Origin of the sequence: Vibrio sp. Vb1337, from assembly GCF_033338715.1 — a bacterium.
Lineage (GTDB): Bacteria > Pseudomonadota > Gammaproteobacteria > Enterobacterales > Vibrionaceae > Vibrio > Vibrio alginolyticus.
Window position 1 is genome coordinate 57,672 of the sequence record NZ_JAWOTD010000013.1, and the last position, 57,671, is coordinate 115,342.

Consider the following 57,671-nt stretch of genomic DNA (forward strand, 5'->3'; position numbering starts at 1 on the left):
GGTTGACTGTACATCAAGTGAAGATATCGCGAATCAATATGCTGATTTCTTAGCTGCTGGTTTCCATGTCGTTACACCAAATAAAAAAGCAAACACAGCAAGCATGGCTTACTACCATCAGCTTCGCGATGTTGCGCGCAGCTCTCGTCGCAAGCTGATGTACGAAACAACTGTGGGGGCGGGTCTACCGGTAATCGAAAACCTGCAAAACCTAATCTCAGCGGGCGATGAGCTAGAGCGCTTCAGCGGTATTCTTTCTGGCTCTCTGTCATACATCTTCGGTAAGTTAGATGAAGGTATGAGCCTAAGTGAAGCAACTAATATCGCAAAAGAAAATGGTTTTACTGAACCGGATCCTCGTGATGATCTTTCTGGTATGGATGTTGCTCGTAAGCTTCTGATCCTAGCTCGTGAAGCAGGCATGTCTCTAGAACTAGAAGACGTTGTGGTTGATCAAGCACTGCCACCAGGTTTTGATGATTCTGGTAGCGTTGATGAATTTATGGCGCGTTTACCTGAAGCAGACGCCTACTTTAAAGAATTATCTGCAAAGGCAGCGGAAGAAGGCAAAGTACTGCGCTACGTTGGTGAGATTAATGAGGGCAAGTGCACAGTAAGCATCGCAGCGGTGGATGAAAACGATCCAATGTATAAAATCAAGGACGGTGAAAACGCACTGGCATTTTACAGCCGTTACTATCAGCCAATCCCACTAGTGTTACGTGGCTATGGTGCAGGCACCGAAGTAACGGCTGCGGGTGTATTTTCTGACGTGATGCGTACTTTAGGTTGGAAACTAGGGGTATAACAATAATGAGTTCAAGTGATATGGATGTAGTGGTTTATGCCCCAGCATCAATTGGTAATGTAAGCGTTGGCTTTGATGTGCTGGGGGCTGCCGTGTCTCCAGTGGATGGCACACTATTGGGTGACCGTGTATTGGTGAAATCTGGGGCTGATCCGTTCAGCCTTAAAACGGTGGGTGATTTTGTTGAGAAATTGCCAACTGAACCAAAAGAGAACATCGTTTACGACTGTTGGCTTGTGTTTGCTCGTGAGTTAGACAAAAAAGGCGTTGAGCTAAAACCACTTGAGATGACGCTAGAAAAGAACATGCCAATTGGCTCTGGTTTAGGCTCAAGTGCATGTTCTATCGTTGCTGCATTAGATGCATTGAACCGATTCCATGGACAGCCACTTAACGAGACAGAATTACTAGCGCTGATGGGAGAGATGGAAGGTAAGATCTCTGGTGGTATTCACTACGACAACGTTGCGCCATGTTACCTTGGTGGTGTGCAACTGATGCTTGAAGAGTTGGGTATCATCAGTCAAGAAGTGCCTTGCTTTGATGATTGGTACTGGGTGATGGCGTATCCGGGTATCAAGGTATCAACGGCGGAAGCGCGTGAGATCCTACCATCTCAATACCGCCGACAAGATATCATTGCTCATGGTCGCCACCTTGCGGGCTTTATTCATGCGTGTCATTCTGGTCAGCCAGAACTTGCTGCAAAAATGATCAAAGACGTGATCGCAGAACCGTATCGTGAGAAACTGCTTCCAGGTTTTGCGAATGCACGTCAATACGCAGCGTCTGCGGGTGCATTGGCAACCGGTATTTCTGGCAGTGGTCCGACACTGTTCAGTATTTGCAAAGAGAAAGATGTCGCTGAGCGAGTTGCTCGCTGGTTAGAACAAAACTACGTACAAAACGAAGAAGGATTCGTCCACGTTTGTCGTCTAGATAAGCAGGGTTCGAAAGTAACAGGAAGTGAGCTATGAAGCTTTACAATATAAAAGAAAATGATGAACAAGTTTCCTTTGGCCAAGCCGTTCGCCAAGGGTTAGGCCGTAACCAAGGTCTATTTTTCCCATCGGAATTACCAAAATTTGAAGATATCGATGCGCTGCTTGCAGAAGACTTTGTCTCTCGTAGCACTAAGATTCTATCGGCGTTAATTGGAGATGAACTTACAGAGGAGAAAGTGAATGCTCTTGTTGATGCTGCATTCCAATTCCCTGCGCCTATCAACCAAGTAAGAGATGGTGTTTACGCACTGGAGCTGTTCCATGGCCCAACGCTTGCGTTTAAAGACTTTGGTGGTCGCTTTATGGCGCAATCTCTTGCAGCCGTTTCGGACGGTGGCAAGATCACCATTCTGACAGCAACTTCTGGCGATACTGGCGCAGCCGTTGCGCATGCTTTCTACGGTATGGAAGACATCAACGTTGTGATTCTTTACCCGAAAGGTAAGATCAGCCCACTGCAAGAGAAGCTATTCTGTACGCTTGGTAAGAACATCCATACTGTCGCGATCGATGGAGACTTCGATGCGTGTCAGGCACTGGTTAAGCAAGCTTTTGATGATTCTGCACTGCGTGAAGAGATCGGTCTGAACTCTGCAAACTCAATCAACATCAGCCGTTTGATGGCGCAAATCTGTTACTACTTTGAAGCAGCTGCGCAAATGAGCAAGCAAGAGCGTGAAAACCTAGTGGTATCAGTACCAAGTGGTAACTTTGGTAACCTAACTGCTGGTCTACTGGCAAAAGCGCTGGGCTTGCCTATCAAACGCTTTATCGCGGCAACTAATGCCAATGACACTGTTCCTCGCTACCTAGAAACAGGTAAGTGGGAGCCAAAACCAACAGTCGCAACAACATCGAACGCGATGGACGTGAGCCAACCAAACAACTGGCCTCGTATTGAAGAGCTGTGCCGCGTGAAAGAGTGGGGCTTGGAGACGTTAGGTAAAGGCGCAGTATCTGATGAGCAAAGCGCACAGTCAGTGAAAGATTTACATGCTCTAGGCTACCTATGCGAACCGCATGGTGCGATTGCTTACCGAGTGCTTGAAGAACAATTGCAAGACGGTGAAACCGGTCTGTTCCTATGTACTGCTCACCCTGCGAAGTTCAAAGAAGTCGTGGATGATATTCTAGAATCCGATATCGAGCTTCCTGCGCCACTAGCGAAGCACGCTGCGATGGAGCTGCTATCGGAAGAGCTCGACGCAGACTTTGACGCATTGAAACAAGTACTGCGCCGCGTGCAGTAAGCTTCAAAGTATAGTAAGTATCAAAAACAGAAATAACGAGAGGTGAATGAGTAATCATTCACCTTTTTTATTGTCGGTAAGTTTTGACTCTCTTTATGATTGAGAAACGAACTTAACTAAATGAGATGGAAAGAGAAGCATGCATTTTTTGATTTTTCTTGGCTCAGTGAGAGACAGCACGCCACCACGACCAGCCCGTTTAGGAATGCGAGTCAGTAAAGCGTGTGAAAAACTCATCGCGAGTCAACATTCGCAACATACGGTCGAAATCATCGACCCTTTGAATTACGACTTTGGTGATGTGTTTAAGCCCGAGTTTGCTTATCACCGCTCTAAAGTTCCGCAGCACCTAAGTGAGCTGGCAGACAAAATCAAACATGCGGATGGGTATGTGATGGTTAGCCCGGAATATAACCATTCGATGAGTCCTGCTTTGGCGAACATGCTTAACCATTTCGGCAGTTCGCTGTTTTCTTACAAGCCGAGTGCTATCGTGACCTATTCTGCCGGACAATGGGGTGGTGTTAGAGCTGCCGTTTCTATGCGTACCTTCTTATCTGAACTTGGATGTTTACCTGTCTCTGCGATGATCCACATTCCGAAAGCGCAAGAAGTCTTTGATGAACAGGGCGTTGCTGCGGATGAGTCGGAGCAGACGCAGTGGGACAACTATATGAATCGCACGATGCATCAATTGATTTGGTGGGCAGAAGGGGCGTCACTGCAAAGAGATAGGCTTGATCCAACCTCTGTAGCGCAAGCGTTTCAGAAAGATCCTTCGCAAAGAAATGCACCTTAGAGGCGAGTTGCTTTCCATTATAGAAAGGGTTTAGAAGGATTCTGAAACAAAAAAGCTTGGTCATTGCTGACCAAGCTTTTTAAATTCTAGCGAGCTAGTTTACTGAGAGATTATAGAGTCTCAGTAAAAGTACGAGCGATTACATCACGTTGTTGCTCTGGAGTTAGCGAGTTAAAACGTACTGCGTAACCAGAAACACGAATAGTTAGTTGTGGGTATTTCTCTGGGTGTGCAACTGCATCTTCTAGTGTTTCGCGTTTAAGCACGTTCACGTTTAGGTGTTGGCCGCCTTCGATACGAGGAGCAGTTTCGATTGCAACTTCACGGCTTTCGTATTCACCTAGGTCGCTGATTGCGATAACTTGGTCTGCTTCGTAGCCAGCAGTTGCAGCAACACAACGAGCTTCATTTTTTTCGCTATCTAATAGCCAGATAGAGTTTAGTAGGTCGTCGTTTGCCGCTTTTGTAATTTGGATACCTTGGATCATCACTATCTCCTAGACCACTTACGTGGTGATTATTGGTGTTAATTTTCGAATTTTCGTTGAGCTGAGTATTATATAGCTAATATCCACTATTTTAATATTGATTTAAGTCAATAAACAACCAAAAACATTATTTTTATTAAGGTAATTTTATTGAGTTAAATCAATAAAACCTTTGAAAACAAACTAATTACAATTTATTTGATAATATAAAAAATATTTAATAACTGGTTTTGTTGTAAATTTACTACAAATTGAGGTTAAAGTTTAAACTGGTTAACGCAACTGTCTGTATTTAGGTAGCAATACTGAAAGTCTAAAGTGATTAAATGACAAACATGAAAAACAAGCTTGGGAATAAACTCATTGGTGCACATGTCTCTGCTGCTGGTGGGGTCGATCAAGCTCCGTTGAGAGCTCGTGAAATTGGCGCGAATGCATTCGCACTATTTACAAAAAACCAACGCCAGTGGGTGGCGAAGCCTTTAGAAGCAAAAACCATCAGTGCGTTTAAAGCGAACTGTAAAATGCTGGGTTTCGGAGCAGAACATATTCTTCCCCATGATTCTTATCTGATTAACTTGGGTGCGCCGGAAGAAGAAAAGCTGAATAAATCCCGCGCGGCATTTATTGATGAAATGGAGCGTTGTAATCAGTTGGGGCTGACTTTGCTTAACTTCCATCCGGGTAGTCACCTAAAGAAAGTCTCTGAACAGGAGTGTCTCGCGACGATCGCCGAGTCGATCAATCTTGCGCATAAAGCGGTGCCGAATGTGATCGCTGTTATCGAGAATACGGCAGGTCAAGGCACTAACTTAGGCTGGAAGTTTGAGCACCTTGCTGAAATCATCGAGCAAGTGGAAGATAAAGATCGTGTCGGCGTTTGTATTGATACCTGCCATACCTTTACGGCTGGTTATGACTTACGTACAAAAGAAGATTGCGAGCGCACCTTTGCAGAGTTCGACCGTATCGTAGGTATGCACTATTTAAGAGCAATGCATCTAAATGATTCAAAAGTAGAGTTTGCCAGCAAAGTAGATCGCCACCATTCGCTAGGTAAAGGAGAGATCGGGTGGGATTGCTTTGAGTACATCGCGAAAGACCCTCGTTTTGATGGTATCCCTCTGATTTTGGAAACAATTGATCCAGATATTTGGCAGCAAGAGATCAACACGTTGCGTCAATTCCATTTAGCGGCCATTGCCAGTTAATGGCGTAACCACAAAGTTGGCACCTTTCTTTCTTAGTCATTGAACATCAATCTCTGAATTAGCAAAGAAGGATGCCAACATGTCTCGACCACTCTCTTTTACTCCTTATGCTTTCACTCGTCGCGTGCTTCGCTTACCGATGCCTAATCGTCACATTACCGGACAGGGGCATTTTCGAACGCCACAGAAGCATTAGTCTTTTATTACTTGTCTCAAGTTCGTGGTAAGTTTTTGTTTGTTTGAGTTTCGCTCGTTAGAATAGAAGCAAAATTTAGGACAGGAACTTTCCATGAATCAGTCACCCACTTGGCACGATGTGATCGGCGAAGAGAAAAAGCAGAGCTACTTTGTAGACACCTTGAATTTTGTTGAAGCCGAACGCGCCGCAGGCAAAGCTATTTTTCCTCCCGCAAAAGATGTCTTTAACGCGTTTCGTTTTACCGAGTTCAAAGACGTTAAGGTCGTGATTCTAGGACAAGACCCATACCACGGCCCAAATCAGGCGCATGGCCTGTGTTTCTCTGTACTTCCTGGCATTAAAACGCCACCGTCACTGGTTAATATGTATAAAGAGCTGGCGCAAGATATTGAAGGTTTCCAAATCCCTCAGCATGGTTTTTTGCAAAGCTGGGCTGAACAAGGCGTATTGTTACTCAATACGGTATTAACGGTGGAGCAAGGTAAAGCGCATTCACATTCAAAGACAGGTTGGGAAACGTTTACTGATCGAGTGATTGAAGCCATTAATCAGCATCAAGAAGGTGTAGTGTTCTTGCTGTGGGGGTCACACGCGCAGAAGAAAGGTCGTTTTATCGATCGCAATAAGCACCATGTGTTAGCTGCCCCACACCCATCGCCACTTTCTGCACATCGAGGCTTTTTCGGTTGTAAGCATTTCTCTCAAGCAAACCAGTTGCTTACATCACAAGAAAAAGCACCAATTAACTGGCATTTGCCATTAACGGTATAAATGAAGAGACAGCGATCATGGATGGTATGATCGCTGTTTTTTTGAGCACGCTCGAGGCTGATAGTAAATTTCTCATGTACACTTACTAAAAGTAGGTGTTAAGGAGAGACGCTATGATGATCGAAAGAATTCGACGCGAACATGGTTATATGGTTCGTCTGTTGGCGATACTGCGCCATAAGCTTAATGAGATAAAAAAAGAACGTGTAATCAACTATGCGTTAGTAAGCGAGATTGTTGATTACCTCTCTAATCATTCGGAGAAAGTACACCACCCGAAAGAAGATATCCTCTATCACCACTTTCTTGAACACTATGGTAAGCAACAAACCATGGAAAATTTAGAGAAAGAACATCTAGAGTTAGCGAGTAAAACCAGAGAGTTTTCATCCGTGATAGAGATGATCCTTCAGGATGCTGTTGTGCCACAAGACATGTTTGTCGCTCACCTAGAAGATTTCATAGAATCGCAAAGGCACCACTTGGAGCTAGAAGAGCGAAAAATTTTGCCTCTCATTGAAGAGTTATTTACCACAGAAGATTGGCAGCATGTCGAGAGCTTATGGAGCGTCAGTGAGGATGATCCTGTGTTTGGTGACACGATTGCTGATCGTTATAAGCAGTTGGCCGAACGTGTTCGTCAAAGTGATACTGAGTATGTTTAAGACTGAATGATGAAATCTGAGCGAGCGAAAGCCGTCTCTCGGGTTTGTGAGATACATTTCTTATTTATTGGGAATCAACCGAAAATTTAGTGTGCATATTTCTCGGCAAAAAGTACGGAAGATTCTCATTGAGTAATAATGGTATTCATACTTAAACCTTGGTACATAAACTCACGGTGTTTACGGTGACCGTAAACAAAAAACAAAAGGCACCTGTAAGGTGCCTTTTGTTTGAATTAGAGTTTAATGTCTTCCAAGTTATAATCGGTACAGACATCAAGTTCGCGCAGCTCTTTAAGCAAATTGCGTCTGTCGTTCATCTCTTCTATTTCACGCCACTTTCGCTTTACTGGTTTGGCACGAGATTTGGTTGTTGAGGTAGTATCCAGATTAAAAATGTCATCTAGTTGAAAGCCTTCCATAAGCCACCTTTACCTTTCTTAAGCTAAACTGTTGTAACCAGTCCTTGTGGAGTTTTTTAAGTACCACAATAGCCGTGAGAATAACCATGATATATTTCGCATTTGTGTCGGTAGCATGACATTTTCGTGCAAAAATATTCTCAAAATCACACTTTTTATTGCAACGATGTGGATAAAAAATGCACAAACGATCTCAAGAAAACGATTAAATAGAGAGATTTTCTATGTTAATTCGATTTGATGAATGGGTGCACTGCGCAAAGGTTAAAGTTGCATAAAATCAGTTTGATGAAATAGTGTTCAATTAGATGGTAAGTCACTAGCGTAAATTTATGTAACACCTTGTGAATACTAGCTTGTTCTTGTTTATACGGTTTACCATTCCATTTAATGAAGAATAATTATTTATGTTGGTGTTTGGTAATTGAAATGTTGCGCAGTTTGAGTGTTAAGTCTTCTATTTATGTTATTTTTTGGTGACTTTATAGTGAAAAATAACAATGTTATTCTTATTGTTGCATATTGATTTTTGCGCTCCTAGGTTGCATTATCCGCCCGTCAAAAAATACGCTGGTACGTAAAATGGATGCATGAAGCGACGTTTACGATTCTAGATTGCCCATAAACATTACTTAAAAAGCTAAGCACACTTTGACACTTAGCAGGCAATTTGGTGGATGGCTAGGACGCATAGACTGGCGCAACTCACTTTGAGGTACACATGACAGACTTAATCAATTTGATGAACGATCTCCTCTGGGGCTCGATTCTGGTTTATCTTCTTGTTGGTGTTGGTATTTACTTCACCGTTCGATTAGGGTTCATTCAGTTCCGCCATTTCGGCCACATGTTCTCTGTTCTTAAGAACAGTCGTAAAGCAGACAAAGCTGGTATTTCCTCTTTCCAAGCGCTTTGTACTAGTCTTGCTGCACGTGTTGGTACAGGTAACATGGCGGGCGTTGCAGTTGCATTGACTGCGGGTGGTCCTGGTGCGATCTTCTGGATGTGGCTGATTGCAATGCTTGGTATGGCAACATCGTTTGCCGAGAGCACACTGGCGCAGCTATACAAAACCAAAGATGATGATGGCAACTACCGTGGTGGCCCTGCCTACTACATGGAAAAAGGCCTGGGCATGCGTTGGATGGGCGTGTTGTTCTCAGTTTTCCTAATCATCGCTTTTGGTTTGGTATTCAACGCCGTACAAGCTAACTCAATTGCCAATGCAATGAGCAACGCATTTGGTTGGAATAACCTGTATGTCGGTATTGCTGTTGTTTTACTGTCTGCAATTGTTATTTTCGGTGGCATCAAGCGTATCGCAAGAGTTGCTGAGATGATCGTTCCGATCATGGCACTACTTTATCTAGCCCTAGCGCTGTTCATCATGTTCTCTAACCTCGAGAAATTACCTGATGTATTGATGCTTATCTTTAAGAGTGCATTTGGTCTGCAAGAAGCAGCAGCAGGTGGTCTTGGCTACGCAATTGCACAGGCAATGATTAACGGTATCAAGCGCGGTCTATTCTCGAATGAAGCAGGTATGGGGTCGGCACCTAACGCGGCGGCTTCAGCAACACCTTACCCACCACACCCAGCGTCTCAAGGTTACGTACAGATGCTAGGCGTGTTCATGGATACAATCGTTATCTGTTCTGCAACAGTGGCTATCATCCTGATGTCTGGTGAGTATGTCGGTCAAGCAACAGAAGTGACGGGTATCGAGCTAACTCAGCGTGCATTGAGCTCACAAGTTGGCGATTGGGGCGGCATCTTTGTTGCTGTGGCAATCTTCTTCTTTGCGTTTACTTCAATCATTGCGAACTACTCGTACGCTGAAACGAACTTAATCTTCCTAGAGCACAATCATAAAGCGGGCTTAAGCATTTTCCGCGTTATTGTTCTTGGTATGGTGATGTTTGGTGCACTAGCTTCGTTACCAGTCGTATGGTCGCTTGCTGACGTCTCTATGGGGCTGATGGCGATAGTCAACTTAGTGGCGATCATCTTGCTATCTGGCATCGTGATTAAACTGGCAAAAGATTACAACCGCCAGCTTGGTGAAGGCAAAGTGCCAACATTTGATGCGAATGACTTCCCAGAGCTGAAATCTCAGCTTGAAGAAGGCATTTGGTACAACGATAAAAAAGACTAAGTGAGCTATCACTCATAGTTGAAAGCTATTAGTATGATGTAAAAAGCCATGCAGACAATGCATGGCTTTTTTTGTACCCTATTAAAAACAAAATTAGAGAAGGGAAAGTCATGCTTATCGTAGTTTCTCCAGCGAAGACTCTTGATTACGAGTCTCCGTTAGCGACAGAAAAATTTACTCAACCTGAGTTGGTCGAATACTCAAAAGAGCTTATCGATGTTTGCCGCAAACTGACTCCTGCTGATGTTGCCTCTTTAATGAAAGTGAGCGACAAGATTGCCGATTTAAATGTGGGCCGATTCCAAGAGTGGAGTGAAACGTTTACCACGGAAAACTCTCGACAAGCTATTCTTGCATTTAAAGGTGACGTTTACACAGGGCTAGACGCCGAAAGTTTATCTGAAGCGGACTTCGAATATGCTCAAGATCATCTGCGTATGCTATCGGGTCTTTATGGTTTACTAAAACCACTTGATTTGATGCAGCCATACCGTCTTGAAATGGGTACCAAGCTTGCAAACGACAAAGGTACGAACTTGTACCAGTTTTGGGGCAATGTTATTACGGACAAGCTTAACGAAGCAATTTCTGCTCAAGGTGATAATGTCCTTATCAACCTTGCATCAAATGAATACTTTAAAGCGGTTAAGCCAAAGAATTTAGATGCGCAAGTGATCACGCCAGTATTCAAAGATTGTAAGAATGGTCAATACAAGGTCATCAGTTTTTACGCGAAGAAAGCGCGCGGTATGATGGCGCGTTACATCATTGAAAACCGTGTTGAGAGCGTGGCAGACCTGACTAAGTTTGATACGGCGGGTTACTACTTTGTGGAAGATGAATCGACGCCAACAGAGTTAGTATTTAAACGTGAAGAGCAAAAATAAAGCTGATTGAGACGTAATCGACGTTAATCTCTATCAGCACAAACGAAAAAGGGTTGGCATTGCCAACCCTTTGTTATTTTCTAGCTTGAGCTACTTGGCTCCAACAAGATTACTTCTTCTTAGCGGTTTTCTTTTTCGCTACTTTTTTCTTGTCGTCTTTTTTCTTTTTCTTCTTAAACACAGGCTTTTTGTGTTTAGGACGCATCTCTTTCACGAAACGCTCTTTGATGTCTTCTTTCACGTAGCGCGCAACGCGATCCATCATTGGTTGGTCGTGTGCTTCTACGATTGAGATAGCGTTACCTTTCTTACCTGCGCGAGCCGTACGGCCGATACGGTGAAGGTAAACATCAGCCGTGCGCGGCATGTCGTAGTTGATAACGTGTGATACATCCGGAAGATCGATACCACGCGCAGCAACGTCCGTCGCTAGCAGCACGTTCACAGTACCATCGCGGAAGCGAGAAATCGCATTGTTACGACGATCTTGCGGCATTTCACCTTGAATCCAAGAACATGGAATCTGTGCACTTTCAAGCTGCGCTCGTAGCTCAGCCAAACGCTCACGAGTCTTTAAAAAGACGATAGTGCGCTCAGCTTGCTGAGTAATAATGTGTTTTAGTAATTCCAGTTTGTGTTCAGCATCATCAGCTCGGTGATACCACTGAGCAATTTTCTTACGCTCACGCAGCGGTGATTTTGCATCAATTTCTGCTGGGTCATTCAACAGATCAGCGGTAAAGCCTTCTACGCCTTTCCCTTCTAACGTTGCTGAGAACAGAAGGGTTTGCTTACGCCAGCGACATTCGTTAGATAGGCGATCGACAGTAGGAGCAAAACCCATATCTAGCATACGGTCTGCTTCATCAAGGATTAACCATTCGATTGCACGACAATCAAAACGTTCTGCATCAATGTATTCTTTTAAACGGCCAGGTGTCGCAACCACAATGTCTTGTGTTGTTGCAAGGATGTCGGCGTGCTCTTGGTACTGAACACCACCAGTGATGGTGAAAATGTTGAGTTTGGTATTTTTTGCCAAAGCACGTGCTTGATCGGCAATTTGCATCGCCAGTTCGCGAGTAGGCGTTAGGATCAAAATACGCGCAGGCCCAGGCTTACGACGAGGGAAGTCTTGCAAGTATTGCAATGCTGGCAGGACGAAGGCGGCCGTTTTACCAGTTCCTGTTGGCGCTGACGCTAGAATGTCACGACCGTCCAACGCTTGTGGAATCGCTTCTGCCTGAATTTTTGTTGGGCGTTCGTAACCCATCTCTTCAATGGCTTCAAGTAGGTTTTGGTCTAGATCAAGTTCAGCAAAGGTTCTGATCACAATGAGTTCTCCACAAGCAAAGCTTGGTTAATGGTTCGCCACAACAGCATAGAATACAAAAAGGTCGCACATTATAAAGTGATTGGTGATAAGGATCACATGTTATTTCACATCTTAAGATAAAACTCGCGGGTTAACTGGATGAAATCATCACTATAGCCGTCATTTGAACGGATAATTAAATGTGACGTCTGCAAATCGCAAGGTCGTTTTGACAGTTCAAATAACAATCGGTGTACTGGTTTCTTTTCTGATGGTTGCACACGACAGATCCTCGATAGATACCAACCTTGGTTTAATGCTAGCTCAATGAACTGCTCGCCTTCGGTGATTGGCAACACAAAACTAGCTCTCCCTTCGTCATCAAGCAAATGATAGCAACGCTGTAGCAATGCGTTATGGCCTAGCGTATCAGTGTGCCTCGCGGTTGCACGTTGACTGTGTTTCGATTGCTCGCCGCTGTTGAAGTAGGGCGGGTTACAAATGATGCGTTGGAATGAATGTGTCGGCGTAAAGTGCAGTATGTCGGTGTGATGCACACTTACACGATCTGACCAAGGAGACTGGGCCATATTTTTTTGCGCGGCAGCAACGGCTGTTAATTCGATATCGACCGCAGTTATTTGAGCTTCCGTAAAGCGTTGAGCACACATCAGGGCAAGCAGGCCAGTGCCAGTGCCAATATCGAGAATTTTAGCGTCGTTAGGGCTTTGAATCCAAGCACCAAGCATTACCCCGTCTGTGCTGACTGGCATACCACTCTCGCCGCCCTCAATACAAAATTGCTTAAAATTGAAGCCTTTAGTTTTCAGTTTTTTGTTCTTCATGATTGTTTTATATTTGCTCAATAATTAAGTGGATTGCTCTATTGTTTATTAATTGTATAGATTGTTGTTTTGTTGGTTATTAAATTGTATTGTTAATTGATCGAGATAAAGAACTGGTCTGTTATTTGGATCTGGTTATATCCACTGCTTTTAAGTTTGAAAACTAAATTAATATGGTGTTTTTTTCTTAAAGGTTGCCAAATGATGAGTCTTTCGTCATTATGCGGCGAAAATTTTATAGATTGAACCACGTGTACTTATTGACTTTAGGTATACAAAAAGTGGTCTAAGCATACACAACATTCATTAATTAAAAGACAAGGGTTATCTGTGAAGCAGACGTTAAAACTAACAGATATTATCGCAGTAGGCTTTATGCTATTTGCGTTCTTTTTAGGTGCGGGCAATATTATCTTTCCACCTCTAGCGGGTCAGTTAGCGGGTGAAAACTTAATGCCAGCTATGTTTGGTTTCTTGCTAACAGCGGTAGGTCTACCTCTTATTACTATCGTTGCTATTGCTGTTGCTGGTGGTTCTTGGGATCACTTGACGCAAGATCTTCCGAAAAAAGCGGCAGTTCTTATGGCTGCACTGATTTTCATCATCATTGGTCCAGCGTTTGCAGCGCCTCGTACTGGCCTAGTGGCTTACGAGATGGCGGTGAAACCTTTCTTCCTTGAGGCGTCACAAACGCATCTGACAGCGTTCTCAGTGATCTTCTTTATCGCAGCGATGATGTTCTCATGGTTCCAAGGCCGTTTGATCGATCTTATCGGTAAAGTACTGACACCAGCATTGTTTGTTGGTTTGATCATTCTTGCTGTCGCTGTCTTCCTTGATCCTCAGGGCGATATGATTGGCGCGCACGGTGAATACCTAACGCAGCCTCTGACCAAAGGCTTCTTAGAAGGCTACAACACAATGGATACGTTCGCGTCATTGATGTTTGGTATGCTGATGGTTGATGCACTGCGCGGTAAAGGCATTACTGAGCGCTCTGCAACTACTAAATATCTGATCTATGCAGGTTGTATTGCTGCTGCTGGTCTTGCGTTTGTTTACATCTCACTATTTTACTTAGGTGCGACGAGTGCAACTGTTGCTGCTGGTGCTGATAATGGTGGCCTAGTGCTTAGCCAATACGTTCAAGCGTTGTTTGGTCCATACGGTCAAATCGTTCTGTCTGTCATCGTATTGCTAGCGTGTCTGACAACCGCGATTGGCTTGATTTCTGCGTGTTCAGATTTCTTCAGCTCGAAAACACCACTGTCATACAAGCAATGGGTACTGATTAATGGTTCTGTTTGTGCATTGGTTGCAAACGTTGGTCTTGCGCAGCTGATTTCTCTGTCAGTGCCAGTATTGTTTGCGCTGTACCCTGTGGCGATTGCGTTGGTTGCACTAACATTTGTGCGCAGCAAACTGCCGAATCCACGCTTTGCTTACCGTGCAGTACTGCTTGTATCTCTGCTGTTTGCGTTGGTTGATGCGGCAAAAGTATCGGGTATTGATGTTTCTGCGTTTAACATGTTGCCACTATTCGAAGTCGGCATGGGTTGGGTGCTTCCAACATTTGCGGCTATCGTGTGCATGTTCTTCATCGCGAAACCTCGCCCAGAGCTAGCACAAGAAACCGCGTAATCACTTCGCGTTATCAAGATAATAAAAAGCCCGATGAATTACTTCATCGGGCTTTTTACTTTTTAATGATGACGTGTTTGCGCTATTAAAGCGTGTCGTGGAATTCCACAAGAACTTGTTCACACCATTTTTCGATGCGTTCATCACTCAGTTCGTACTGTGAGTCTTCATCTAACGCAAGTCCAACAAACTTGCTGCCATCTTCGATCAATGCTTTCGATGCTTCAAATTCGTAGCCTTCATTTGGCCAGTAACCGATAAAGGTTGCGCCTGTGGCTTGTAATTCATCGTGAAGTAAGCCCATCGCATCTAAATACCACTCTCCGTAACCTTCTTGGTCACCCAGACCAAACAGCGCTACAACTTTGCCTTTCAGTGGTGTGGTCGCGATGTCTTGCCAAATCGCGTTCCAATCTTCTTGAATTTCACCAAAATCCCAAGTTGAGATGCCAAGGAGTAATAAGTCGTAGTCCGCCATTAGTGATAACGGTGTCTCTTTCACATTGTGAATGTCGACAAGGTCTTCACCAATAAGGGTACGAATTTTCTCTGCTGCCATTTCGGTGTAGCAGGTCGTTGAGCCGTAAAAGAGTCCGATTTTCATTATATTCGTCGTTATTTGTGTTGCTGTTGTGGAAGATTCTAACCATAAATTGAGGAAGATTGCAGCGAATATCCTATGTGGGATGATTTTTTATGGTATTGGATTGGCAGGTGCTTTAATCTAAATACTGTAAATATAAACAGATAAGGAAGCATTCATGACGGCACAACAGCCTGTCAATCAACAAGATTTTTCGCTTGTTGAGCAATTCTTAGATGCGATGTGGATGGAGCGTGGTCTATCAGAGAACACGTTGGCTTCCTACCGAAACGATTTAATGAAGCTGCTCGTGTGGATGGAAAAACATCGATACCGTCTTGATTTTATCAGTTTGTCTGGCTTGCAAGAATATCAAAGCCACCTTGTAGACTTAGATTACAAACAGACGTCCCGTGCGCGTATGTTGTCGGCGATTCGCCGTTTATTCCAATACCTGCATCGTGAGAAGGTGCGCGCTGATGACCCGAGTGCGCTCTTGGTTAGTCCTAAACTGCCACAACGTTTACCCAAAGATATTAGTGAAGAACAAGTGGACGCGTTGCTCGAAGCGCCAGACCCGAATGACCCTATAGAATTGCGCGATAAAGCGATGCTAGAGCTACTCTACGCAACAGGATTGCGTGTGACAGAGCTCGTCAGTTTGACCATGGAAAATGTTAGCTTGCGCCAAGGGGTGGTGCGCGTGACTGGTAAAGGTGGTAAAGAACGCCTGGTTCCTATGGGGGAAAATGCGGTCGATTGGATCGAGACGTTCATTCAACAAGGGCGCCCTGCGTTACTTGGTGATACATCATCTGATATTGTTTTTCCTAGTAAACGCGCAAGGCAAATGACTCGTCAGACGTTTTGGCACCGTATTAAGTACTATGCTTTGATAGCAGGGATTGATACTGATCAGCTGTCGCCGCACGTACTGCGTCATGCCTTTGCCACGCATTTATTGAACTATGGCGCAGATCTCAGGGTCGTACAGATGCTTTTAGGACATAGTGACTTATCGACCACGCAAATTTATACTCACGTGGCGACTGAACGATTGAAGCAGATCCACAGTCAACACCACCCAAGAGCGTAACAATGGTTAGATTCATCCATGTCTTCTTGGAAAAACGATTTTACATTAAGGTGAATTTCATGAGCGTATTACGCCGACTAACTCTGCTGACTTTACCATTTTTTGTTACCGCTTGTGGTGCAGAAGAAAGTCAGGCTCAAACGGAGACTCCTGCGCAACAAGTAGCGCCAGCTGCACAAAGCGGCTTTGATGAAGCAGCATTAAAAACTAAGTTCTCAAAGCTTGGTTTATCTATCGTTGATATTCAACCATCAGACGTCGCTGGCTTATTGGAAATTCAAACCAATGGCGGGATCCTGTTTGCTTCAAATGATGGTAGCCACTTTATCGCCGGTACGCTTTATGCCATTAATGATGATGGCAGTTACAAAGATGTCATAGCAGAGCGTCAAGCGCCGCTTAACGCCGAGAAAATTGCGCAGTTCTCCGATAGCATGATCGAATACAAAGCCGACGATGAAAAGTACGTTGTGACCGTATTCACTGATATCACCTGTGGTTACTGTGTGCGTCTGCATAGCCAAATGCAAGGCTATAATGATCTAGGTATCACAGTGCGTTACATGGCTTACCCTCGCCAAGGTGCAACTGGCCCTGTGGCAGAGCAAATGGCAACGATTTGGTGTGCTGAAGATCCGGCGTCGGCAATGCACAACGCGAAAGTGAATCGTACATTTGATAACCCTGCGAAAGACTTAAAACAGTGTAAAGAAACCATCCAGGCTCATTACAATCTAGGTCGCCAATTGGGTATTTCTGGTACGCCAGCAATCTTCTTACCGAATGGCGAAATGGTTGGTGGCTACCTACCACCTGCAGAGCTATTGAAACGTTTAAAGCAACTATAATCCATTAGGAGCAGAGCCGGCAAAGTTGTCGGCTCTTTTAAGCATGATAGAAATTCAACGACGTCCTGAACCTGATCTTTCCCTTCTTCCTGATTCCATTCCTCCGATTCTTAAACGTATCTACATCAACCGTGGGATAACGGATCTTTCACAATTAGAAACGTCTGCCCGTGGGTTGCATTCATATCAAAAACTCGGGGGGATTGAGCAAGCTGTCGATCTTTTGTTTCAGGCGATAAAAGAACAAAAACGCATCATCGTTGTCGGTGATTTTGACGCTGATGGCGCGACAAGCTCAGCATTATCAGTGCTCGCGCTGCGTATGCTTGGTAGTCACAATGTGGATTACCTAGTGCCAAATCGTTTTGAAGACGGTTATGGGTTAAGCCCAGAAGTCGTTGACCAAGCCTTAGAGCTTGGCGCTGAGATGATCATGACGGTGGATAACGGCGTCTCATCAATCGAAGGCGTGCGTTACGCAAAAGAAAATGGCATTACTGTGCTCGTTACCGATCACCACTTACCAGGACAAGTGTTGCCTGATGTGGATGCAATGGTGAACCCAAACCTTGAGAGCTGTAGCTTTCCATCTAAAGCGCTTGCGGGTGTAGGGGTCGCGTTTTATCTCATGATGGCACTATGCGTTCATATGCGAAAACACAATTGGTTTGCAGAACAGGGGATGCAAGAGCCCAAGTTGATGGAATTGATTGACCTTGTTGCACTGGGTACCGTCGCCGACGTCGTTCCATTGGATGAAAACAACCGCATTCTTGTACACCAAGGCTTGCAACGTATTCGTGCGGGCAAAGCGCGTCCCGGCATCCAAGCGTTAATTGAGGTCGCTAAGCGCGATGCGCGTCGTTTAGTTGCATCCGATTTTGGCTTTGCTTTAGGTCCACGTATTAACGCAGCAGGCCGTCTTGATGACATGTCTTTCGGTGTTGAACTGCTGATGTGTAACAACATCCACGCAGCTCGTCGCATGGCAAGTGAATTGGATGGCTTGAACCAGACTCGTAAAGAGATTGAAGAAGGCATGAAGCAAGAAGCGATGGCTTTCTGTGAGCGCCTTCAGTTTGGTGAAGGCAATGAGCTTCCTTATGGCTTAGCCTTATTCCAACGTGATTGGCACCAAGGTGTGATTGGTATTTTGGCTTCGCGCATTAAAGAGAAGTTTCATCGTCCAGTCATTGCATTTGCTGATGGTGGAGAAGGGACGATTAAAGGCTCGTGTCGTTCTATTCCGGGGCTACACATGCGCGATGCGTTGGATTTCATCGACACACAAAACCCGGGTTTGATCATCAAGTTTGGTGGACACGCCATGGCAGCAGGCTTAACGATTAAAGAGCAGGATTTTGAGCGTTTCAGTCGTTTGTTTGATGAAGTGGTAAAAAAGGAACTCGATGAAGCGGCGCTAAAAGGCGTGATCATGTCAGATGGCGAACTTAAGCCGGAAGAGTTCTCTATGCATGTTGCTGAACAGCTGCGATCGGGTGGCCCTTTTGGACAAGCTTTCCCAGAGCCAATCTTTGATGGTGAGTTTAAAGTACTGCATCAAAAGCTGGTGGGTGAGAAGCATCTTAAATTGATGTTAGAGCCGCTTTATAAAGGTCACCCTACCAATGTGATGATCGACGGTATCGCATTCAATGTTGATCTACGTCGATGGCCAGATGCATCGGTTAAAACAGTACGTCTCGCGTATAAGCTGGATGTGAATGAATTTCGTGGTAATCAATCATTGCAATTGATGATCGACCATATCGAAGCTAAGTAATACCTAGATCAACCTTTCTTATAGAGTACGGTTGCCCCTAAGTGGGCGTAAAATTTTATGACCGTGCTCTCTCTCACCGCAATCTGATTTCTCATCCGAAATTTTCCTGTATCTCGGTCACATTTTTCAGTAGAATTTCTCGGTTAAATTCTATTCTAAAATGTTGAGTAAACATGTTTGAAATCAATCCAATTAAAAACCGTCTGCAGGACGTGTCTCAGCGCACAAATGTCCTGAGGGGGTATCTTTGACTATGACGCGAAGAAAGAGCGTCTAGAAGAAGTCAACGCAGAACTTGAACAACCAGATGTATGGAACGAACCTGAGCGTGCGCAAGCACTGGGTAAAGAGCGTGCATCACTAGAAGCGGTTGTTGAAACCATTGATCAACTAGAGCAAGGTGTGGAAGATGTAGAAGGTCTTCTTGAGCTGGCTGTAGAAGAAGAAGATCAAGAAACATTTGACGAAATTGAACCAGAACTTGCTGAGTTGGAAGAGAAGCTAGAAAAGCTTGAATTCCGTCGTATGTTCTCTGGCGACCACGATAGCTCTGATTGTTACATCGATTTGCAAGCTGGCTCTGGTGGTACAGAAGCACAAGACTGGACTAACATGCTGCTGCGTATGTACCTACGTTGGGCAGAAGCGAAGGGCTTCAAAGCTGAAGTGATTGAAGTCTCTGAAGGTGAAGTCGCGGGTCTTAAGTCGGCAACAGTTCGCATCTCTGGTGAATATGCGTACGGTTGGTTACGCACTGAAACGGGCGTTCATCGTCTTGTTCGTAAATCTCCGTTCGATTCAGGCGGTCGTCGCCATACGTCATTTGCTTCTGCGTTCATCTATCCAGAGATTGATGAAAACATCGACATCGACATTAATCCTTCCGACCTACGCATTGACGTTTACCGTGCGTCAGGCGCAGGTGGTCAGCACGTAAACACCACAGAATCTGCGGTACGTATTACGCACGTACCTACGAACACAGTGGTTCAGTGTCAGAATGACCGTTCTCAACATAAGAACAAAGATCAGGCAATGAAACAGCTTCGAGCGAAGCTATTTGAGCTTGAATTGCAAAAGCAAAATGCGGAAAAACAAGCTAATGAAGACGCTAAGTCTGACATTGGCTGGGGTAGCCAGATCCGTTCTTACGTATTGGATGACTCACGTATTAAGGACCTCCGTACGGGCATTGAAAACCGTAATACTCAAGCGGTTCTTGATGGCGATCTGGACAAATTTATTGAAGCTAGCCTGAAATCAGGTCTATAAAGCTTTTCACCGACAAAAACAGGATACATCGAAAATGACTGATGCTGTTCAAAACGAAACTGTACTAGAAGAAAATAAGCTGATTGCTGAACGCCGCGCTAAACTGGATGCAATCCGAAAGAGCTGCAAAGCGAACGGCCATCCAAACGACTTCCGTCGTGACGCACTAGCGGGCGACCTTCAGAAAGAGTTCGGTGAAAAGACGAAGGAAGAGCTAGAAGAGCTTAACCACGTAGTAGCAATCGCTGGCCGTATCATGGCTAAACGTGGTCCATTCTTGGTAATTCAAGAAACTTCTGGCCGTATCCAAGCTTACGCTGACAAAGCGGTTCAAAAAGTACTTAAAGAAAAATACCAAGGTCTAGATATCGGTGACATCATCGGTGTTAAAGGTGCACTTCATAAGTCTGGTAAAGGTGACCTATACGTGAACATGGAAGAGTACGAGTTGCTAACCAAAGCACTACGTCCACTTCCAGAAAAGTTCCACGGTCTAACTGACCAAGAGATGCGTTACCGCCAACGTTACGTTGACCTGATCGTTAACGAAGACTCTCGTCAAGCGTTCGTAGTACGTTCTAAAGTCATGTCTGCAATCCGTAACTTCATGATCTCTAAGCAGTTCATGGAAGTTGAAACGCCAATGATGCACGTTATCCCTGGCGGTGCGAGTGCGCGTCCATTCATCACGCACCACAACGCACTAGACATGCCAATGTACCTACGTATCGCGCCAGAGCTATACCTGAAGCGTCTAGTTGTTGGTGGTTTTGATCGCGTATTCGAAATCAACCGTAACTTCCGTAACGAAGGCCTTTCTCCACGTCACAACCCAGAATTCACAATGATGGAATTCTACATGGCGTACGCAGACTACAAAGATCTGATGGACCTAACTGAAGAACTACTAAGCTCAGTGGCGCAAGAAGTTCTAGGTTCAACGTCAATGCCTTACGGTGATGAAACGGTTGAGTTTGGTGGTACTTACACTCGTATGAGCATGTTCGAAGCAATCAAGCACTACAACCCAGACCACGCGCAAATCCAAGCGCTAACAGAAGAAGACCTACAAAACCGTGATCTAATGGTTTCTATCGCGAAATCTGTTCACGTTGAAGTAGAACCTTTCTGGACATGTGGTCAGCTTCTTGAAGAGATCTTTGGTGAAACAGCAGAACCTAAGCTAATGCAGCCTACGTTCATCACTGGCTACCCAGCAGATATCTCTCCACTAGCTCGTCGTAGCGATGACAACCCGTTCTTTACAGACCGCTTTGAATTCTTTATCGGTGGCCGTGAAGTAGCGAACGGTTTCTCAGAGCTTAACGATGCTGAAGACCAAGATGCACGCTTTAAAGCACAGGTTGAAGCGAAAGAGTCTGGTGACGACGAAGCAATGTTCTACGATGCAGACTACATCACTGCTCTAGAGCACGGCCTACCGCCAACAGCAGGCCAAGGTATCGGTATCGACCGTTTGGTTATGCTACTGACTAACACGCACACTATCCGTGACGTGATCTTATTCCCTGCAATGCGCCCGCAAGCGTAATTCGATAGGATGAGTAAAAAACCACCTTCGGGTGGTTTTTTTTTGCCTTTTAGTTAAGCTGATTCAAGTTGTTGCATTTGCCTTTTAATGGGATATGCAAATAAACATTCGCCAAATCTCAATCTATTGCATAGTCTTAATACTGAGACAGACGTGAGGGGGCGGAGTCTCGATAATGTTACCCGCTCGCAAAGATAAGTTTGTGGCACAAAATTTCTATTAACAATGAAAAAGGGTTAGAGAATGGCTGGGCAGTTTAAGATGGATTCCATCCCGGGATCGCTTGTGGTAGTTGGCGGTACTTATGAGCCTTGGTTATCGGTACTGGAGCAAGTGGGCTGGAAGTGTCACCAAGTAGGTGACTTACGCAAAGCTAATACGCTGTTAGAAGATATTGGTCCATGTATCGGTATTGTTGATCTCAGCCATGACGAGTTCAGCTTGAATGGTTTGGCGAACTTAGTCAGCTCTCACAAACACGTACGTTGGTTAGCGTTTATTCGTGAATCTCAGCTTGGCACTGACACCATATGCCAGTTCATTGTTAACTTTTGTATCGATTTTTTCACAGCGCCGATCCCAGATGCACAGTTATTAAGCACAATAGGTCACCAGCTTGGCATGCTTAAGTTGGAGAAAAAAGTTTGGCCTAGTTTTGGTAGCAGTTTAGATATGGGTTTGATCGGTGAATCTATCCCGATGAAACGTTTACGCGATCAAGTGAAGCGCATTGGTCCAACGGACGTCAGCATTCTGATTTCTGGGGAAAGTGGGACTGGTAAAGAGGCGGTTGCTAGGGCCATCCATAAAGTCTCTTCACGCTCTCATAAACCGTTTATGGCAATTAACTGTCGCGCACTCAATGAACAACGTTTCCAAGCTGAAGTATTTGGTATTAACGCCGATGAAGATATGGAAGCATGCCTGCTTGAACAAGCAGATGGCGGCACCGTGTTATTTAACGACATTCTTACCATTTCAAAAGAGCAGCAAATGAATCTGCTTAGATTCTTGCAAGAAGGCACCATTGATACCAAAGATGGCGTAAAAGCGGTTAACGTACGCATTCTTGCTGCCAACTCGTCAGATGTTGAAAAAGCTTTGATTGACGGTGACTTCAATGAAGAGCTTTACCATTACATCAACGTCCTGCGCATCAATGTCCCTAGCTTGAAAGAACGTGCGAGTGACATCGCATTGCTGGCTCGTTTCTACTTACAAGAGTTCTCAAAAGAGTACAACTCGCAAGCAAAAAGCTTTTCTGAGGATGCATTCAAGGCACTGACACGTTATTTCTGGCCTGGAAATGTGCGTGAGCTGATGAACCAAGTGAAGCGAGCGGTATTAATGTCCGACAGCGTAATGATTGAAGAGCATCACTTAGATTTACCTCAACGTAATGACTCAAAGCGCAGCTTGAAATCAATCCGAGAGAAGAGTGAACGTGATGCGTTGCTGGTTGTTTTGGAATCTCATTCTGGTCAAGTTTCAAATGCGGCGAAAGAGCTCGGAGTTTCGCGTGCAACCATGTATCGACTACTTAATAAACATAACTTGATTTCCGAACAAGCCATGTAGTTGGCCTTTCCCTGTGTCAAATAGGCGAATAAATACAATAAAAGAGAGTGGCCACAGAGCCGCTCTTTTTATTTTTTGTTTGGTTTGATTTATAAAATCCGCAAATTTATATATTCCTCAGGTGAATATGTTATACATAAAAGTATATGAAACTAAATTGCGGTGTATTGATTTGTTTTTAATCAAAAAGGCAAAAAATGTTTGATATATATTCATCAAAGCTTACAATTTAACCGTAACTCAATGAGTTATACCTTTCATAAACGGATTAATTTTTAGCTAGGAGGCGCAAGATGAAACATTACGTTGTTAACACCACTGCTTGCGCTGATCGTATGCCTATCGCTCCGATAACCCTTAAATCGGATGATACCAATACCACTGGCTCACAAGATAAAAATTAATCCGTAACCTATCATATTTATTACTAGGCTGCGGGAAAGTAGCGGCTTAGTATCAACAGAATATTTCTGTTCATTTTACGCACTATTTTTCCCAGTCGAATACATCGATAATCGGAGAAAATATTATGCGTCACTCTATTTACCTACAATTGGCCACTTTGCTATTGAAAGCAGACCTTAAACGCGAAGAAAAGCAATGGCAGCGCACTATACGCCGAACTGCTCATGATATTCCATGGACGAATGTTCATCTATTGAGAGATATTGGTTTAGATCGCGATGGTCGTTCTACACGTGCCAATGTTCCGGATGCAGTAAAAGTTGAACGTCGAGTTCGTCACCTTCGTCGAGTCTTAACGTCGCGAATAATGACGTAATCGTTAGCGTGTTGGACTGACTGAGTTGCTAACGAGTCATTCAACACGCTTAACTTTTTATATGAAGTATGACTTCATTGGATAAACAGCTGATCTTGAAGATCAGCTGTTTTCGTTTGAAGGGAGCTTTACCGTTAAGGGCAAGGATTCGAGTAAGTTGTACCTATTGCTTGAATTTCAGTAAGTAGTTCGTCGCTAAGTTGCAAGTCAATACTGTCGATATTGGCTTTTAATTGGTCTAGGTTTGTTGCTCCGATAATGTTAGAAGCAACAAATGGACGCTGATTGACAAATGCGAGTGCCATTTGTGCAGGATCCAAACCATGCTCTTGGGCTAAATTGACGTAAGCTTCGGTCGCTTTAACACCTTGCGGAGTGAAGTAGCGCGCAAAACGCTCCCACTTAGTGCATCGAGCGCCTTCAGGTTTTGCCCCGTTTAGGTATTTACCACTCAGGCAGCCAAATGCCAAAGGAGAGTAGGCAAGTAACTGAACGCCTTCGTAATGGCTGATTTCAGACAAGCCTACTTCGAAGCTGCGGTTCAATAAGTTATATGGGTTTTGAATGGAGACAATTCTTGGCAAATCGTGTTTTTCTGCCAAACGCAGTAGCGACATCACACCCCACGGCGTCTCGTTGGATACGCCGATATAGCGCACTTTACCTGCATTCACTAATTCAGTAAGCGCTTCCAACGTTTCAATTAACGTGACTTCTTCTTGTTTGTCAGGGTATGGGTAGTTGAGTTGACCAAAGCAGTTGGTTTGACGCTGCGGCCAATGTAGTTGGTACAAATCGACATAATCGGTTTGTAGACGATTAAGGCTGTCATCAATTGCTGTATGGATGTGGCGACGATTAAGGCTCATGTTGTCTCTAATGTGAGGAACATTGCGAGGGCCTGCCACTTTTGTTGCCAGTACTACTTTTTCTCTTTTGCCGCTTTTTGCTAACCAATTACCGATGTATTGCTCGGTAAGCCCTTGTGTTTCCGATCTTGGCGGTACAGGGTACATCTCTGCGGTATCGATGAAGTTCACCCCATGATCGAGGGCAAAGTCGAGCTGTTCAAAGGCGTCCTTTTCTGTGTTTTGCTCGCCAAACGTCATAGTGCCGAGGCAGATTTTACTGATCTCAAGTGATGAGTGCGGTAGTTTTGTGTATTGCATATCACGTCCTTGAAGAGTTACCGACTAAATAAGTGATTCCAATATAGGGGATTTTTAGCCGCAATCGCAAATGATTTACGTATAAAGGAAGAGCAAACTCGAAAGCTACAGTTAGCCTAACTACACTTAAATGATCGTGTGAAGGAGGTATGTTATGCAGAAGCATCAATTGGACATGTGGCTACATGGTCCACATAAAGATACTTATAAAACTCCCAAAGTATTTGTGATTGGGTGTTCTGATGTCTCTGACTATCTTTTAGCTGTGGAGTACAAGCATCAACTTGAGCCGATTAAAGACGGTGAAGACCCGATACATTTTGGCTCTCTAGACTTAGTAAAAGAAGAACTATTGAGGCTAGGGGTCGATAAAGCGTATTTAAGGCTGCGCAATGCGTATGACGAATGTGGCACTGAAGAGGCAGCCTCGTACTGCGATATTGAGTTATCGCTCGTGACGCACTAAATAGCTGATATGGTTTTATTCTGGTTGAGTGTTAATGTAGTGCTTGAGTAAGATCTGTTCAGTAAACTGTGTTCTAAGGTAAAAGCCTCGGGGCAGAGTTTTCATCGGCTTACCATTTGAGTTGTATGCTTCGGTGAGCGCTTTTGCATTTGCGGCTTTAGGGCGAAGATGCAGCGCTTCTCCGTGTCTGGCGGAAATTTGATCAAATCTTCCCAAGACGATCATCTCCATTAACTCTTCCCAGTCATTTCGCAAAATCCGTTCTTGTTCTTCATCTGGTGACCAAATGAGTGGACTGCCCACACGTCTTTCAGCGAGTGGGATTTCTCGTTCTCCTTCTACGGGTACCCAAAGCACACGAGATAGCTTGTTTCGAACATGACTTGTTTCCCATGTAAGACCATGAACACCAGTGAGGGGGGCCACAGAAACAAAGGTTGTTTCTAAAGGTTTGCCAGAGTAACTAATCGGAATACTTTTCAACTCGATCCCTAGTTTTGCGAAATCTTGTTGAGGTTTACTGCCTGCTGGAGCGCCCAAGTGCCATTCGAGTAATTGACCCACCCAACCTTTATCACGTTTTAAGTTTTCAGGAACAATCATATTCGCCTCGGTGGCCAACTCAGCAAAACTGAGTCCTGCCATATCATGCGCTCGTTCCAATAGCTCTGCTTCTGTTTGTGGTTCTGGTTTCATAGTTACAAGGTGGTATTACAAAAAATATAGTTTATCAAACTCCGACCAAATCTACTGTTTAAGATTTCACCGAGGCGGTGTAAGAACGATCAATTCATAACTTATCCACAGGCGGAGGAGGTATTGATAAGATCCTGACGGGGTCTGTATGAATAAACAGGGGTTAAAATGCATTTTTGGGGTTGATTTTGTTGTAATCATCTAAACGAATAGCAGGTGAGTGTGGATAAATAGCCTGTTGGTGGATCTTTGACCGATCTGAGTTTGGTGAAAAGATCATCAAGAAATTGAAGATCGAATTATCGTTATTTTTAAAAATAAATACTTTTTTATCAATATTTTATGTTTGTTTTTTTGTTTATTCATTTGTTTTTCATTTGATGGGATTGAACTGAATTACTCATTTGAATTGAATTCTTCACAAAGTTATTCACAGAAAAGGTGAATAAATGTGGGCGATGTCTCACTCTTGTGTTGATAAGGTATGGTTTGATTAAAAGATATCCAAAAATGGTGAAAAGGTAATAAATCTTGCTCATATCACATCAGTAAGTTTGCTAGTAATGGGGATATGTGGAAAAATCACGGTAATAAAAAATTTATTCATAGAGGTTAGCCAGTGATAGATGGCGATGGTTACCGACTTAATGTTGGTATTGTGATATGTAATAACCATGGTCAGGTCTTCTGGGCTAAACGATACGGGCAACACTCATGGCAATTTCCACAAGGTGGGATTGACGAAGGTGAAACCCCTGAACAAGCCATGTTCAGGGAGTTATATGAAGAAGTCGGTTTAACGAAAAAAGACGTTAAGATCATTGCAACAAGTCGTCATTGGTTAAGATATAAGCTACCAAAGCGATTGGTGCGTTGGGACTCCAAGCCTGTTTGTATCGGCCAAAAACAGAAATGGTTTCTGCTGAGATTAGAATGCGATGAGTCTCGCATTAATATGCAACGCGGAAAATCCCCTGAATTTGATGGTTGGCGCTGGGTAAGTTACTGGTATCCAGTTAGGCAAGTTGTTTCTTTCAAGCGAGATGTTTATCGACGAGCGATGAAAGAATTTGCATCCTTAGCCATGCCTTTTCGAGAGAGAAAAGCGAAAGGGAAAAGAAAAAAACAACGTAGAGGATAATCATGCTCAGTCAGCTAAGGGAAATAGTTGAGAAAGTCTCCAGGGTCGATGATGTGCATCTGGCACTCGATATATTGGTGAAAGAGACTTGTGCTGCCCTTAGTACTGAGTGCTGTACTATCTATCTTGCTAATGAAGAAATGCAGCGCCTTGAGTTAATGGCAACTCAAGGCCTTATTTTTGAAGGTGATAGTATTCATATCAACTTCAATGAAGGCTTGGTTGGGTTGGTAAAACGAAGCGCTGAACCCCTTAACCTTGCCGAAGCCTCAAAACACCCCGAGTTCAAATTCTTTCCTCAACTCGGCGAACAGATTTACCACTCTTTTTTAGCTACTCCAATCATTCATCGTAAACAAGTTTTAGGTGTGTTGGTGATCCAACAAAAAACGCCGCGCTTGTTTAGTGAAATGGAAGAATCGTTTCTTGTTACCTTATCCGCTCAGTTAGCGGTGCTCATTGCACATGCGCAGAATCTTGGGCATTGGCAGTTAGCATCTAAACCCACGGTATTAAAAGGTTTGCCTGCGTCTACTGGTGTCGCGATTGGAGAGTTTTGGTTCGACAATACCCAGCCGAGTTTATCGGATGTTTTCCCTTCGTCCACGTTAGATAAGGAACGCGAGCACGAGACACTACTGGTGGCCATAGAGCGAGCGTTAAATGACTTTCGCCGTATGCGGAAAAAACTGGACAGTGAAATCAACAAAGATGCGCTGGCGATCTTCGATCTGTTTACTCACTTACTGAATGATCCGATGCTTCGCGGTGATTTGAAGAAGCAGATTGAAAAAGGAGATAGGGCAGACTGGGCGTTACGCCAAGTTGTAGAGTCATACTCGAATCGATTTGCCAGAATGTCGGATGTATACATGCGTGAAAGAGCGCAAGATATCCGAGAGTTAGGGCAAAGGCTGCTCTATTTTCTGCACAACAGCGAGCAAGAAAATTCTGCAATTGATCGTCCCATTATTTTGGTGGCGAATGAACTCACTGCCACCTTGCTCGCTTCTGTACCTAAAGAGTTTTTGTTAGCTGTCGTATCATTAGAGGGAGGCGCAAACTCTCACGCTGCCATTTTATCTCGAGCTCTTGGGGTCCCTGCAGTCATGGGCGCCAACATTAATCCGGATGTGGTTAATGGCAAACTCGGGATAGTCGACGGCTATACGGGTGAGATCTTCTTAGAGCCAAACCGCCAGTTGTTGCGAGAGTATCGCAGCTTAGTAAGCGAAGAGTCTGAACTGTTTGCCATGGTAAACAAGGACCTCGCACTCCCTGCGGTTACGCAAGATAATCACCATATCGAAATTATGCTGAATGCGGGACTCAGTGCAGACAGTAATATTGCCATCAACACAGGTGTTGATGGTGTTGGGTTGTACCGAACTGAGATTGCATTTTTACTTCAGCATCACTTTCCTTCGGAAGATGAGCAGTATCATCAATACCAAGCAATACTTAACAGCTATCCGAATCAACGAGTAGTGATGCGTACTTTGGATATTGGTGGTGACAAACCTTTGCCGTATTTGCCCATCGAAGAAGATAATCCGTTTCTAGGCTGGCGTGGCATTCGTTTTACATTGGATCATCCAGACATTTTCTTGATCCAGCTGCGTGCAATGTTAAGAGCGAGTGCAGAAAGCGGAAACTTAAGTATCTTATTGCCAATGGTGTCAGGGGTAAAAGAGCTAGACGATGCCATTAGCTTGATTAATCAAGCTCACAGCGAAGCCGTTTTGCTTGATGATAGAATTCAATTCCCACAAATTGGGGTCATGATTGAAGTACCATCGATGGTGTATCTGTTGCCAACGATCGCTCACCGTGTTGATTTTGTTTCTGTCGGGACAAACGATTTAACTCAGTATTTATTAGCGGTAGATAGGAACAATTCGCGCGTCGCGGATGTCTATGAATCTATGCATCCTGCGGTACTGTTAGCGCTTAAGCAAATCCATGACGTGTGCGATAAGTATCGGGTGCCAGTGTGTATTTGTGGTGAGTTAGCTGGCGACCCATTTGGCGCTCTTCTCTTACTTGGGTTAGGGTATACCAGTTTGAGTATGAACACCTCCAACGTGGCTAAGGTGAAATATTTGATTCGTCATAGCCAACAAGAAGAATTAGAAAAATTAGCGGAGCAAGCAATGACAAAGTCCTACGGGGAGGACATTCATCAAATGATGCATGACTTCTTCATCCAACAGGGTTTTGCGGGCTTTATCCGTGCAGGTAAAAAGTAGGAAATCGTGACCGTCTCTTTATTTTTGTTATTGTTGGCGCTAGGCGCTTTTGTGGGTGTGATGGCGGGGTTACTCGGTATCGGTGGTGGTTTGATTGTTGTTCCTGCCTTGTTGTATTTGCTTCCTCTTGCTGGGATCTCTCCAGAAATGAGTATGCACATGGCCTTAGCCACTTCGTTATCGAGTATTATTGTCACGTCTGGCTCATCGGCGATGAATCACCTTAAGCTCGGCAATGTCGATATGTTTGTCGTAAAATGGTTGATGCCTGGTGTGGTCATTGGTGGCTTTGTTGGTGCCAATATTGCTGAGTGGATCCCTACACACTATTTGCCGAAAGTGTTTGGTGTCATTGTTCTTTGCCTGTCAGTACAAATGTTTCGTTCCATTAAAGTTACGAGCAGTAAACCTATGCCGAGCAGCCCTGTGACTGTAGTTTACGGCACGGGAATTGGTGTCGTATCAAGCCTTGCTGGTATTGGTGGTGGCTCACTGTCGGTACCATTTTTAAATAAACATGGGATAGAGATGCGTAAAGCGGTGGGCTCATCCTCCGTTTGTGGTTGCGTGATTGCTATTTCTGGTATGATCGGCTTCATCTTACATGGCTATAAAGTGGAAGGCTTACCTTCATACAGTATTGGCTATGTTTATCTTCCCGCTTTATTAGCGATTGCTATGGCCTCGATGCTCACAACAAAAGTGGGTGCGAAGCTCGCAACTAACCTTCCAACTGCGGTATTAAAAAAGATATTCGCGGTGTTCTTAATGTTTGTTGCAGCGACCATGCTGCTCTAAGTTTGTACCCAAGTCATTCTCGCTGAACCAAGCATCTAGAGGTTACTTGGGTATATTTATTTTGTTGTGATAAGAAGAGAATGATTTATGTCTCAGGGATATATTGAATTTCCCAATATTGATCCGGTTTTAATCTCTATTGGTCCTGTTTCGGTTCGTTGGTACGGTTTGATGTACCTTGTTGGCTTTATATTTGCTCTATGGTTAGCGAACCGACGTGCGGATAAGCCTGGAAGTGGTTGGACACGAGAGCAGGTTTCTGATTTGTTGTTCGCAGGCTTCCTTGGCGTGGTGATTGGTGGCCGTGTAGGCTACGTGCTTTTCTACAATTTTGAGCTCTTCCTGGCTGACCCTTTGTATCTATTTAAAGTGTGGACCGGTGGTATGTCTTTCCACGGGGGCTTACTGGGTGTGATTACTGCGATGTTCTGGTATGCACACAAAAACGGGCGAACTTTCTTCGGTGTTGCTGACTTTATCGCGCCGCTTGTGCCATTTGGTTTGGGTATGGGGCGTTTAGGTAACTTCATGAACAGCGAGTTGTGGGGCCGAGTAACGGATGTGCCTTGGGCGATCGTTTTCCCAAATGGTGGTCCACTGCCACGTCATCCATCGCAGCTTTATGAAATGGCGCTTGAAGGTATCGTCCTTTTCTTCATTTTGAATTGGTTCATCAAGAAACCTCGTCCTCTAGGTTCTGTTTCAGGACTCTTTCTTGCGGGTTACGGAACCTTCCGTTTCCTAGTAGAATACGTGCGCGAACCAGACGCTCATTTGGGTTTATTCGGTGGCTTTATTTCCATGGGACAGATTTTATCCCTGCCAATGGTGGTTATCGGTGTCCTCATGATGGTTTGGGCATACAAACGTGGTCATTACAAAGACGAATTACCACAAAAGACGAAGTAAGGTATTGGTGTGAAACAGTATTTAGATTTGTGTCAACGCATCGTTGACCAAGGTGTTTGGGTTGAAAATGAGCGTACAGGCAAGCGCTGCCTGACCGTAATCAACGCGGATTTAACCTACGATGTTGCGAACAATCAATTTCCGTTGGTCACCACACGTAAAAGTTTTTGGAAAGCGGCCGTTGCAGAACTATTAGGGTATATTCGTGGTTACGATAATGCGGAAGATTTTCGTAAGCTGGGCACGAAAACCTGGGATGCCAATGCCAACCTAAATGATGCCTGGTTGAATAACCCATACCGTAAAGGTGAAGACGACATGGGCCGTGTCTATGGGGTTCAAGGGCGCGCCTGGGCGAAACCTGATGGTGGTCATGTTGACCAGCTACGTAAGATAGTGGATGACTTAACGCGTGGTGTTGATGACCGCGGTGAAATCTTGAACTTCTACAATCCGGGTGAGTTCCACATGGGGTGCTTGCGTCCTTGTATGTACAGTCACCATTTTTCATTGCTGGATGATACGCTTTACCTGAATAGTACTCAGCGTTCGTGTGATGTACCGCTTGGCTTAAACTTCAATATGGTTCAAGTTTACGTGTTCTTGGTGATTATGGCGCAAATTACGGGCAAGAAACCTGGTCAGGCATTTCATAAGATTGTGAATGCTCACATTTATGAAGATCAGCTTGAACTGATGCGCGATGTTCAGTTGAAACGTGAGCCATTAAAAGCGCCGACGTTCCATATCAACCCAGAGATTAAATCTCTAGAAGATTTGGAAACATGGGTCACACTGGATGACTTTTGGGTTGAAGGGTACGAGCATCACGATCCTATTCGTTACCCATTCTCAGTGTAACGAGTATCGTTCTTCAAGATATAGAAAAAGCTCCGAATGGAGCTTTTTTCTTTTTTGTACTTAGAAGGTATTATTTTAGTGCACTGACAATATAACGGTGAATTGGGTTGGTCTGCATCGGTGTGGACAGTGCCGGGCTAATAAACTTAGGTTGAGTGAATATTTCTTTACTCACTAATGAACGGATAAGCTCAAAGTACTTCAGCTCTGTTTTCCCGCACAACAATAGTGAAAAGTCATCGCCCAATCTATCATAGGCATTGAGCACCTCTCGGAATCCTCTAAGATACAAGTAATCCTTCGTTAAACCTCCACCTCGATAGACTCGGGCAGTCGTTGTAAATGCTTGAAGATCAGAAGCTTTATACTGTTCTTTTAATAGCATGAACGTATGGCGGAAATCGCGATCCTTGATCATCGACTCTACTGCCAGAACTCGTAAGGCTAAGGTTCTTAGGCGCTTGATACTGAAATGTCCTGACAGATACTCACATAATATAGCCAGCCCTTCTTGAGTGTTGGTATTGGCAGGACAACCTAAGCTCAGGACTTTTAGCGGTTGTTGACGACCGTTAAGCGTAGTTAGGAGATGTACTCCCATTTCATGATGTGCAAGAGCCTCCAGCTCATCAGTGGTGATGTACGCCGCGTGGTTAATTTTGACTCGAGATCCTGAAACTAGTGCGTTTGCTAACATCCCGTCCAACACCTGTATTTCACATTCATACCCATTGCGTTGAGCAAAATTTTGCATGAAACGTGCTATTGCACGGCTATCGTGCTGAGGTTCTTTTTCTTCTTCTGTAGGAAGGTGCAATATGAAATGGGCGTTGGCAATATCTTTGGCGCTCGGTTCCCCATAATAGCGTAAGGAGTTATAAAGAAACTCTTGCGTACCTATGGTATTCACTTGATCCAGTTTATCTGCATAAGACTGAATTACATCCGCGTACAGCTTCTGCAGTTGGGTGTCTTGAATGTTTTCTAGAGGTAGCTCATATAGACGTCGCTTTGCACTGTGGGTATCTACGTTAGTAATTGAATATTGAAAATTAGGCTCTTGAGAATATTTGTTTTTAATGAAACGTTCTCTTTCTTGAGCATAATTAAGAGGATTCACGCTACTGAGGATATCAATATCAGCAACCAGTTGGGTTAGGTTTTCGTCTATTGCGAGTAGCTGATCAGAAATAGCGTCATTAAGCTGCGTCATGTTGTCGACTCCAAATGAGATAGCTCAGCATAAGCATGCTGAGATGTGGCTCAAATTATCACCGGACAAGCGATTTGAACAGTTTAATTATCATAAAAAAGGCTCCACGATGTGGAGCCTAAACAATAAGCGATGGTATGTCGTTGTTGTTACGTTGTTAGGGCTAGAATTGCACCTGGTAGAATAACGAATACTGACATTAGGTAACCACCAACAACTGCTTTATTCTTAATAGCCATTTCAGAAATCATCTCAGCGCCTTTAACCGGAATCTCACGTAGGAATGGAATTCCAAAGATAAATAGCGTCGCCATGATGTTAAACACTAAGTGGACTAGAGCGATTTGTAGTGCGAATACTGCGAACTCTCCAGATACCGCTGTCGCTGCTAGAAGTGCCGTAATACAAGTACCAATGTTAGCACCCAGAGTGAAAGGGTAGATATCTCGTACTTTCAACACGCCAGTACCAACCAACGGAACCATTAAACTTGTCGTGGTTGAGGAAGATTGTACTAGAACGGTCACGATTGAGCCTGATACGATGCCGTGAATAGGACCACGACCGATGGCGTTTTTCAAAATTTCACGTGCGCGACCAACCATTAGGCTCTTCATCAATTTACCCATCACTGTGATTGCAACGAAGATAGTCGCAATACCCAAAGCAATAAGCATGACGCCGCCAACAGTATCACCGAAGGTAGAAAGTGGCTCTTTAATTGCGCCTACGACTGGCTTTGTAATTGGTTTAATAAAGTTGAAGCCTTTAATGCTCATATCACCAGTAGCAAGCAGTGGAGAAACAAGCCAGTGAGAAACTTTCTCTAAAATGCCGAACATCATTTCCAACGGAAGGAAAATAGCGACAGCAAGCAAGTTGAAGAAGTCGTGAATGGTTGCACTTGCAAATGCACGTTTGAACTCTTCTTTACAGCGCACGTGGCCAAGAGACACAAGCGTATTGGTCACTGTGGTACCAATGTTAGCACCCATCACCATAGGGATAGCGGTTTCTACAGGTAAGCCACCTGCAACCAAGCCTACAATAATAGACGTTACAGTACTTGAAGACTGAATTAAGGCTGTTGCCACCAAGCCGATCATTAGACCTGCAACTGGGTGTGCGGCAAATTCAAATAGCACCTTAGCTTGATCGCCAGTTGCCCATTTAAAGCCACTACCAACCATAGATACTGCTAGAAGAAGCAGATATAACATGAATGCCAAGTTAGCCCAGCGTAACCAACGAGCTGTGCTCGAAATTGGTGCCACTGTTGAAGTAGCTTGGTTCATCATAATTTTCTCCGTTGACCTTTCAGTTCATTTTTCGGTCTGTAGTTGAATCTGTGGGCGATGTTAGAGAACAAATATTTCAGTAATATTACAGATTTCTTGCTGTGAGAGATTTTTATTGTTCTTTTTGATAATGGCGTAAAAGAGGAAGAAAATTAATTTTTAACCTGTTGATTTTAATGGTTAAATTTTGATTTCGTTTTGTTTGGTTTTTGCGCTTTTTTTTGTAGAGAAAATGCGCCTCAGTTCAACTTTTATGACAGTATTGACTTTATACTTTCGGTAAAACTTATGCTTTTGTAAGGTATTGTATGGTTTTGTCGAGTTTATTGTTTGTCTCTGTCACATTTGGTATAAAAAGTATCACTTTCTTTTCGGGACTCGATCATGTCACATCTAAACTACAACCATCTCTATTATTTCTGGATGGTGTGCAAACAGGGCTCTGTAACTAAGGCGGCTGACGCGCTCTTCCTGACACCGCAAACCGTGACAGGACAGATTAAAGCGCTTGAAGAGCGCATGAAAGGAAAGTTAACCAAGCGCAATGGTCGTACAGTTGAGCCCACTGAGTTAGGTCAGCTTGTGTTTAAGTACGCCGACCGGATGTTCGGTTTGAGCTATGAGATGTTAGATATCGTCAATTACAGCCAGCACTCGAACATTCTATTTGAAGTTGGTGTAGCCGATGCATTATCTAAACGCTTGGTCAGTAAAGTACTGATGACGACCGTCCCGGAAGATAACAGTATTCATTTACGCTGTTATGAATCAACCCACGAACTGCTACTTGAACGCCTTTCTCAGCACAAGCTAGATATGATCCTTTCGGATTGTCCCGTTGATTCTACTCAAAGTCCTGGCCTTTATAGCAAAAAGTTAGGTGAAAGTAGCATGAGCTTTTTTGCTTCTTCTGAAATTGAAAATGTGCGATTTCCTGAGATCTTGGAACAAAAAAAACTTCTGATTCCCGCGAGCCGAACGGCTATGGGGCGTAAAGTTATTCAATGGTTTGATCGTCAAGGCCTTCAAGCCAATGTGCTGGGGGAGTTTGATGATGTTGCGTTGATGAAAGCTTTTGCTCGGTACCACGACGATGTGATTTTCTTGGCACCGACCGTATACATGTCGGAGATTGAAGACGACCGAAATTTACAGCTAATTGGCCATGTCGATGGGCTAAAAGAAGAGTACTACGTGATTTTTGCGGAACGAATGATCCAACACCCCGCGGTAAAAAATGTTTGTGATGCTGATTTCAGTCAAATGTTTGAGTAAACCCGTATCGTTGCGTAAATAAATAGATTACTATCAATAAAAATATAATTCTAAATAATGTCTAAGTAAGCAAGATACTTGTTTTAGTGAGCAAAACTATTAATTATTGATGGCGTACCAATTAAAATCCTTGGTGGATAATATTGGTGTATCACTAACAACTAAATTAGAGGTTCTAATAATGAAGACTCTGGGAGTGTATCTTGATTTTCTTAGATATATAAATCAGTGCAACACAACAAGCTGGCCAGGGTTGGAATAAGTAAGTTGTAGCTAGAGGTCCAACACATGAATCTACAAGAAATGGAGCAGAACTCCGCAAAAGCCGTCGTGTTGCTCAAAGCGATGGCAAACGAGAGACGCCTACAAATCCTTTGTATGCTGCATAACCAAGAGCTGTCCGTGGGAGAGCTGTGTGCAAAGTTAGAGCTAAGCCAGTCGGCATTATCTCAGCATCTTGCTTGGCTTCGCCGTGATGAGTTAGTCACGACAAGGAAAGAAGCACAAACGGTGTACTACACATTAAAGAGTGATGAAGTGAAAGCGTTAATAAAAACACTGCATAGTCTTTATTGTGCTGAGAGTGCTCAACATTAATTAAATAGTCCTAATATACTGCTCATCTTAGAGTGTGAATCTAACTTGTTGGAATATTTGAGAGTGGCGTTAAACTTTTGATGATAGGGTACTACTCATCGACCAATTTGCTTTGTTCTCAAGTGTTTTATTAGTGCTTTCTAGTTTGAGCGTTATATGGGTAATGAATAAGCTGATGTCTTTAAATGGGACATTCAGAAAAAGAAAAGCTGGCATTGCCAGCTTTTTTTATTAAGAAAATTTTGTAGATATAAAAAAACCGACACAAGGTCGGTTTTTTCTTCACTGTAAAATCAGGACTCTATTAAAGAGCTTTGATTTGTGCAGCGAAACGAGACTTATGGCGAGCTGCTTTATTCTTGTGAATAAGGCCTTTAGTTGCCATGCGGTCTAGGATAGGTGTAACTACAGCGAATGCAGCAGTTGCAGCTTCTTTGTCGCCTGCTTCGATAGCAGCAACAGTTTTCTTCATGTAAGTACGCATCATTGAGCGACGGCTAGCATTGTGCTGACGACGTTTCTCAGCTTGGATAGCGCGCTTCTTAGCAGATTTACTATTTGCCAAGGGTCTAACTCCCAAAAACTTAGTTCTGTGACAATTTAAGGGCGAGGAATATCCCTCATTTGCGCTTAAATGTCAAATGATTTGTGCAAAAACCGATCTAAGCCAAAACAAATTTTGGTAAGAGAGGTTATCGCGGTTAAGATGGCGAGGATTCTAACAGCATTTTTATACCAATGCTAATAATTATCCGCGAAAGGCACACTTATTCCTTACAGCCCGCGGATAGATTTTTGACGTCTATTTGCAGCACCTGTCAGAGAAACAGTATAGGGTTAGCTGTCTTATGGTGATATTCCGAGGTTACAGTGAGTAAACGACTACTCAAGTCTGGCATGATCGTCAGTGCTATGACATTTATTTCCCGCGTTCTTGGCCTAGTTCGTGATGTTGTAGTGGCAAATTTAATGGGGGCAGGAGCAAGCGCAGACGTCTTTTTCTTCGCCAATAAAATTCCTAATTTTTTACGACGTTTGTTTGCTGAAGGTGCTTTTTCCCAAGCGTTTGTACCCGTTTTAACGGAAAGCCATGCTCAAGGCGACATGGATAAAACTCGGGAGCTCATTGCTCGTGCAGCGGGCACGTTGGGGGTGATAGTCTCAATTGTTACCATCTTAGGTGTTCTAGGTTCCGGTGTGGTGACTGCACTGTTTGGTTTTGGTTGGTTCCTAGACTGGATGCATGGTGGTCCCGCGGCTGAGAAGTTCGAACTTGCTAGCGTGATGCTCAAGATTACCTTTCCTTATTTATGGTTCATCACTTTTGTTGCCCTATCGGGAGCCATTCTTAATACACTAGGTAAGTTTGCGGTTTCTTCGTTTACTCCTGTCTTCCTCAATGTGATGATCATTTTGGCAGCATGGTTTATCTCGCCGCAGATGTCACAGCCAGAGATAGGTCTTGCCATCGGTGTTTTCCTTGGTGGTTTGGTTCAGTTCTTATTTCAAATCCCTTTCCTTATTAAAGCGGGGGTTATGGTTAAGCCGAAATGGGGCTGGCGCGATCCGGGCGTGGTGAAGATCCGAACCTTAATGATTCCTGCTTTGTTCGGTGTGTCGGTAAGCCAAATCAACTTGTTGTTTGATACTTTTATTGCCAGCTTTCTGCAAACCGGTTCGATCAGTTGGTTGTACTATTCAGATCGCTTGTTGGAATTCCCGTTAGGTCTGTTTGGTATTGCTATTGCAACGGTGATTTTACCAGCATTATCACGCAAACATGTTGACGCACAAAATGAAGGATTCGCACAAACCATGGACTGGGGGGTGCGCATGGTGATCTTACTTGGCCTTCCTGCAATGCTTGGTTTGATGGTACTGGCAAAACCTATGTTGATGGTGTTATTCATGCGAGGTGAGTTTTCGCCACAAGACGTACATCAAGCATCATTGTCACTCTTTGCTTACGCTTCAGGCTTGTTGAACTTTATGCTGATTAAAGTGCTTGCTCCGGGTTATTACTCGCGTCAAGACACCAAAACGCCAGTGAAATATGGCATCATTGCGATGGTGACCAACATGGTATTTAATGCAATTTTTGCGTACTTCTATGGCTACGTTGGCTTGGCTATCGCGACAGCACTATCGGCATTTGTGAATATGGCACTGCTGTATCGTGGCCTGCACATCGCAGAGGTATACCAAATCACTAAGCGAACCGTCTTCTTTATTATACGTTTAGCTATTGCTGGCGCGGCGATGGTGGCGGCAATCTTATGGCAACTGGAAGATATGTCAGTATGGCTGGGCTGGAGCTTTGCTCACCGAAGCGCGGTGCTAGGGATGTTGATCGGTTTAGGAGCCGTGGTTTACCTAGTGGTTCTATTTTTAACTGGTGCGCGTTTAAAAGACCTAAAAGCTGGGACAGACTGAGGGTGATTAGTATATAATCCGTCAGTTTCACACAGTGTAAAGTAAAACAGAGGCAGAAAGCAGTATCCAATGGAACTGATTAGAGGCATTCACAATATCAACCCGCGACATCATGGTTGTGTGCTGACTATTGGCAATTTCGATGGTGTCCATAAAGGCCATCAACAAGTATTGCAGCAAGTGTCTGAGCAAGCGGACAGGCTATCCTTGCCTTCTGTTGTGATGACCTTTGAACCTCAGCCGATGGAGCTGTTTGCCAAAGACAAGGCACCTGCAAGGTTGACGCGATTACGCGATAAGTTCGTGCAATTGAGTAAGCTCGATATTGACCGCTTACTGTGTGTCAATTTCAATCGCCATTTTGCAAGTTTAACCGCGGAAGAGTTTATCCGTGACTTGTTGGTCGAGCGTTTGGGTGTTAAGTTTCTTGTCGTTGGTGATGATTTCTGCTTTGGCAAAGGCCGTACAGGTAACTTTGCAATGCTGCAGGAAGCAGGGGAAAAATACGGCTTTGACGTCGTAAGTACCCAGAGCTTTTGTTTACAACAATTACGTGTCAGCAGTACGGCTATCCGTCAAGCGCTGGCGCGTGACGATTTGCATTCCGCGCAACAGATGCTGGGAAGAAACTACAGCATCAGCGGTCGTGTTTCTCACGGAAGAAAGCTAGGTCGAACCATTGGGTTCCCTACTGCAAATATTCCTTTGAAACGCTGTGTTTCTCCGGTTTCCGGAGTCTATGTTGTTCAAGCGCTTGGCTTAGGAAATAAGCCAGTTGGTGGTGTTGCTAATATTGGTCAAAGACCAACCGTCAATGGTGTTCGCCAACAGTTAGAAGTGCACTTATTCGACTTTCATGCCAATTTATATGGCAAGCAACTAGAAGTGGAACTTTTGCATAAACTTCGAGATGAGCAAAAGTTTGAGTCGTTTGAAGCACTTAAACAACAAATCGAATTGGATGCTGAAGCAGCAAGGGTGTGGCTGCGTCAGCTTAAGCGTTGAGCGGTTTATTCCACCGTTCAACATAATGTCTAATTTTCGCCCAATATAACGGAATTAAGAATCGATGAGTGAGTATAAAGATACCCTGAACTTACCTGAAACAGGGTTTCCAATGCGCGGCAACCTGGCCAATCGTGAGCCAGAAATGCTTAAGCGTTGGTACAAAGAAGATCTTTACGGTGAAATCCGTAAAGCTAAGAAAGGCAAAAAGTCATTCGTATTGCACGATGGCCCTCCTTACGCAAATGGTGACATTCATATTGGTCACGCACTAAACAAGATTCTTAAAGACATTATTATTAAATCCAAAACACTTTCAGGTTTTGACGCACCTTACATCCCAGGCTGGGACTGCCACGGTCTACCAATCGAATTAATGGTAGAGAAGAAAGTAGGTAAGCCAGGCCAAAAAGTGACAGCAGCGGAATTCCGCGAGAAATGTCGTGAATACGCAGCAGGTCAGGTTGAAGGTCAGAAAGAGAGCTTCAAGCGTCTTGGCATCATGGGTGAGTGGGACAAGCCATACCGCACTATGGATTTCGCAACTGAAGCGAACATTATTCGTGCTCTTGGTAAGATCGCAAGCAATGGTCACCTGCTAAAAGGTTTCAAACCTGTTCACTGGTGTACAGACTGTGGTTCTGCTCTTGCTGAAGCGGAAGTAGAATACAAAGATAAAGTATCACCATCTATCGACGTTCGTTTTAAAGCGGCTGACGAAACAGCACTGCTATCTAAATTTGAACTGACAGAAGGTCATGAAGGTCACGGTGACGTATCTATCGTTATCTGGACAACAACACCTTGGACACTGCCTGCAAACCGCGCAGTATGTCTACGTGATGATCTAGAGTACGTGCTTATCCAAACAGAAGGCGACAACGCTGAGCGTATCATCGTTGCTGCTGAGCTAGCGAAAGACGTAATGGACCGTGCGGGTATCGAGCACTTCCACAACCTTGGCTTTGCTAAAGGTGCGGACCTAGAGCTTTCTCAATTCCAACACCCATTCTACGATTTCACTGTACCGGCGATCCTTGGCGATCACGTTACGACTGATTCAGGTACTGGTGTTGTTCACACTGCTCCTGGTCACGGTCAAGAAGACTTCGCGGTTGGTAACAAGTACAACCTAGAAGTAGCAAACCCAGTTGGCTCAAACGGTGTTTACCTACCAGATACAGAGCTATTTGCTGGTCAGCACGTATTTAAAGCGAACGATGCAGTAGTAGAAGTACTAAAAGAAAAAGGTGCACTACTACACCACCACGCTTACGAGCACAGCTACCCACACTGTTGGCGTCATAAGACTCCAATCATCTTCCGTGCTACACCTCAATGGTTCGTTTCTATGGATCAAGCTGGCCTACGTGCTAAAGCATTAGAGTCAATCAAGAATGTAGAGTGGATGCCTGAGTGGGGTCAAAGCCGCATCGAAGGTATGATCGAAGGTCGCCCTGAGTGGTGTATCTCTCGTCAACGTACTTGGGGTGTGCCAATTGCTCTGTTTGTTCATAAAGAAACAGCAGAACTTCATCCAAACACGCTAGAGCTGATCGAGAAAGTCGCGAAGCTGGTTGAAGAGAAAGGCATTCAAGCATGGTGGGATGTCGATGCAGCTGAACTACTAGGTGCTGACGCTGACCAATACGAAAAAGTGCTAGATACGCTAGACGTATGGTTCGATTCAGGTGTCACTCACTTCTCTGTTGTTGATGCTCGTGAAGAGTACAACGGCAACAGTGCAGACCTATACCTAGAAGGTTCTGACCAACACCGTGGTTGGTTCCAGTCTTCTCTAATTTCATCTATCGCGATGAAAGACGAAGCGCCTTACAAACAAGTACTGACACACGGTTTCGTGGTTGATGGTCAGGGTCGTAAGATGTCTAAATCTATCGGTAACGTGGTTGCGCCAAAAGACGTAACTAACAAGCTAGGTGCTGACATTCTTCGTCTATGGGTTGCTTCAACAGACTACACTGGTGAAGTTGCGGTTTCTGATGAAATCCTAAAACGTAGCGCAGATGCTTACCGTCGTATCCGTAACACAGCGCGTTTCTTCCTAGCTAACCTGAGCGGCTTCAACCCTGAAACAGACATCGTTCCTGTTGAAGAGATGGTTGCGCTAGATCGCTGGGCAGTTGGTCGTGCACTAGCAGCACAAGAAGAGATTGTTAAAGCATACGAAGAGTACAACACACACGGTGTAACTCAGCGTCTAATGCAATTCTGTTCAATCGAAATGGGCTCTTTCTACTTAGACGTAATTAAAGACCGTCAGTACACAGCAAAACGTGGCGGCAACGCTCAACGTAGCTGTCAGACAGCACTTTACTACATCGTAGAAGCGCTAGTTCGTTGGATGGCGCCAATCATGTCGTTCACTGCAGATGAAATCTGGAACGAAATGCCAGGCGAGCGCGACAAGTTCGTATTCACTGGTGAGTGGTTCGACGGTCTATTCGGTCTTGCTGAAGGTGAAGAGCTGAACAACGAATTCTGGACTGAGATCCAAGCGGTTCGTGGTGCAGTAAACAAACTTCTAGAAGATGCGCGTAAAGAGAAAACCATTGGTGGTGCACTACAAGCTGAAGTGACTCTATTTGCTGATGACGCACTAGCGGCGAAGATCAACAAACTTGAAGATGAACTGCGCTTTGTTCTACTAACATCTGCTGCGAAAGTTAAGCCTCTAGGTGAGAAGACGGATGCAGCACAAGCGACGGATATCGAAGGCTTGTTTGTAGAAGTAGCAGCAGCTGAAGGCGAGAAGTGTGACCGTTGTTGGCACCACACGCCAGACGTAGGCACAATTGAAGGTCACGAGAAGATCTGTGGTCGTTGTGTGTCTAACGTAGACGGCGAAGGTGAAGTACGTAAATTCGCGTAATTGCCTAGAACGACTGAACTTTTTTTAAAATTAACAGCCCCAGTATTTACTGGGGCTGTTTGTAGGTAAAGTAATGAGTGAAAAAGCACTGACGTTAAAGCAATCTGGAGTTCGCTGGCTGTGGTTAGCAATTCTGGTATTTATTGCAGATATTGGCATCAAATTGGTGGTGATGGACAACATGGGCTACGGATGGGCAAACCGAATTGAGGTGTTGCCATTCTTCAACCTACTTTACGTTCATAACTACGGTGCCGCTTTCAGCTTCTTGAGCGATCAAGCTGGTTGGCAGCGTTGGTTATTTACAGGTATCGCGTTTGTTGTGACGGGTCTTTTGACCTACTGGATGAGCAAGCTTCCAGCAAAAGAAAAATGGAACAACATTGCTTATGCACTGATTATTGGTGGTGCAGTGGGCAACGTGTTTGACCGCGTCGTTCATGGCTTTGTTGTTGATTACCTAGACTTCTTCTGGGGTAACTACCACTGGCCAGCATTCAACCTTGCTGACATGGCGATCTGTATTGGTGCGGCAATGATTATTCTGGATGGCTTCCGTAAAAAAGACGCTAACAAGTAACCTTTTGCGATATATCGAATAACCCTAAGCGTCGTCCGTTGATTCGAGCGACGCTTTTTATTATGTTGGAGCGCCAATCAGCATATCAATGTATAAAAAGACCAAGCTGACAGCGTAATAACCCAAGAACAAGGAAGCATTAACGTGACAACAATAACCAATGAATCGGTAGTAACCCTTCACTTTACGATTAAAATGAAAGACGGATCGGTTGCAGATAGTACTCATAACATGGGTAAACCAGCGAAGTTTGTTATGGGTGATGGCAGCTTGAGTGAAAACTTTGAGCAATGCTTGATCGGCCTCGAAACAGGCGCACAAAAAGCGATTGAGCTAAAGGCAGAAGACGCGTTTGGTATGCCAAACCCTGATCATATTCACTATATGGATCGCACTAAATTTGTAGGTGATGCAGAAGTGGAAGTTGGTACAATCATGGCCTTCAGTGGCCCTGATGGCATGGAAATCCCAGGCATCATTACTGAGATTGCTGGCGACTCAGTAACTGTGGACTTCAACCATCCTCTAGCGGGACAAGACGTGACTTTCGAAGTTGAAATTTTGTCAGTAGAATAGCGAACCAAATAAAAGATAACTTCCATGAGCAATGAAATGAAAATCCTGTTAGCTAACCCACGTGGTTTCTGTGCTGGTGTTGACCGCGCGATTAGTATCGTAGAGCGTGCGCTAGAGATGTATCAGCCACCGATTTATGTGCGTCATGAAGTGGTGCATAACCGTTTTGTGGTTGAAGGTCTAAAACAGCGTGGTGCTATCTTCGTTGAAGAACTGCACGAAGTGCCAGACAACAACATTGTGATTTTCTCCGCTCATGGTGTATCGCAGGCAGTTCGTCAGGAAGCCAAGCAGCGTGATTTGACCGTATTTGACGCAACGTGTCCTTTAGTAACCAAAGTGCATATGGAAGTGGCGCGTGCGAGCCGTCGTAATATGGAAGTGGTTCTGATTGGTCACGCAGGTCACCCTGAAGTCGAAGGTACGATGGGGCAATACGCCAGTGAAACCGGTGGTATGTACTTGGTTGAAACTCCAGCCGATGTTGAGAAACTGAAGGCGATTGTGAAAGATCCATCCGATCTTCATTACGTAAGCCAAACGACGCTTTCTGTCGATGAAACTGCCGATGTTATCGAAGAGCTACGCCGCGTGTTCCCAGATATCCAAGGTCCACGTAAAGACGATATCTGTTATGCGACACAAAACCGCCAAGATGCCGTACGTGAATTAGCTGGTGACGTAGATGTGATGGTTGTGGTGGGTTCTAAAAACTCATCAAACTCTACACGTCTTAAAGAGCTAGCTGAAAAGTTAGGGACACCTGGCTACTTAACCGACTGTCCGGAAGATATCAAACCTGAGTGGTTCGAAGGCAAAACAAAGGTCGGCGTGACTGCGGGAGCATCTGCTCCGGAAGAGCTCGTTAATCAGATTCTAGAGCGAATCAAAGAACTCGTTGGTGCCGAAGCGGTTGATGAAGTACTTGGCCGTGAAGAGAATATGTTCTTTGAAGTACCTAAAGAACTGCAAATCAAGCAAGTGGATTAGTCTCTATTTATCGAATATTCAAAAGGCGACCTGTGGGTCGCCTTTTTTACATCTCTCTTAACTCATTTAGGTAATCACGAATTTGGTCTTTTCCTAAACCATCGATAATCATATCAGACATCTTCGTGATTCTTCGCTCAAGCGATTGAGCAACCTTTTCGCAATGTGCGTACATGTCTTCATCAGAACCATCGGTCGGAAAAGCATCAACTTGCCAGTTTACTCGAACACCACCTGCAAGCCACTGAGGAGCGTTTTCTTGATGTAAAGAATCACAGAGAATAATAACGATGTCGGGAAGAAACTGAGTTCGCTCCTCCCATGAATGCGTGTGGATATGCGGAATGGGGAGTTGGTGGTCATCTAAATATTTTCGCACCACTGGGTGCACCTTGCCTGTGGGATGTGAGCCTCCACTGGTGACACTAAAATCTGCTGGCAGGATATTGGTTGCGATTGACTCCGCGAGGACGCTTCGTCCAGCGTTGTGCTTACATATGAATAAAACTTTATACATCATCGCCTCGTCTTTTCAGAGCGTCCTATTTATACGCTAGCGGAAACTCAGCGATGATGTGTGAAGTTTTTGTGTTAGTGGCTAATGCCGAGCATCTCTTTGAGCACCTTTAAGTAGCGGCGGCTTACTGGTATCTCAAAGCCTGTTTTGGTGATGATTTCCGCTAACCCATTTTCCAGTAACTTGATTTCGCTAATCGCTTTAATACTGACTAAGTATTGACGATGGCAGCGGACTAGAGGGGTTTTCTCTTCCAACGTTTTTAATGTCAGTTGGGTGCTCGCGGTTTGGCTGGTGGAGCGTACATGCACGCCGCTGATATCACTGTAAGCACATTCCACCGTGTCGGTGGCCATGATAACGATGCGGTTGTGTCCGATGCACGGTATTTGATCCAACGTGTCAGGTGTAATAGCAGACAGTTGTTGCGTTAGGGCGGATTGGCTAATGACTTTATTTAGCCGTTTGACCGTTTTAGTTAGCCGGCATGGGTCGACAGGTTTGAGCAAGTAATCAAAGGCATTGTCTTCAAATGCTTGAATCGCATACTGATCATAAGCCGTGACAAAAACCACATAAGGCATAGTTTCTGGATCAAGCATCCCTAGTAATTCAATCCCCGTGACTTGAGGCATTTGGATATCGAGAAACACCACATCAGGCTTGAGTTCATTGATTTTTTTTAGGCCGAGGATTGCGTTTGAGGCATCGCCCACGACCTCAACTTGGCCTGTTTCATCCAGTAACTCTGCTAGCTCTTCACGAGCAAACTGTTCATCATCAATGACGAGTGCGGTTAACATCCAACATTACCTTTATTGCTTCAGCGTGCTTTTATGATTTTGGGGGAATGATAAAGCTCATTTTAGTAAATTGATGTGGCTCGCACGTAATTTTTAGCGCTGCATCACGTCCAAATTGATTAGTGAGACGCTTGTCGACAATTTCTAAACCTAGCCCTGAGTGGTTTTCTTTTGGCGGCTCAAAACTGCCTGCGTTGTCTTCGACGGTAATCAAGTGACCTTGTGGGTGTGCTTCGCTGTATATATGAACTTTACCACCTTCAAGCATGTTTGAAATGCCATGCTTAATGGCATTCTCAACCAAAGGCTGGAGTGTAAAGCTTGGTAATTTGATGTCCAGCAATTCAGGTTGAATATCGATTTCAACCTCTAAGCGGTCCGTAAAACGCGCTTTTTCGATGCTCAAGTACGAGTTCACATGTGCAAGCTCTTCCTTTAGCGTCACGGTATTAATGTTCTGCTTTAAATTGCTGCGGAAGAAGTGCGATAGATTTTGGATTAGCTCGCGCGCTTTGTCAGGGTCACGACGAGTAATCGCACTAATAGTATTGAGTGCATTAAACAAAAAGTGTGGATTCACCTGAGCGTGAAGCAATTTTATTTCTGCTTGGGCGAGTAAGGCTTGTTGTTGTTGGTAATCGCCATAAAGGATTTGGCTAGATAGAAGCTGGGCTATTCCTTCCGCCATCGACATGTTGGCCGTCGAGAACAATTTACGCTTCGGTTCATACAGCTTTATGGTACCAATGACCTCTTTCCCTGCACGCAGTGGGATGATCAGCGCAGATCCGAGCTTGCAATCTTTTGCAATGGAGCATTGGTATGGACGCTCCGCACCATCAAGATAAATGATGTCGTTTTTCTCCATGGAGTCTAATGTGCTTTGCGATGAAATCGGCGTGTTCGGTTTATGGTGATCATCGCCAATGCCCACAAACGCCAAGATCTTTTCTTGGTCAGTAATCGCGACAGCGCCCACTTTGGTTTCTTCGTAAATAATACGCGCGATTTTCTCTGCGTTTTCGGTGTTGAAGCCGTTGCTTAGAATTCCCACTGAGCGATCAGCAATGGTGAGCGCTCGACGCGAAAACGTCGCAGAAAACTTTTCAAAGATTGCTTTTCTGTCTTGCAGGATACTCATGAACAACGCCGCACCAAATGAGTTCGCGATGATCATAGGCGCTGCAATAGCGGACACCAGTTCATAGGCTTGATCAAAAGGTTTCGCGACGGCGAGCAGCAAAATCATTTGCACCACTTCTGCAACAAACGTGACGCTGAATACGACGCTTGGATTAAACAGCAATGCGCCTTTATTTCGCTTGATAAGGTAAACGTGGAGCAAGCCACCAATTACGCCCTCGGCGGTGGTTGAAATTGCGCAGGCTAGGTCAGTAAAGCCACCAAGAGAGTATCGATGGATGCCACCAGTAAATCCGACGGCGAAACCTACAACAGGTCCACCAAACAGCCCGCCCATAACTGCGCCGATCGCACGAGTATTGGCAATAGCATCGTTGATGTGCAGACCGAAATAGGTGCCGAGAATACAAAAGCCAGAGAAGAGTACGTAACAAATTAGGCGGTGGCTTAAGCGCGAAGAAATACTCAGCAAAGGTAAGATGATTGGCGTTTTACTTAGCATGTAAGCCAAAACTAAGTACACACACATCTGTTGTAAAAGGGAGATGACCAGTTCCATAGTGAACCTAACCTAGAATCAATGTTGTTATTGTATACCTAAGTAACCTCAAGATGCTTGGCTCAGATAGATAAGAACAGCTAAGTAAATGATGCTGCGCTGTGCTTTCTGAACCTTAAAGTGACTTGGGTATAAAACAAAAAGAGCCTGCAATTGGCAGGCTCCTATCTTAGTCACTCAGATGTGACGAGTATTACGCTGTTTCTGATACGGCTTGTGGTTTCTCTTCGTCAGCCAGTTCAGTTTCACCTTTACCCTTAGAGGTTTTGATAACGTAACCTGTCACAGCTAGGGCAAACACAATACCTACGATAGTTGATAGTTGCATTGGCAGACCAAAACCTAGCGAGCTGTTGTTTAAGATGAACGTGACACATACCGTGGTCATGAAGATAGCTGGGATAGTGGTAATCCAGTGCAGCTTGTTGTGACGCAGTAGGTAAGCGGACGCAGTCCAAAGCATCATTACCGCTGTTGTTTGGTTTGCAAAACCGAAGTAGCGCCAGATAATGCCGAAGTCTACTTGAGTTAAGATACCGCCGATAACGAACAGTGGAAGTGCCATCAGTAGACGGTTACGTAGCGTTTTTTGTTCCATGTTGAAGTATTCAGCAAGGATCAAGCGGCTTGAACGGAACGCTGTATCGCCAGACGTAATTGGTAGGATAACCACACCCAGGAACGCAAGGATACCACCGAACACACCTAGCAGACCAAATGATGCGCTGTATACCACGTTACCAGGGCCACCGTTTTTCACAGCTTCTGATAGAGCGTCTAGAGAGCCAAAGAAAGACAGAGCGATAGCACACCAAATTAGCGCGATTACACCTTCACCAATCATTGCACCGTAGAATACGAAGCGACCGTTTTTCTCATTTTCCATACAACGCGCCATCAGTGGAGACTGAGTCGCGTGGAAGCCAGAGATAGCACCACATGCGATAGTGATGAACAATGCAGGCCATAACGGCATGTCATTTGGGTTGAGGTTAGAGAACATGTCCGAAACTTGGAAGTCACCCATTACTGTATGTTCGCTAGAGAAAGCAACGGCTGTCATTAGGCCAACAGACATAAAGATAAGTAGGGCGCCAAACAGTGGGTAGAAACGACCAATGATTTTATCGACAGGAACAATCGTCGCAATGATGTAGTAAGCAAAGATAGCAATAACCATTGTAGTCATGCTTACGCTCAAGCTTGTTTGATCATTGATGAGGTTAGTAATCATGCCAGCAGGGGCTGAAACGAACACTACGCCAACTAGAAGCAATAGGACAATGGCAAAAATATTCATAAAGTGTTTTGCGCCATTACCTAGGTAGCGACCTGTAATGGTAGGTACAGATGCACCGCCGTTACGCACTGAAAGCATGCCTGAGAAGTAATCGTGTACTGCACCAGCAAAAATACAACCGACTACAATCCAAAGCATCGCCGCAGGACCGTATAGTGCCCCCATGATCGGGCCAAAAATTGGACCAACACCTGCGATGTTAAGTAGTTGAACTAGGTAAACTTTCTTTGTTGACATTGGAACGAAGTCAACACCGTCCGATTTGGTGTGAGCTGGCGTTTGGCGTTTTTCATTGATGCCGAAAATCTTCTCGACGAAAGCGCCGTAGATGAAGTATCCGCCGATTAGGGCTGCGACACAGGTTAGAAACCACATCATAGCAATTGTCCTTGGTCTTAGTTGGGTAGGGTAATTTTTTAATCTCAGGATGCATGTTATGCGTCACTTGTGTTAAATGCATTCGGTTAGTAGATGAGTGGTCGAATAGAGCACTGAGTGGTCGATATGCTGCTTGAGCGGTTTTTAAAAATGGCGAAAGGTTGATGACAGTCTTGAGCGGCTGATTTGAGTCATCAGTGGTTAAATCTGCAAGCTCAGCGGCAAGCGCCAATAATTAGTGGTAAGCTTATTTTTGAAAACAATTACTTAAGGAAGAACCATGAAAAAGGTAACGGTAGGTCTGGCACTGGCTTTACTTGCAGGATGCACAGCAACGACAGCAGATCTTGCCAAGTCGGGAGATTGGCATCAGATCGGATATCAAGATGGCATAACCGGACACACATCGCGCACGATGAGCGAGCTTCGTGAATTGGGTAGTGTTAAGCAAAGTGACTACGACCAAGGTTATTTAGAAGGTTTACGTGAGTACTGTAATCCTGCTTTTGCGTATCAAATGGGGTTATCTGGTCAGTATTACGAAGGGGTTTGTGAAGGTACTGAGCAAGCGCAAAAATTCCGCATGGAATGGCAACGTGGTTGGAATGAATACTCAAATTAATAGTCAATAAAGCCGTTGTTACACTGTCTGCATCACATAAATGTGGCAAAGTCTTCCTTATTAAACTATGTTCATATTGCTTGATAGTGAGCACAGAAAAAAGGAATCACATTATGTCAACGCAAATGGCTGGAGGCTGGAGTCCATTTCATGAACTCACAGCAGAGAATAAAGAAGTATTTGCTAAAGGTATCGAGGGGTTTGTCGGTGTCAAATACTCCCCTTTGGTTGTGGCTACTCAAGTCGTAGCCGGACAAAACTATGCGTTTTTCTGTAATGCAGAAGTTGTCTACCCTGGAGCACAACCATACCCAGCAATGGTTCATATGTTCAGTGACCTTGAAGGTAAAGTCGGTATTACTCACATTGAACGATTGAACTACTAAATTAAGCCATAAAAGGCGCCTGACTTTTAAATAAGTGAGGCGCTTTATTGATTAAGATTGATTAGTTTGCTCGATCACGACTTTTCTTAAATATCCTTGCTTGGCGTTCAGTTGCTCAGTTGCGCTTTCTTTATCCAGCCCGGTTAAAATCATCAAAATCGCTAACTTGGCGTCGTAGTCAGTTTCTTTGAGCGCCGTTTTAGCCTCTTGGTTAGTACAATCTGTTGCTTGCATAACAATACGAGCCGCTCTTGCAACTAGCTTTGCATTCGTCGCTTTCACATCTACCATTAAGTTCTGATAACTTTTGCCCAGGCGAATCATGCTTGCGGTAGTGAGCATGTTCAGTACGAGTTTTTGTGCTGTCCCTGATTTTAAGCGAGTGGATCCCGTTAACGCTTCAGGTCCAACAACGGGGCTAATCGCAATATCAGCAATATCTGCAATCGGAGAGTCAGGGTTACAAGATAGTGCTACAGTGGTGGCACCAAGCTCGTTCGCATACTCTAAGCCACCAATCACGTAAGGTGTTCGTCCACTTGCCGCAATACCAACGACGACATCGCGTTGTGTTAGCGTATTCTCTTTAAGATCTTGCTCGCCCAATGCTGGGTCGTCCTCCGCCCCTTCTTTTGCACGGAACATTGCCTCTTTTCCACCGGCAATAATACCAACGACCATCTCTGGATCTGTGCCAAAAGTTGGTGGGCATTCTGAAGCGTCCAAAACGCCAAGTCGACCACTGGTACCCGCACCGATGTAAAACAACCGACCTCCGACCTTAAATGCTTCCGTGATCTTATCAACGGCTTCAGCGATCTCAGGCAACACTTTTTCAACGGCAAGAGGAACGAGTTTGTCCTGTTGGTTGATGCGTTGAACAATATCGAGAGAAGGCAGCAAGTCGATGTCCATGGTGTCTGGGTTTCGCCCTTCAGATACCAGATGGGATAAAGCTGCGATAAGTGCATCGTTCGTCATAATGAATTAAGCCTTTTTGTTTAGGATCTATTGCCCTTAATTTTTTGAATAGAGTACACCCAGTGAAGCGAGACGACTTGCCCCCGTAACTTCCGGTAAGTTGCTAGGGAGGCCGTGAATATGGCGCTGCGCAAGCCAAGCAAACGCCATTGCTTCCATGTAGTCGCCATCAACACCTTTTTCTGCCGTTGTCGCAACGCTCCATTGTGGCAATAACTTAGCTAGTCGCTGCATTAAAAGTGGGTTTCTTGCTCCACCGCCACAGACCAATAGTTGAGGCGTGCTGCCATGAGAAAACTTGTCGACTTCGTTGGCAATGGTAATTGCAGAATACTCGCAAAGTGTACGTTGTACGTCTTCGATTGGTAAATTGTGATGGGCCAGTTGTTGATGCAGCCAGTCAATATTGAACAGTTCTCGCCCGGTACTTTTAGGGGCAGGCATGGCGAGGTAAGCTTCTTTGAGTAATTGAATCAACAAAGTAGCGTTTACCGTTCCTTTAAGTGCAAATTGTGCATCTTCGTCGAAGCTTTGCCCAGTATGCAGCGCACACCATGCGTCCATCAACATATTGCCCGGGCCTGTGTCATAGCCAATGACTGGTTGTTCTGGATGCAGTACCGAGATATTGGCAATGCCTCCAATGTTAAGTACCACAGTTGTGGAATCCTGCATCGCAAAAATGCTTTTATGGAAAGCAGGGACGAGTGGGGCACCTTGTCCACCTAGCGCCATGTCTTTACGACGAAAATCCGCTACCGTATCAATGCCTGTTTTGACCGCGATAATGTTTGCATCGCCCAATTGAGTGGTAAACGGCAAGTTTCCGGTAGGCTGATGGAACACTGTTTGACCGTGATTACCAATCGCACGAATTTGCTCTGCGACGTAACCAGACTTATTGAGCAGCTGTAACACAGCATCTGCAAATAGGTGGCCGAGCTGGTGGTCAAGTTCACCTATGGCTTTTAAATTTGTTGCTTGACCGGTACAAACAGATAACAGCATGTCTTTTAGCGCTTCGGGCATTGGGTAGTCGTCGTGCGCAATCAGGCGAACATGCTCATCGCTTATTTCAACTAGAGCGGTATCAACGCCATCCATACTCGTTCCAGACATCACACCAATGTACAGTTCGTTAAATTTCATAGCCGATCTCGTCAATTCTTCATTCACTTATTGTAAAGCAAATCTGAAGCGAATAACCTCATCGAATACGAGATATTCAGCCGATTTTGAGGAGAAAACATGGGACCGTTATGGGTTGACGTTGCGGGGTATGAACTGACCGCTGAAGACAAAGAAATCTTGGAGCATCCTACGGTTGGTGGCTTAATTCTATTTGCTCGCAACTATCATGATAGCGAACAGCTTCAAGCACTTACTCAATCCATCCGAAAGGCGGCTAAGCGCCCGTTTTTGATCGGTGTGGATCAAGAAGGCGGCCGAGTGCAGCGCTTTCGTGAAGGTTTCTCATTAATTCCTGCTGCTGATGAGTACGCTAAACATCAAAATGGTGAAGAGCTTGCTCGTATGGGCGGTTGGTTAATGGCAGCAGAGCTGATTGCCCATGATATTGATTTAAGCTTTGCCCCGGTACTTGACCAAGGCCATCAATGTAAAGCGATCGGTAACCGTGCATTCGGTGAAGATGCCGATACCATTCTTCGCTATAGCACTGCTTATATGCAAGGAATGAAGAGTGTTGGCATGGCAACGACAGGCAAGCACTTCCCTGGACATGGTGGCGTGATTGCAGACTCACATCTAGAAACACCATACGACGAGCGCAGTGATATTTTTGAACAAGATATGGCGATCTTCAAAGCGCAAATTGATGCCGGTATTTTAGATGCCATGATGCCTGCTCACGTGATTTTCCCACATTATGATGCTCAACCAGCCAGCGGTTCTGAATACTGGTTAAAACAGGTCCTGCGTCAGCAATTGGGTTTTAAAGGTTTGGTTTTTTCGGATGACTTGACCATGGAAGGCGCTGCGATTATGGGCAGCCCAGCCGAGCGAGGTGCTCAAGCATTGAGAGCTGGTTGCGATATGTTGTTAATGTGTAATAAACGAGAAGCGCACGTTGAGGTATTAGACAACTTACCGGTTTCAACCGTGCCACTCGCGGATGGATTACTAAAAAAACAGTCATTTTCTCCAAGCGAACTTAAGCTATCTCAAGAGTGGAAAGCGGCGAGTGAAGCGATGAAACGCTTGACTAGCTAAACCTCTTGTAAAAGATTCAAAACAGCGATTAGAAGCCAAAGTTAATTATGCTTTGGCTTTTTATTTAACTGTAAACTTTAATTTACACTAAATGTTTTTTATTCTGTACGCTTGTTTTTCTTTTTTAGCCTGTTATCTTGTCGTTAAAGCTTAGTTGTCTCACCAAGGGTTTGGTTGGGTGTAAAAATAAATATACAGGTTAGAGTTATGCAGAAAAGTGAGTTGAGCAATATTAATATTATCGAAGAACAGGTTCTTATTACTCCGGAGGAACTAAAAACCAAGCTTCCTTTGAGTGAAAAAGCACGTCGCTTTATTCAAGAGTCTCGTCAAACTATCGCTAATATTATTCACAAGAAGGATCACCGCCTGCTTGTTGTATGCGGTCCATGTTCTATCCACGACGTGGAAGCGGCGAAGGATTACGCAAAGCGACTTAAAGCACTCTCTGAACAACTAAGTGACCAACTGTATATTGTTATGCGTGTTTACTTTGAGAAGCCGCGCACCACGGTCGGCTGGAAAGGCCTGATCAATGATCCACACCTAGACGGCAGTTTCGATATTGAACACGGTCTGCATGTTGGACGCGAACTTCTGGTGGAGCTGGCAGAGATGGAAATCCCGCTCGCGACTGAGGCTCTAGACCCAATTAGCCCACAATACTTGGCGGATACTTTTAGCTGGGCAGCCATCGGTGCTCGTACGACGGAGTCACAAACTCACCGTGAAATGGCAAGCGGCCTGTCTATGCCAATCGGTTTTAAGAATGGCACCGATGGCAGTTTGGCAACCGCAATTAACGCGATGCAAGCTGCGTCCTCTAGCCACCGTTTTATGGGAATTAACCGTGAGGGACAAGTCGCACTGTTAACCACCCAGGGCAATGCTAATGGACATGTGATCTTACGTGGCGGCAAGCAAACTAACTACGATTCGGTATCAGTCACTGAGTGTGAGCAAGAGATGGCGAAATCTGGTCTTGATGCTTCATTAATGGTGGATTGCAGTCACGCCAACTCACGTAAAGATTACCGTCGCCAGCCATTAGTCGCGGAGGATGTGATTCATCAAATCCGTGAAGGCAATAAATCTATTATCGGTCTTATGATTGAAAGCCATATCAATGAAGGAAATCAATCTTCTGACTTAGCTCTTGAAGAGATGAAATACGGTGTATCTATCACTGACGCATGTATCAATTGGGATTCAACTGAGGCACTATTACGTCATGCACATGAAGAGCTAGTGCCTTTCTTAGAAAATCGTCTAAAGGCTAATTAATACAGGATTTAAGGAACATCAATGGCAGTTGAACTTAACGCATTACGCGATCAGATTGATGCAGTCGACAAGCAAATGTTGGAGCTATTGGCTCAGCGTTTAGCGCTCGTAGAGAAAGTTGGGGAAGTAAAAAGCGAACATGGCTTGCCAATTTATGCTCCAGACCGCGAAGCGGCGATGTTAGCTTCTCGTCGCGCTGAAGCTGAAAAAATGGGAATTCCTCCACAGCTTATTGAAGATATTCTGCGTCGAACAATGCGTGAGTCTTATGCCAGCGAGAAAGATTCCGGTTTTAAGTGTTTGAACCCTGATTTACGCTCAGTTGTTATTATTGGTGGTAATGGTCAATTGGGTGGCCTGTTTGGGCGTATGTTCAAATTGTCGGGCTACCAGGTCAAAGTTCTCGGCAGTAAAGACTGGGATCGTGCGGATGAGATTCTAGACAACGCGGGTTTAGTCGTGGTCACGGTGCCGATCCATCTAACGGAAGGGGTGATCGAAAAACTGGGGAACTTGCCGCAAGACTGTATTCTGTGTGACCTGACTTCTATCAAATCGAAGCCTCTGCAAGCAATGTTGAATGTGCATCAAGGTCCTGTGGTTGGTTTGCACCCAATGTTTGGCCCAGATGTTCCGAGCCTTGCCAAGCAGGTTATTGTGTACTGTGATGGCCGTGGTCACGAGCATTACCAATGGCTATTGCAACAGTTTGGGATTTGGGGCGCAAGCTTGTGCCAAATCGATGCACAAGAGCACGATCATGGCATGACGTTGATTCAGGCGCTGCGCCACTTCACTTCGTTTGCTTACGGTATGCACCTTAGCAAAGAGAATCCGAACATCGATCAGTTGTTGAAGTTAAGCTCGCCAATCTACCGCCTTGAATTGGCGATGGTGGGACGACTGTTTGGTCAGGATCCGAACTTGTACGGTGATATCATTTTCTCTTCTCAAGAGAATATCGATATGATCAAGCGATTCCATCAGCGTTTAGGTGATGCGGTAGCGATTTTGGATAGCAGAGACAAAGCGCGATTCATCGAAAGCTTTAAGCAGGTGAGTGATTGGTTTGGTACTTATTCTCAACAATTTATGAATGAGAGCCAAAACTTACTCAAACAGGCGAATGATAATATTCATCGCGGCTAATCACGGGTCATTTAGCCGTGCAGAGTCCGAAATAAAAAGAGCAGCGTAAGCTGCTCTTTTTCGTGTTGATGGACAAATCAGTTCGTCGCAGTATTACTCGTATCTTCACTTGATACTGTGTTGATACTGGTATCGCGATAGGGTGAATTGGTTAAATTGACTTGTAGGCGTACAACGTTATCAATCAATTGAACCAAAGGTCCCCATTTCACTTTTTTCTCTTTTTCAAAGACGTCATTGAAGTTTTCTGGCGTCCACTCCATTAAGTATTGAGGGTTGAGTGCTCGTCCGAGGAAGCGTACTTCATAGTGCAAGTGTGGACCTGTTGAGTTGCCAGAGTTACCGCATTGAGCAATGATGTCGCCTTTACTAACAAACTGACCGCTTTTCACTTTGAAGCGTTGTAGATGAGCAAAGGAGCTCATAAAGCCAAATGAGTGACGAATGGTGACATAGTTACCATAACCACGATTGCTCGGGCGAACGGTTTCCACCACACCGTCAGCCGGTGCCAGGATCTCTTCTCCTCTTTTACAAGTCAGATCGATACCAGTATGAACATGCCTCTTACCTGAAATCGGATTAATACGACTGCCGTAAGAAGAAGAAATACGTTGGTATGTGACTGGACTGTCATTTGGTATCAAACGGAACATCGTCGCGCGAACAGCAGAATCGATAGCGGCTGCGTCAATTCGCTCCTCTAACCCCATGCTGTTCTCATCGATCATCAACTCTTCGTCTGCGAGACCTAAAACCGATTCAACGTCGAATACCCGTTTGCCCAATAGCTGAATTTGATTGTTTTTGTCAGTCAAAGACTGGGAAAGTGAATGATTGGTATCAAGCTGCTCTTCGTAAAGAGCCGTCACTTCGGCCTTTTCACTTTCTAGTTTGGCGATGATTTGTGTTAGTTCGTCTTTATTGTGCATCTGCTGCTGATTAAGGTACCACGCGCCACCAACGACGGCGGGTAATGCCAATACCGAAGCAAATACTGCTAGGACCGAACTGCGGCCCAAATAGAACTGCTGATCGCCGTCTTTCGTCGGGATCTGCATGATGATTTTTTTAGACATAGTTATTGTTACTTAAATAGGCGTTCATTTATTTTTCTCCTAAAAACCAGAGAGGTGCTCTAACTCTCGATTCAGAAGGTCGTTATTGCCTACATTCAATTCTATAAATCGTTTTAGTTGGCTAATGCTTTCGATG

Annotated in this window: 54 protein-coding genes (2 of these 54 cut by a window edge); 36 read left to right on the top strand and 18 right to left on the bottom strand. The window is 44.6% G+C overall.

Features of this window, described 5'->3' with window-relative positions:
* The 4 genes from thrA to R7E42_RS15590 form a co-directional block, all read left to right on the top strand.
* Positions 1–808: the 3' end of a bifunctional aspartate kinase/homoserine dehydrogenase I gene (thrA, locus tag R7E42_RS15575; RefSeq protein ID WP_053304351.1), read on the top strand. Its footprint begins 1,652 nt before the window's first position; 808 of the gene's 2,460 nt are visible here — the last part of the coding sequence; its start codon lies beyond the left edge, outside the window; the stop codon is at positions 806–808.
* 20 nt (positions 809–828) lie between these two features.
* On the top strand, positions 829–1,785 hold the full coding sequence (thrB, locus tag R7E42_RS15580; RefSeq protein WP_318072814.1) for a homoserine kinase: 957 nt from the start codon (positions 829–831) through the stop codon (positions 1,783–1,785).
* Positions 1,782–3,062 (top strand): threonine synthase, encoded by a 1,281-nt coding sequence (gene thrC / locus R7E42_RS15585; protein WP_025768425.1) that lies wholly within the window; start codon positions 1,782–1,784, stop codon positions 3,060–3,062. Before thrB ends, thrC begins: the two co-directional genes overlap by 4 nt.
* A 139-nt stretch (positions 3,063–3,201) precedes the next feature.
* Positions 3,202–3,861, top strand: coding sequence for an NADPH-dependent FMN reductase (locus tag R7E42_RS15590; protein WP_017635073.1), 660 nt, complete (start codon positions 3,202–3,204; stop codon positions 3,859–3,861).
* Between the two features lie 110 nt (positions 3,862–3,971).
* Here the strand turns inward: R7E42_RS15590 and grcA are convergent, their stop codons facing one another.
* Positions 3,972–4,349, bottom strand: a complete 378-nt coding sequence (gene grcA / locus R7E42_RS15595; protein WP_005381814.1) for an autonomous glycyl radical cofactor GrcA — start codon at positions 4,347–4,349, stop codon at positions 3,972–3,974.
* Between the two features lie 326 nt (positions 4,350–4,675).
* Here grcA and nfo point away from each other — a divergent pair, with 326 nt between their 5' ends.
* The 3 genes from nfo to R7E42_RS15610 all read left to right on the top strand — a co-directional run bounded on the left by nfo (position 4,676) and on the right by R7E42_RS15610 (position 7,195).
* On the top strand, positions 4,676–5,560 hold the full coding sequence (gene nfo / locus R7E42_RS15600) for a deoxyribonuclease IV (protein WP_005382844.1): 885 nt from the start codon (positions 4,676–4,678) through the stop codon (positions 5,558–5,560).
* 289 nt (positions 5,561–5,849) lie between these two features.
* Positions 5,850–6,530, top strand: coding sequence for a uracil-DNA glycosylase (gene ung / locus R7E42_RS15605; RefSeq protein WP_005382846.1), 681 nt, complete (start codon positions 5,850–5,852; stop codon positions 6,528–6,530).
* Positions 6,531–6,643: 113 nt separating this feature from the next.
* Entirely contained in the window at positions 6,644–7,195 is a 552-nt protein-coding gene (locus R7E42_RS15610) for a hemerythrin domain-containing protein (RefSeq protein WP_005381807.1), read from the top strand.
* A 236-nt stretch (positions 7,196–7,431) separates the two neighbouring features.
* Here the strand turns inward: R7E42_RS15610 and R7E42_RS15615 are convergent, their stop codons facing one another.
* The gene (locus R7E42_RS15615) at positions 7,432–7,617 is read right to left on the bottom strand and encodes a DUF3545 family protein (RefSeq protein WP_005381805.1); all 186 of its coding nucleotides are present in this window, start codon (positions 7,615–7,617) and stop codon (positions 7,432–7,434) included.
* Between the two features lie 721 nt (positions 7,618–8,338).
* Between R7E42_RS15615 and R7E42_RS15620 the strand changes: the two genes are divergently transcribed.
* Positions 8,339–9,772 carry an alanine/glycine:cation symporter family protein gene (locus R7E42_RS15620; protein WP_005381800.1) on the top strand — a complete coding sequence of 478 codons (1,434 nt, stop codon included), beginning with the start codon at positions 8,339–8,341 and terminating at the stop codon, positions 9,770–9,772.
* Between the two features lie 110 nt (positions 9,773–9,882).
* On the top strand, positions 9,883–10,659 hold the full coding sequence (gene yaaA, locus R7E42_RS15625) for a peroxide stress protein YaaA (RefSeq protein WP_005382848.1): 777 nt from the start codon (positions 9,883–9,885) through the stop codon (positions 10,657–10,659).
* A gap of 109 nt (positions 10,660–10,768) precedes the next feature.
* On the opposite strand, the gene srmB is transcribed toward yaaA, so the two are convergent.
* Both srmB and R7E42_RS15635 read right to left on the bottom strand, forming a co-directional pair.
* On the bottom strand, positions 10,769–11,992 hold the full coding sequence (srmB, locus tag R7E42_RS15630) for an ATP-dependent RNA helicase SrmB (protein WP_005381797.1): 1,224 nt from the start codon (positions 11,990–11,992) through the stop codon (positions 10,769–10,771).
* Positions 11,993–12,099: 107 nt separating this feature from the next.
* Entirely contained in the window at positions 12,100–12,819 is a 720-nt protein-coding gene (locus tag R7E42_RS15635) for a tRNA1(Val) (adenine(37)-N6)-methyltransferase (protein WP_104978805.1), read from the bottom strand.
* A gap of 330 nt (positions 12,820–13,149) precedes the next feature.
* Here R7E42_RS15635 and brnQ point away from each other — a divergent pair, with 330 nt between their 5' ends.
* Positions 13,150–14,460 carry a branched-chain amino acid transport system II carrier protein gene (gene brnQ / locus R7E42_RS15640; RefSeq protein WP_005381792.1) on the top strand — a complete coding sequence of 437 codons (1,311 nt, stop codon included), beginning with the start codon at positions 13,150–13,152 and terminating at the stop codon, positions 14,458–14,460.
* Positions 14,461–14,545: 85 nt separating this feature from the next.
* Here the strand turns inward: brnQ and fldB are convergent, their stop codons facing one another.
* Positions 14,546–15,064, bottom strand: coding sequence for a flavodoxin FldB (gene fldB, locus R7E42_RS15645; protein ID WP_005381790.1), 519 nt, complete (start codon positions 15,062–15,064; stop codon positions 14,546–14,548).
* Between the two features lie 157 nt (positions 15,065–15,221).
* Here fldB and xerD point away from each other — a divergent pair, with 157 nt between their 5' ends.
* From xerD to R7E42_RS15680, 7 genes are all read left to right on the top strand, one after another.
* Entirely contained in the window at positions 15,222–16,139 is a 918-nt protein-coding gene (gene xerD, locus R7E42_RS15650) for a site-specific tyrosine recombinase XerD (protein ID WP_005381788.1), read from the top strand.
* A gap of 59 nt (positions 16,140–16,198) precedes the next feature.
* Positions 16,199–16,987 carry a bifunctional protein-disulfide isomerase/oxidoreductase DsbC gene (gene dsbC / locus R7E42_RS15655; RefSeq protein WP_005381786.1) on the top strand — a complete coding sequence of 263 codons (789 nt, stop codon included), beginning with the start codon at positions 16,199–16,201 and terminating at the stop codon, positions 16,985–16,987.
* Positions 16,988–17,030: 43 nt separating this feature from the next.
* Positions 17,031–18,770, top strand: a complete 1,740-nt coding sequence (gene recJ / locus R7E42_RS15660; RefSeq protein ID WP_017821504.1) for a single-stranded-DNA-specific exonuclease RecJ — start codon at positions 17,031–17,033, stop codon at positions 18,768–18,770.
* Between the two features lie 173 nt (positions 18,771–18,943).
* A protein-coding gene (gene prfB / locus R7E42_RS15665) for a peptide chain release factor 2 (protein WP_100068604.1) occupies positions 18,944–20,042 on the top strand; the annotation gives its coding sequence in 2 pieces (ribosomal slippage) (positions 18,944–19,018 and positions 19,020–20,042; 1,098 coding nt in all).
* Between the two features lie 34 nt (positions 20,043–20,076).
* Positions 20,077–21,594, top strand: coding sequence for a lysine--tRNA ligase (gene lysS, locus R7E42_RS15670; protein WP_005382861.1), 1,518 nt, complete (start codon positions 20,077–20,079; stop codon positions 21,592–21,594).
* A 243-nt stretch (positions 21,595–21,837) separates the two neighbouring features.
* A complete protein-coding gene (gene vpsR / locus R7E42_RS15675) occupies positions 21,838–23,172 on the top strand; it encodes a cyclic-di-GMP-binding transcriptional regulator VpsR (RefSeq protein WP_017635067.1) in 1,335 nt (444 codons plus the stop codon).
* Between the two features lie 529 nt (positions 23,173–23,701).
* Positions 23,702–23,953 carry a hypothetical protein gene (locus tag R7E42_RS15680; RefSeq protein ID WP_005381776.1) on the top strand — a complete coding sequence of 84 codons (252 nt, stop codon included), beginning with the start codon at positions 23,702–23,704 and terminating at the stop codon, positions 23,951–23,953.
* A 134-nt stretch (positions 23,954–24,087) separates the two neighbouring features.
* Here R7E42_RS15680 and R7E42_RS15685 read toward each other — a convergent pair whose 3' ends face one another.
* On the bottom strand, positions 24,088–25,122 hold the full coding sequence (locus tag R7E42_RS15685; protein WP_258663104.1) for an NADP(H)-dependent aldo-keto reductase: 1,035 nt from the start codon (positions 25,120–25,122) through the stop codon (positions 24,088–24,090).
* Positions 25,123–25,276: 154 nt separating this feature from the next.
* Here R7E42_RS15685 and R7E42_RS15690 point away from each other — a divergent pair, with 154 nt between their 5' ends.
* Complete coding sequence (locus tag R7E42_RS15690) at positions 25,277–25,588, top strand: DUF6482 family protein (protein ID WP_005381772.1); 312 nt, start codon at positions 25,277–25,279, stop codon at positions 25,586–25,588.
* A gap of 15 nt (positions 25,589–25,603) precedes the next feature.
* Here the strand turns inward: R7E42_RS15690 and mutH are convergent, their stop codons facing one another.
* The gene (gene mutH, locus R7E42_RS15695) at positions 25,604–26,284 is read right to left on the bottom strand and encodes a DNA mismatch repair endonuclease MutH (protein WP_053306892.1); all 681 of its coding nucleotides are present in this window, start codon (positions 26,282–26,284) and stop codon (positions 25,604–25,606) included.
* 619 nt (positions 26,285–26,903) lie between these two features.
* Between mutH and rppH the strand changes: the two genes are divergently transcribed.
* The 5 genes from rppH (at position 26,904) to R7E42_RS15720 (ending at position 32,242) form a co-directional block, all read left to right on the top strand.
* Positions 26,904–27,425, top strand: a complete 522-nt coding sequence (rppH, locus tag R7E42_RS15700) for an RNA pyrophosphohydrolase (RefSeq protein ID WP_005381953.1) — start codon at positions 26,904–26,906, stop codon at positions 27,423–27,425.
* Between the two features lie 2 nt (positions 27,426–27,427).
* Complete coding sequence (ptsP, locus tag R7E42_RS15705; protein WP_064368992.1) at positions 27,428–29,674, top strand: phosphoenolpyruvate--protein phosphotransferase; 2,247 nt, start codon at positions 27,428–27,430, stop codon at positions 29,672–29,674.
* Positions 29,675–29,680: 6 nt separating this feature from the next.
* Positions 29,681–30,472, top strand: coding sequence for a sulfite exporter TauE/SafE family protein (locus tag R7E42_RS15710; protein ID WP_318072806.1), 792 nt, complete (start codon positions 29,681–29,683; stop codon positions 30,470–30,472).
* An 87-nt stretch (positions 30,473–30,559) separates the two neighbouring features.
* The gene (gene lgt, locus R7E42_RS15715; protein WP_054574289.1) at positions 30,560–31,381 is read left to right on the top strand and encodes a prolipoprotein diacylglyceryl transferase; all 822 of its coding nucleotides are present in this window, start codon (positions 30,560–30,562) and stop codon (positions 31,379–31,381) included.
* Between the two features lie 9 nt (positions 31,382–31,390).
* On the top strand, positions 31,391–32,242 hold the full coding sequence (locus R7E42_RS15720; RefSeq protein ID WP_025768429.1) for a thymidylate synthase: 852 nt from the start codon (positions 31,391–31,393) through the stop codon (positions 32,240–32,242).
* Positions 32,243–32,312: 70 nt separating this feature from the next.
* On the opposite strand, the gene R7E42_RS15725 is transcribed toward R7E42_RS15720, so the two are convergent.
* Together R7E42_RS15725 and R7E42_RS15730 are read right to left on the bottom strand one after the other, a co-directional pair.
* Positions 32,313–33,455, bottom strand: coding sequence for a flavohemoglobin expression-modulating QEGLA motif protein (locus R7E42_RS15725; RefSeq protein WP_318072807.1), 1,143 nt, complete (start codon positions 33,453–33,455; stop codon positions 32,313–32,315).
* 149 nt (positions 33,456–33,604) lie between these two features.
* Entirely contained in the window at positions 33,605–34,750 is a 1,146-nt protein-coding gene (locus R7E42_RS15730) for a Na/Pi symporter (RefSeq protein WP_025768431.1), read from the bottom strand.
* A 387-nt stretch (positions 34,751–35,137) separates the two neighbouring features.
* Between R7E42_RS15730 and nhaR the strand changes: the two genes are divergently transcribed.
* Both nhaR and R7E42_RS15740 read left to right on the top strand, forming a co-directional pair.
* Positions 35,138–36,028, top strand: a complete 891-nt coding sequence (gene nhaR, locus R7E42_RS15735) for a transcriptional activator NhaR (protein ID WP_005385959.1) — start codon at positions 35,138–35,140, stop codon at positions 36,026–36,028.
* Between the two features lie 288 nt (positions 36,029–36,316).
* Positions 36,317–36,625, top strand: coding sequence for an ArsR/SmtB family transcription factor (locus tag R7E42_RS15740; protein WP_005381940.1), 309 nt, complete (start codon positions 36,317–36,319; stop codon positions 36,623–36,625).
* A 304-nt stretch (positions 36,626–36,929) separates the two neighbouring features.
* On the opposite strand, the gene rpsT is transcribed toward R7E42_RS15740, so the two are convergent.
* Positions 36,930–37,190 (bottom strand): 30S ribosomal protein S20, encoded by a 261-nt coding sequence (gene rpsT, locus R7E42_RS15745; RefSeq protein WP_005381938.1) that lies wholly within the window; start codon positions 37,188–37,190, stop codon positions 36,930–36,932.
* A 305-nt stretch (positions 37,191–37,495) separates the two neighbouring features.
* Here rpsT and murJ point away from each other — a divergent pair, with 305 nt between their 5' ends.
* The 6 genes from murJ (at position 37,496) to ispH (ending at position 45,102) form a co-directional block, all read left to right on the top strand.
* Complete coding sequence (gene murJ, locus R7E42_RS15750; protein ID WP_005381936.1) at positions 37,496–39,058, top strand: murein biosynthesis integral membrane protein MurJ; 1,563 nt, start codon at positions 37,496–37,498, stop codon at positions 39,056–39,058.
* 69 nt (positions 39,059–39,127) lie between these two features.
* A complete protein-coding gene (gene ribF, locus R7E42_RS15755) occupies positions 39,128–40,063 on the top strand; it encodes a bifunctional riboflavin kinase/FAD synthetase (protein ID WP_005381933.1) in 936 nt (311 codons plus the stop codon).
* Positions 40,064–40,127: 64 nt separating this feature from the next.
* Positions 40,128–42,956 (top strand): isoleucine--tRNA ligase, encoded by a 2,829-nt coding sequence (ileS, locus tag R7E42_RS15760; RefSeq protein WP_064368994.1) that lies wholly within the window; start codon positions 40,128–40,130, stop codon positions 42,954–42,956.
* Positions 42,957–43,029: 73 nt separating this feature from the next.
* Positions 43,030–43,536: a signal peptidase II gene (lspA, locus tag R7E42_RS15765; RefSeq protein WP_005381924.1), complete on the top strand. Its 507-nt coding sequence runs from the start codon at positions 43,030–43,032 to the stop codon at positions 43,534–43,536.
* 144 nt (positions 43,537–43,680) lie between these two features.
* Positions 43,681–44,112, top strand: a complete 432-nt coding sequence (gene fkpB, locus R7E42_RS15770) for an FKBP-type peptidyl-prolyl cis-trans isomerase (protein ID WP_005381922.1) — start codon at positions 43,681–43,683, stop codon at positions 44,110–44,112.
* Positions 44,113–44,136: 24 nt separating this feature from the next.
* Positions 44,137–45,102 (top strand): 4-hydroxy-3-methylbut-2-enyl diphosphate reductase, encoded by a 966-nt coding sequence (ispH, locus tag R7E42_RS15775; protein WP_005381920.1) that lies wholly within the window; start codon positions 44,137–44,139, stop codon positions 45,100–45,102.
* Between the two features lie 46 nt (positions 45,103–45,148).
* Here the strand turns inward: ispH and R7E42_RS15780 are convergent, their stop codons facing one another.
* The 4 genes from R7E42_RS15780 to R7E42_RS15795 all read right to left on the bottom strand — a co-directional run bounded on the left by R7E42_RS15780 (position 45,149) and on the right by R7E42_RS15795 (position 49,802).
* A complete protein-coding gene (locus tag R7E42_RS15780; protein ID WP_318072808.1) occupies positions 45,149–45,622 on the bottom strand; it encodes a low molecular weight phosphatase family protein in 474 nt (157 codons plus the stop codon).
* Positions 45,623–45,693: 71 nt separating this feature from the next.
* A complete protein-coding gene (gene btsR, locus R7E42_RS15785) occupies positions 45,694–46,422 on the bottom strand; it encodes a two-component system response regulator BtsR (protein ID WP_005381917.1) in 729 nt (242 codons plus the stop codon).
* A gap of 31 nt (positions 46,423–46,453) precedes the next feature.
* On the bottom strand, positions 46,454–48,124 hold the full coding sequence (locus R7E42_RS15790) for a sensor histidine kinase (protein ID WP_005381915.1): 1,671 nt from the start codon (positions 48,122–48,124) through the stop codon (positions 46,454–46,456).
* Positions 48,125–48,317: 193 nt separating this feature from the next.
* Positions 48,318–49,802, bottom strand: coding sequence for a carbon starvation protein A (locus tag R7E42_RS15795; protein WP_005381914.1), 1,485 nt, complete (start codon positions 49,800–49,802; stop codon positions 48,318–48,320).
* Between the two features lie 280 nt (positions 49,803–50,082).
* Here R7E42_RS15795 and R7E42_RS15800 point away from each other — a divergent pair, with 280 nt between their 5' ends.
* Complete coding sequence (locus R7E42_RS15800) at positions 50,083–50,424, top strand: DUF2799 domain-containing protein (RefSeq protein WP_005381912.1); 342 nt, start codon at positions 50,083–50,085, stop codon at positions 50,422–50,424.
* 113 nt (positions 50,425–50,537) lie between these two features.
* Positions 50,538–50,810, top strand: a complete 273-nt coding sequence (locus R7E42_RS15805; RefSeq protein ID WP_005381911.1) for a hypothetical protein — start codon at positions 50,538–50,540, stop codon at positions 50,808–50,810.
* A gap of 51 nt (positions 50,811–50,861) precedes the next feature.
* Here R7E42_RS15805 and murQ read toward each other — a convergent pair whose 3' ends face one another.
* Positions 50,862–51,791, bottom strand: a complete 930-nt coding sequence (gene murQ / locus R7E42_RS15810) for an N-acetylmuramic acid 6-phosphate etherase (RefSeq protein ID WP_318072809.1) — start codon at positions 51,789–51,791, stop codon at positions 50,862–50,864.
* A gap of 36 nt (positions 51,792–51,827) precedes the next feature.
* Positions 51,828–52,940: an anhydro-N-acetylmuramic acid kinase gene (locus R7E42_RS15815; RefSeq protein WP_064353641.1), complete on the bottom strand. Its 1,113-nt coding sequence runs from the start codon at positions 52,938–52,940 to the stop codon at positions 51,828–51,830.
* 99 nt (positions 52,941–53,039) lie between these two features.
* On the opposite strand from R7E42_RS15815, the gene nagZ reads away from it, so the two are divergent.
* The 3 genes from nagZ (at position 53,040) to tyrA (ending at position 56,456) form a co-directional block, all read left to right on the top strand.
* Positions 53,040–54,023, top strand: coding sequence for a beta-N-acetylhexosaminidase (nagZ, locus tag R7E42_RS15820; RefSeq protein ID WP_005381905.1), 984 nt, complete (start codon positions 53,040–53,042; stop codon positions 54,021–54,023).
* A gap of 207 nt (positions 54,024–54,230) precedes the next feature.
* Entirely contained in the window at positions 54,231–55,307 is a 1,077-nt protein-coding gene (locus R7E42_RS15825) for a 3-deoxy-7-phosphoheptulonate synthase (RefSeq protein ID WP_005381904.1), read from the top strand.
* Between the two features lie 21 nt (positions 55,308–55,328).
* Complete coding sequence (gene tyrA / locus R7E42_RS15830; RefSeq protein ID WP_206959259.1) at positions 55,329–56,456, top strand: bifunctional chorismate mutase/prephenate dehydrogenase; 1,128 nt, start codon at positions 55,329–55,331, stop codon at positions 56,454–56,456.
* 77 nt (positions 56,457–56,533) lie between these two features.
* On the opposite strand, the gene R7E42_RS15835 is transcribed toward tyrA, so the two are convergent.
* Together R7E42_RS15835 and R7E42_RS15840 are read right to left on the bottom strand one after the other, a co-directional pair.
* Complete coding sequence (locus tag R7E42_RS15835) at positions 56,534–57,535, bottom strand: M23 family metallopeptidase (RefSeq protein WP_005381900.1); 1,002 nt, start codon at positions 57,533–57,535, stop codon at positions 56,534–56,536.
* Positions 57,536–57,574: 39 nt separating this feature from the next.
* A protein-coding gene (locus R7E42_RS15840) for a PilZ domain-containing protein (RefSeq protein ID WP_318072810.1) crosses the window boundary here: on the bottom strand, positions 57,575–57,671 show its final stretch. It continues 263 nt past the right edge of the window; the window shows 97 of its 360 coding nt (coding positions 264–360); the start codon falls outside the window, past its right edge; its stop codon occupies positions 57,575–57,577.

Excerpts from the sequence above, each read along its gene's own strand:
- thrB (WP_318072814.1), top strand. The coding sequence starts at position 829 with ATGGATGTAGTGGTTTATGCCCCAGCATCAATTGGTAATGTAAGCGTT.
- thrC (WP_025768425.1), top strand. The coding sequence starts at position 1,782 with ATGAAGCTTTACAATATAAAAGAAAATGATGAACAAGTTTCCTTTGGC.
- R7E42_RS15590 (WP_017635073.1), top strand. The coding sequence starts at position 3,202 with ATGCATTTTTTGATTTTTCTTGGCTCAGTGAGAGACAGCACGCCACCA.
- grcA (WP_005381814.1), bottom strand. The coding sequence starts at position 4,349 with ATGATCCAAGGTATCCAAATTACAAAAGCGGCAAACGACGACCTACTA.
- nfo (WP_005382844.1), top strand. The coding sequence starts at position 4,676 with ATGACAAACATGAAAAACAAGCTTGGGAATAAACTCATTGGTGCACAT.
- ung (WP_005382846.1), top strand. The coding sequence starts at position 5,850 with ATGAATCAGTCACCCACTTGGCACGATGTGATCGGCGAAGAGAAAAAG.
- R7E42_RS15610 (WP_005381807.1), top strand. The coding sequence starts at position 6,644 with ATGATGATCGAAAGAATTCGACGCGAACATGGTTATATGGTTCGTCTG.
- R7E42_RS15615 (WP_005381805.1), bottom strand. The coding sequence starts at position 7,617 with ATGGAAGGCTTTCAACTAGATGACATTTTTAATCTGGATACTACCTCA.
- R7E42_RS15620 (WP_005381800.1), top strand. The coding sequence starts at position 8,339 with ATGACAGACTTAATCAATTTGATGAACGATCTCCTCTGGGGCTCGATT.
- yaaA (WP_005382848.1), top strand. The coding sequence starts at position 9,883 with ATGCTTATCGTAGTTTCTCCAGCGAAGACTCTTGATTACGAGTCTCCG.
- R7E42_RS15635 (WP_104978805.1), bottom strand. The coding sequence starts at position 12,819 with ATGAAGAACAAAAAACTGAAAACTAAAGGCTTCAATTTTAAGCAATTT.
- fldB (WP_005381790.1), bottom strand. The coding sequence starts at position 15,064 with ATGAAAATCGGACTCTTTTACGGCTCAACGACCTGCTACACCGAAATG.
- xerD (WP_005381788.1), top strand. The coding sequence starts at position 15,222 with ATGACGGCACAACAGCCTGTCAATCAACAAGATTTTTCGCTTGTTGAG.
- dsbC (WP_005381786.1), top strand. The coding sequence starts at position 16,199 with ATGAGCGTATTACGCCGACTAACTCTGCTGACTTTACCATTTTTTGTT.
- recJ (WP_017821504.1), top strand. The coding sequence starts at position 17,031 with ATGATAGAAATTCAACGACGTCCTGAACCTGATCTTTCCCTTCTTCCT.
- lysS (WP_005382861.1), top strand. The coding sequence starts at position 20,077 with ATGACTGATGCTGTTCAAAACGAAACTGTACTAGAAGAAAATAAGCTG.
- vpsR (WP_017635067.1), top strand. The coding sequence starts at position 21,838 with ATGGCTGGGCAGTTTAAGATGGATTCCATCCCGGGATCGCTTGTGGTA.
- R7E42_RS15680 (WP_005381776.1), top strand. The coding sequence starts at position 23,702 with ATGCGTCACTCTATTTACCTACAATTGGCCACTTTGCTATTGAAAGCA.
- R7E42_RS15685 (WP_258663104.1), bottom strand. The coding sequence starts at position 25,122 with ATGCAATACACAAAACTACCGCACTCATCACTTGAGATCAGTAAAATC.
- R7E42_RS15690 (WP_005381772.1), top strand. The coding sequence starts at position 25,277 with ATGCAGAAGCATCAATTGGACATGTGGCTACATGGTCCACATAAAGAT.
- mutH (WP_053306892.1), bottom strand. The coding sequence starts at position 26,284 with ATGAAACCAGAACCACAAACAGAAGCAGAGCTATTGGAACGAGCGCAT.
- ptsP (WP_064368992.1), top strand. The coding sequence starts at position 27,428 with ATGCTCAGTCAGCTAAGGGAAATAGTTGAGAAAGTCTCCAGGGTCGAT.
- lgt (WP_054574289.1), top strand. The coding sequence starts at position 30,560 with ATGTCTCAGGGATATATTGAATTTCCCAATATTGATCCGGTTTTAATC.
- R7E42_RS15725 (WP_318072807.1), bottom strand. The coding sequence starts at position 33,455 with ATGACGCAGCTTAATGACGCTATTTCTGATCAGCTACTCGCAATAGAC.
- R7E42_RS15730 (WP_025768431.1), bottom strand. The coding sequence starts at position 34,750 with ATGAACCAAGCTACTTCAACAGTGGCACCAATTTCGAGCACAGCTCGT.
- nhaR (WP_005385959.1), top strand. The coding sequence starts at position 35,138 with ATGTCACATCTAAACTACAACCATCTCTATTATTTCTGGATGGTGTGC.
- R7E42_RS15740 (WP_005381940.1), top strand. The coding sequence starts at position 36,317 with ATGAATCTACAAGAAATGGAGCAGAACTCCGCAAAAGCCGTCGTGTTG.
- ribF (WP_005381933.1), top strand. The coding sequence starts at position 39,128 with ATGGAACTGATTAGAGGCATTCACAATATCAACCCGCGACATCATGGT.
- ileS (WP_064368994.1), top strand. The coding sequence starts at position 40,128 with ATGAGTGAGTATAAAGATACCCTGAACTTACCTGAAACAGGGTTTCCA.
- lspA (WP_005381924.1), top strand. The coding sequence starts at position 43,030 with ATGAGTGAAAAAGCACTGACGTTAAAGCAATCTGGAGTTCGCTGGCTG.
- ispH (WP_005381920.1), top strand. The coding sequence starts at position 44,137 with ATGAGCAATGAAATGAAAATCCTGTTAGCTAACCCACGTGGTTTCTGT.
- R7E42_RS15780 (WP_318072808.1), bottom strand. The coding sequence starts at position 45,622 with ATGATGTATAAAGTTTTATTCATATGTAAGCACAACGCTGGACGAAGC.
- btsR (WP_005381917.1), bottom strand. The coding sequence starts at position 46,422 with ATGTTAACCGCACTCGTCATTGATGATGAACAGTTTGCTCGTGAAGAG.
- R7E42_RS15790 (WP_005381915.1), bottom strand. The coding sequence starts at position 48,124 with ATGGAACTGGTCATCTCCCTTTTACAACAGATGTGTGTGTACTTAGTT.
- R7E42_RS15795 (WP_005381914.1), bottom strand. The coding sequence starts at position 49,802 with ATGATGTGGTTTCTAACCTGTGTCGCAGCCCTAATCGGCGGATACTTC.
- R7E42_RS15800 (WP_005381912.1), top strand. The coding sequence starts at position 50,083 with ATGAAAAAGGTAACGGTAGGTCTGGCACTGGCTTTACTTGCAGGATGC.
- R7E42_RS15805 (WP_005381911.1), top strand. The coding sequence starts at position 50,538 with ATGTCAACGCAAATGGCTGGAGGCTGGAGTCCATTTCATGAACTCACA.
- murQ (WP_318072809.1), bottom strand. The coding sequence starts at position 51,791 with ATGACGAACGATGCACTTATCGCAGCTTTATCCCATCTGGTATCTGAA.
- R7E42_RS15815 (WP_064353641.1), bottom strand. The coding sequence starts at position 52,940 with ATGAAATTTAACGAACTGTACATTGGTGTGATGTCTGGAACGAGTATG.
- nagZ (WP_005381905.1), top strand. The coding sequence starts at position 53,040 with ATGGGACCGTTATGGGTTGACGTTGCGGGGTATGAACTGACCGCTGAA.
- R7E42_RS15825 (WP_005381904.1), top strand. The coding sequence starts at position 54,231 with ATGCAGAAAAGTGAGTTGAGCAATATTAATATTATCGAAGAACAGGTT.
- tyrA (WP_206959259.1), top strand. The coding sequence starts at position 55,329 with ATGGCAGTTGAACTTAACGCATTACGCGATCAGATTGATGCAGTCGAC.
- R7E42_RS15835 (WP_005381900.1), bottom strand. The coding sequence starts at position 57,535 with ATGTCTAAAAAAATCATCATGCAGATCCCGACGAAAGACGGCGATCAG.